This is a genomic window from Olivibacter sp. CPCC 100613, from assembly GCF_036959255.1.
GTDB lineage: Bacteria > Bacteroidota > Bacteroidia > Sphingobacteriales > Sphingobacteriaceae > Olivibacter.
Map to the genome: position 1 here is coordinate 1,441,630 of NZ_JAWMTI010000001.1, position 57,671 is coordinate 1,499,300.

General features: G+C 42.1%; 45 protein-coding genes and 1 riboswitch (2 of these 46 only partly in view). Of the genes, 23 read left to right on the forward strand and 22 right to left on the reverse strand.

Annotated elements, in window-relative coordinates:
- The 3 genes from RYH73_RS05880 to RYH73_RS05890 form a co-directional block, all read left to right on the forward strand.
- On the forward strand, positions 1-507 hold the 3' portion of the coding sequence (locus RYH73_RS05880; RefSeq protein WP_335312467.1) for an alpha/beta hydrolase family protein. 1,920 nt of this gene lie to the left of the window's left edge; the window shows 507 of its 2,427 coding nt (coding positions 1,921-2,427); its start codon lies off the left edge, out of view; it ends in the stop codon at positions 505-507.
- A 75-nt stretch (positions 508-582) separates the two neighbouring features.
- A complete protein-coding gene (locus tag RYH73_RS05885) occupies positions 583-2,124 on the forward strand; it encodes a helicase HerA-like domain-containing protein (protein ID WP_335312468.1) in 1,542 nt (513 codons plus the stop codon).
- Between the two features lie 42 nt (positions 2,125-2,166).
- Positions 2,167-3,075 (forward strand): nucleotidyltransferase family protein, encoded by a 909-nt coding sequence (locus tag RYH73_RS05890; protein ID WP_335312469.1) that lies wholly within the window; start codon positions 2,167-2,169, stop codon positions 3,073-3,075.
- A gap of 96 nt (positions 3,076-3,171) precedes the next feature.
- Here RYH73_RS05890 and RYH73_RS05895 read toward each other — a convergent pair whose 3' ends face one another.
- From RYH73_RS05895 to folB, 3 genes are all read right to left on the reverse strand, one after another.
- Positions 3,172-5,202, reverse strand: coding sequence for a S9 family peptidase (locus tag RYH73_RS05895; RefSeq protein WP_335312470.1), 2,031 nt, complete (start codon positions 5,200-5,202; stop codon positions 3,172-3,174).
- Between the two features lie 114 nt (positions 5,203-5,316).
- Positions 5,317-6,711 carry an FAD-binding oxidoreductase gene (locus RYH73_RS05900; protein ID WP_335312471.1) on the reverse strand — a complete coding sequence of 465 codons (1,395 nt, stop codon included), beginning with the start codon at positions 6,709-6,711 and terminating at the stop codon, positions 5,317-5,319.
- 67 nt (positions 6,712-6,778) lie between these two features.
- On the reverse strand, positions 6,779-7,156 hold the full coding sequence (folB, locus tag RYH73_RS05905; protein WP_335312472.1) for a dihydroneopterin aldolase: 378 nt from the start codon (positions 7,154-7,156) through the stop codon (positions 6,779-6,781).
- A 71-nt stretch (positions 7,157-7,227) separates the two neighbouring features.
- On the opposite strand from folB, the gene RYH73_RS05910 reads away from it, so the two are divergent.
- Positions 7,228-7,398, forward strand: a complete 171-nt coding sequence (locus RYH73_RS05910; protein ID WP_335312473.1) for a hypothetical protein — start codon at positions 7,228-7,230, stop codon at positions 7,396-7,398.
- Here the strand turns inward: RYH73_RS05910 and RYH73_RS05915 are convergent, their stop codons facing one another.
- Positions 7,399-8,004 (reverse strand): HAD family hydrolase, encoded by a 606-nt coding sequence (locus RYH73_RS05915; protein WP_335312474.1) that lies wholly within the window; start codon positions 8,002-8,004, stop codon positions 7,399-7,401.
- Between the two features lie 794 nt (positions 8,005-8,798).
- On the opposite strand from RYH73_RS05915, the gene rfbA reads away from it, so the two are divergent.
- On the forward strand, positions 8,799-9,665 hold the full coding sequence (gene rfbA / locus RYH73_RS05920; RefSeq protein WP_335312475.1) for a glucose-1-phosphate thymidylyltransferase RfbA: 867 nt from the start codon (positions 8,799-8,801) through the stop codon (positions 9,663-9,665).
- A gap of 211 nt (positions 9,666-9,876) precedes the next feature.
- On the forward strand, positions 9,877-11,013 hold the full coding sequence (gene gmd, locus RYH73_RS05925; protein WP_335312476.1) for a GDP-mannose 4,6-dehydratase: 1,137 nt from the start codon (positions 9,877-9,879) through the stop codon (positions 11,011-11,013).
- A 26-nt stretch (positions 11,014-11,039) separates the two neighbouring features.
- Here gmd and RYH73_RS05930 read toward each other — a convergent pair whose 3' ends face one another.
- On the reverse strand, positions 11,040-14,261 hold the full coding sequence (locus RYH73_RS05930; RefSeq protein ID WP_335312477.1) for a glycoside hydrolase family 2 TIM barrel-domain containing protein: 3,222 nt from the start codon (positions 14,259-14,261) through the stop codon (positions 11,040-11,042).
- Between the two features lie 197 nt (positions 14,262-14,458).
- Positions 14,459-15,274 carry a helix-turn-helix domain-containing protein gene (locus tag RYH73_RS05935; RefSeq protein WP_335312478.1) on the reverse strand — a complete coding sequence of 272 codons (816 nt, stop codon included), beginning with the start codon at positions 15,272-15,274 and terminating at the stop codon, positions 14,459-14,461.
- Between the two features lie 86 nt (positions 15,275-15,360).
- Between RYH73_RS05935 and RYH73_RS05940 the strand changes: the two genes are divergently transcribed.
- Genes RYH73_RS05940 through RYH73_RS05950 form a run of 3 tightly spaced genes read left to right on the forward strand, consistent with a single transcriptional unit; the run spans position 15,361 to position 19,353 of the window.
- Positions 15,361-16,701 carry a TolC family protein gene (locus tag RYH73_RS05940; protein WP_335312479.1) on the forward strand — a complete coding sequence of 447 codons (1,341 nt, stop codon included), beginning with the start codon at positions 15,361-15,363 and terminating at the stop codon, positions 16,699-16,701.
- A gap of 5 nt (positions 16,702-16,706) precedes the next feature.
- On the forward strand, positions 16,707-17,759 hold the full coding sequence (locus RYH73_RS05945) for an HlyD family secretion protein (protein ID WP_335312480.1): 1,053 nt from the start codon (positions 16,707-16,709) through the stop codon (positions 17,757-17,759).
- Position 17,760: 1 nt separating this feature from the next.
- Positions 17,761-19,353 carry an MFS transporter gene (locus tag RYH73_RS05950; protein WP_335312481.1) on the forward strand — a complete coding sequence of 531 codons (1,593 nt, stop codon included), beginning with the start codon at positions 17,761-17,763 and terminating at the stop codon, positions 19,351-19,353.
- A gap of 183 nt (positions 19,354-19,536) precedes the next feature.
- Here RYH73_RS05950 and RYH73_RS05955 read toward each other — a convergent pair whose 3' ends face one another.
- The 7 genes from RYH73_RS05955 to RYH73_RS05985 all read right to left on the reverse strand — a co-directional run bounded on the left by RYH73_RS05955 (position 19,537) and on the right by RYH73_RS05985 (position 26,107).
- Positions 19,537-20,304 carry a 3-keto-disaccharide hydrolase gene (locus RYH73_RS05955; protein ID WP_335312482.1) on the reverse strand — a complete coding sequence of 256 codons (768 nt, stop codon included), beginning with the start codon at positions 20,302-20,304 and terminating at the stop codon, positions 19,537-19,539.
- Between the two features lie 199 nt (positions 20,305-20,503).
- Positions 20,504-21,718 carry a bifunctional phosphopantothenoylcysteine decarboxylase/phosphopantothenate--cysteine ligase CoaBC gene (coaBC, locus tag RYH73_RS05960; RefSeq protein WP_335312483.1) on the reverse strand — a complete coding sequence of 405 codons (1,215 nt, stop codon included), beginning with the start codon at positions 21,716-21,718 and terminating at the stop codon, positions 20,504-20,506.
- Between the two features lie 23 nt (positions 21,719-21,741).
- The gene (locus tag RYH73_RS05965) at positions 21,742-22,074 is read right to left on the reverse strand and encodes a DNA-directed RNA polymerase subunit omega (protein ID WP_335312484.1); all 333 of its coding nucleotides are present in this window, start codon (positions 22,072-22,074) and stop codon (positions 21,742-21,744) included.
- Positions 22,075-22,080: 6 nt separating this feature from the next.
- The gene (locus tag RYH73_RS05970; protein WP_335312485.1) at positions 22,081-22,998 is read right to left on the reverse strand and encodes an outer membrane protein assembly factor BamD; all 918 of its coding nucleotides are present in this window, start codon (positions 22,996-22,998) and stop codon (positions 22,081-22,083) included.
- Positions 22,999-23,887: 889 nt separating this feature from the next.
- Positions 23,888-24,409, reverse strand: coding sequence for a GNAT family N-acetyltransferase (locus RYH73_RS05975; protein WP_335312486.1), 522 nt, complete (start codon positions 24,407-24,409; stop codon positions 23,888-23,890).
- Positions 24,410-24,578: 169 nt separating this feature from the next.
- Complete coding sequence (locus RYH73_RS05980) at positions 24,579-24,719, reverse strand: hypothetical protein (RefSeq protein ID WP_335312487.1); 141 nt, start codon at positions 24,717-24,719, stop codon at positions 24,579-24,581.
- Between the two features lie 320 nt (positions 24,720-25,039).
- The gene (locus tag RYH73_RS05985) at positions 25,040-26,107 is read right to left on the reverse strand and encodes a hypothetical protein (protein ID WP_335312488.1); all 1,068 of its coding nucleotides are present in this window, start codon (positions 26,105-26,107) and stop codon (positions 25,040-25,042) included.
- 387 nt (positions 26,108-26,494) lie between these two features.
- Between RYH73_RS05985 and RYH73_RS05990 the strand changes: the two genes are divergently transcribed.
- The gene (locus RYH73_RS05990; RefSeq protein WP_335312489.1) at positions 26,495-27,880 is read left to right on the forward strand and encodes an alpha-L-fucosidase; all 1,386 of its coding nucleotides are present in this window, start codon (positions 26,495-26,497) and stop codon (positions 27,878-27,880) included.
- Here RYH73_RS05990 and RYH73_RS05995 read toward each other — a convergent pair.
- Positions 27,841-30,381 carry a phosphocholine-specific phospholipase C gene (locus RYH73_RS05995; protein ID WP_335312490.1) on the reverse strand — a complete coding sequence of 847 codons (2,541 nt, stop codon included), beginning with the start codon at positions 30,379-30,381 and terminating at the stop codon, positions 27,841-27,843. The two genes, RYH73_RS05990 and RYH73_RS05995, sit on opposite strands and share 40 nt — an antisense overlap.
- A 327-nt stretch (positions 30,382-30,708) precedes the next feature.
- Between RYH73_RS05995 and RYH73_RS06000 the strand changes: the two genes are divergently transcribed.
- The 4 genes from RYH73_RS06000 (at position 30,709) to RYH73_RS06015 (ending at position 36,386) form a co-directional block, all read left to right on the forward strand.
- Complete coding sequence (locus RYH73_RS06000; protein ID WP_335312491.1) at positions 30,709-30,924, forward strand: hypothetical protein; 216 nt, start codon at positions 30,709-30,711, stop codon at positions 30,922-30,924.
- Positions 30,925-31,080: 156 nt separating this feature from the next.
- Complete coding sequence (locus tag RYH73_RS06005) at positions 31,081-31,356, forward strand: hypothetical protein (protein WP_335312492.1); 276 nt, start codon at positions 31,081-31,083, stop codon at positions 31,354-31,356.
- 107 nt (positions 31,357-31,463) lie between these two features.
- Positions 31,464-31,569: riboswitch (SAM riboswitch) on the forward strand.
- 96 nt (positions 31,570-31,665) lie between these two features.
- Positions 31,666-34,803, forward strand: a complete 3,138-nt coding sequence (locus tag RYH73_RS06010) for a SusC/RagA family TonB-linked outer membrane protein (protein WP_335312493.1) — start codon at positions 31,666-31,668, stop codon at positions 34,801-34,803.
- A gap of 92 nt (positions 34,804-34,895) precedes the next feature.
- A complete protein-coding gene (locus tag RYH73_RS06015) occupies positions 34,896-36,386 on the forward strand; it encodes a RagB/SusD family nutrient uptake outer membrane protein (RefSeq protein ID WP_335312494.1) in 1,491 nt (496 codons plus the stop codon).
- 42 nt (positions 36,387-36,428) lie between these two features.
- On the opposite strand, the gene RYH73_RS06020 is transcribed toward RYH73_RS06015, so the two are convergent.
- The 8 genes from RYH73_RS06020 to RYH73_RS06055 form a co-directional block, all read right to left on the reverse strand.
- Positions 36,429-36,905, reverse strand: a complete 477-nt coding sequence (locus RYH73_RS06020) for a DUF4843 domain-containing protein (RefSeq protein ID WP_335312495.1) — start codon at positions 36,903-36,905, stop codon at positions 36,429-36,431.
- Positions 36,906-36,916: 11 nt separating this feature from the next.
- Entirely contained in the window at positions 36,917-38,356 is a 1,440-nt protein-coding gene (locus RYH73_RS06025) for a RagB/SusD family nutrient uptake outer membrane protein (protein WP_335312496.1), read from the reverse strand.
- Positions 38,357-38,369: 13 nt separating this feature from the next.
- Complete coding sequence (locus RYH73_RS06030; RefSeq protein ID WP_335312497.1) at positions 38,370-41,483, reverse strand: SusC/RagA family TonB-linked outer membrane protein; 3,114 nt, start codon at positions 41,481-41,483, stop codon at positions 38,370-38,372.
- A gap of 20 nt (positions 41,484-41,503) precedes the next feature.
- Positions 41,504-42,490 carry a FecR family protein gene (locus RYH73_RS06035; RefSeq protein WP_335312498.1) on the reverse strand — a complete coding sequence of 329 codons (987 nt, stop codon included), beginning with the start codon at positions 42,488-42,490 and terminating at the stop codon, positions 41,504-41,506.
- Positions 42,491-42,551: 61 nt separating this feature from the next.
- Positions 42,552-43,130: an RNA polymerase sigma factor gene (locus tag RYH73_RS06040; RefSeq protein WP_335312499.1), complete on the reverse strand. Its 579-nt coding sequence runs from the start codon at positions 43,128-43,130 to the stop codon at positions 42,552-42,554.
- A 170-nt stretch (positions 43,131-43,300) separates the two neighbouring features.
- Positions 43,301-44,758, reverse strand: a complete 1,458-nt coding sequence (locus RYH73_RS06045; RefSeq protein WP_335312500.1) for a lipopolysaccharide biosynthesis protein — start codon at positions 44,756-44,758, stop codon at positions 43,301-43,303.
- 590 nt (positions 44,759-45,348) lie between these two features.
- Positions 45,349-46,626 (reverse strand): MraY family glycosyltransferase, encoded by a 1,278-nt coding sequence (locus RYH73_RS06050; RefSeq protein ID WP_335312501.1) that lies wholly within the window; start codon positions 46,624-46,626, stop codon positions 45,349-45,351.
- Between the two features lie 365 nt (positions 46,627-46,991).
- Positions 46,992-48,632 carry a gliding motility protein RemB gene (locus RYH73_RS06055; protein ID WP_335312502.1) on the reverse strand — a complete coding sequence of 547 codons (1,641 nt, stop codon included), beginning with the start codon at positions 48,630-48,632 and terminating at the stop codon, positions 46,992-46,994.
- Between the two features lie 144 nt (positions 48,633-48,776).
- Between RYH73_RS06055 and RYH73_RS06060 the strand changes: the two genes are divergently transcribed.
- The 9 genes from RYH73_RS06060 to RYH73_RS06100 all read left to right on the forward strand — a co-directional run.
- Complete coding sequence (locus tag RYH73_RS06060) at positions 48,777-50,237, forward strand: flippase (protein ID WP_335312503.1); 1,461 nt, start codon at positions 48,777-48,779, stop codon at positions 50,235-50,237.
- Between the two features lie 23 nt (positions 50,238-50,260).
- A complete protein-coding gene (locus RYH73_RS06065; RefSeq protein WP_335312504.1) occupies positions 50,261-51,463 on the forward strand; it encodes a glycosyltransferase in 1,203 nt (400 codons plus the stop codon).
- Between the two features lie 17 nt (positions 51,464-51,480).
- Complete coding sequence (locus tag RYH73_RS06070) at positions 51,481-52,569, forward strand: EpsG family protein (RefSeq protein WP_335312505.1); 1,089 nt, start codon at positions 51,481-51,483, stop codon at positions 52,567-52,569.
- Positions 52,562-53,746, forward strand: coding sequence for a hypothetical protein (locus tag RYH73_RS06075; RefSeq protein WP_335312506.1), 1,185 nt, complete (start codon positions 52,562-52,564; stop codon positions 53,744-53,746). The genes RYH73_RS06070 and RYH73_RS06075 overlap by 8 nt, the downstream gene beginning before the upstream one ends.
- On the forward strand, positions 53,740-54,585 hold the full coding sequence (locus tag RYH73_RS06080; RefSeq protein WP_335312507.1) for a glycosyltransferase family 2 protein: 846 nt from the start codon (positions 53,740-53,742) through the stop codon (positions 54,583-54,585). Before RYH73_RS06075 ends, RYH73_RS06080 begins: the two co-directional genes overlap by 7 nt.
- 1 nt (position 54,586) lies before the next feature.
- Positions 54,587-55,180, forward strand: coding sequence for a DapH/DapD/GlmU-related protein (locus RYH73_RS06085; RefSeq protein ID WP_335312508.1), 594 nt, complete (start codon positions 54,587-54,589; stop codon positions 55,178-55,180).
- Positions 55,181-55,202: 22 nt separating this feature from the next.
- Positions 55,203-56,018: a glycosyltransferase gene (locus tag RYH73_RS06090; protein ID WP_335312509.1), complete on the forward strand. Its 816-nt coding sequence runs from the start codon at positions 55,203-55,205 to the stop codon at positions 56,016-56,018.
- Positions 56,019-56,153: 135 nt separating this feature from the next.
- Entirely contained in the window at positions 56,154-57,215 is a 1,062-nt protein-coding gene (locus RYH73_RS06095; RefSeq protein ID WP_335312510.1) for a lipopolysaccharide biosynthesis protein, read from the forward strand.
- 2 nt (positions 57,216-57,217) lie between these two features.
- Positions 57,218-57,671: the start of a glycosyltransferase family 2 protein gene (locus RYH73_RS06100; RefSeq protein WP_335312511.1), read on the forward strand. The gene runs 458 nt beyond the window's last position; the window shows 454 of its 912 coding nt (coding positions 1-454); its start codon is at positions 57,218-57,220; its stop codon lies off the right edge, out of view.

The following is a 57,671-nucleotide window of genomic DNA, read 5'->3' on the forward strand; positions in this document are numbered from 1 at the left end:
GATAATGCCCAAGCAGTTATTGATTATGTTGTTGCCATGGGTATTGCCGATCGAAATAGAATAGCCGTGGGTGGGCACTCTTACGGTGCCTTTATGACGGCAAACTTATTGGCTCACACAAAACTTTTTGCCGCAGGAATTGCTCGTAGCGGTGCCTATAACCGGACGTTGACACCTTTCGGTTTTCAATATGAATCACGGACCTACTGGGAAGCACCGCAGGTTTATTATCAAATGTCGCCTTTTAGTTATGCCGATAAAATAAAAACACCTTTGTTAATGACCCACGGCTTGGACGATGAAAATTCAGGTACCTTTCCAATACAAAGTGAAAGACTTTACAACGCTATTAAAGGGCATGGGGGTACGGTCCGTTTAGTACTGCTTCCAAGGGAATTTCATGGTTATCGGGCGAAAGAATCCGTTATGCATACCTTCTGGGAAATGGATTCTTGGCTTGAAAAATACGTCAAGAATAGAAAAGAAGTTGAGGAAGAATCGGAATAATTATTGCATGAGGGAGGTAGCCGATTTTGTAAGCAATAAAAATTGCGTAATTTGCATCGGCTTAAATTATTAAATATGGCTGATATCGACCAGTTTATCGCAAAAATAACCGCTTCTTATCAACCGAAGGGTGAATTTATCTATCTAGGTGCAGGGATACTGGATGGAAACATTGTAGCGCAAGCGGAGGTAAACCTTGCGTTAAAAATGATGAATCGACATGGCCTGATAGCAGGCGCAACGGGTACGGGAAAAACACGGACACTGCAGCTCATCGCCGAACAATTGTCGGATGCCAACGTGCCGGTTTTTATGCTGGACGTCAAAGGGGATTTATCCGGCCTGCATGAACCGGGAAAGAGCAATGCAGCCTTGGAAGAACGGGGACAAGCACTCGGGAAGCCATTTGTGCCGGCAGGTTTTCCTATCGCACTCTATTCACTTTCAGGAGAACTTGGCGCACCTATGCGTGTCAAGATTAGTGATTTCGGACCGATTCTTTTGGCGCGCATACTTGAATTAAATGACACCCAAACCGGTGTTCTTTCCGTTTTATTTAAGTATGCGGCGGATAAGTCATATCCTGTAGTGGATCTGGAGGACCTAAAGAAGCTATTAAATTACTTGACTTCTGAGCAAGGGGCGCAGGAAATTAAGGAAAGTTACGGAAAAATCAGCAGTGCTACATCAACTACTATTTTGCGTAAAATAGTAGCGTTGGAGCAACAGGGGCTTGGCCACATTTTTGGAGAACCTGCCCTGGAACTGAACGATCTATTTGAACGCGTGGACGGTAAAGGCGTTATCAGTTTGCTGAACATTTCAGATATCCAAAGTCAACCGCTTTTGTTTTCTACGTTTTTGTTAAGCCTCCTTTCCCAGTTGTTTGAGCAGATGCCTGAGGTAGGTGATGTAGATAAACCCAAGCTTATTTTCTTTTTCGATGAAGCACATTTACTTTTCAATGGCGCATCGAAAGCATTTTTAAGCAAAATAGAACAAATTGTTCGCCTGATACGGTCGAAAGGAATTGGCGTGTTTTTCTGTACGCAAGCAGCTACCGATGTACCTGATACCGTATTGGGCCAATTAGGGAATCGTGTTCAACATGCTTTACGTGCGTTTACACCGAATGATGCAGAAGCATTGCGTAAGACTGCAAAAACGTATCCACATTCCGAGTTTTATGAAATAGATAAGGCCTTAACCGGTTTGGGAACTGGGCAAGCAATGATTACGGTCTTAAACGATAAAGGGATTCCCACGGAGGTTGTTGCTACCCATTTGATTCCACCAAGAGCGGTAATGGGGCCATTGGATAAAGCAAATTATGATGTCCTTGTGCAAGAATCCACTATCTATGCTAAATACAAAGATGCGGTCAATTCAAGAAGTGCCGCAGATATACTAGAAGAAAATGAAAAGGAGGCAGCTGTAACAGAATCGGAGCAACCTTCGCAGAAAAAGACAACAAGCAGTAGCACGAGGGAAACCCCCATGGAGGCAATGGCTAAAAGTGCATCGCGGACGCTCGGGCGTGAAGGTGTCCGGTTTTTAAGCAAATTGGGAACCGCCATTATAGCCTCCCTTATTGGCGGTAAAAAAAGAAGGAATTAATATAAAATAACAACGTTAACTAATAATAAATTAAAGAAAAGAATGAAACCCACCTTATTGATTTTAGCAGCAGGTATGGCTAGCCGTTACGGAAGTATGAAACAAATCGATGCCTTTGGTCCGAATGGCGAAACAATCATCGATTATTCAATTTATGATGCGATCAAGGCGGGATTCGGAAAAGTAAGCTTCATTATTCGTGAAGAATTTGCCGAACCATTTAAAGCTATTTTTGAACCCAAGTTAAAGGGAAAAATTGAAACGGATTACGTTTACCAAGGTACTGATCTTCGGAAATATGGAATTGATAAAGATGTAGAAAGAGCAAAACCCTGGGGAACGGCACATGCTGTTTTAGAGGCTCATAATCAGATACACGAACCTTTTTGCGTAATCAATGCCGATGATTTTTACGGCTATGAAGCTTTTGAAAAAATGGCGAAGTTTTTAACCACTGAAGTGACCGATGACACCTTTTCCTTGATGGGGTATCAGGTTGACAAGACCTTATCTGATCATGGTACCGTATCACGCGGAGTATGCGCAGTGAACCCTGAGGGAAATATGACCGCTATCAATGAGCGCACCCAAGTATATTTCAAAACGGTTGATGGACAGAAGAAAGTATTTTATGAAGAAAATGGTGTTGAAACGGAAATTCCGAATGATACGCGTGTATCCATGAATTTTTGGGGCTTTACACCAGCTGTTTTTGCGGAAGCTAAAAAGCTTTTCGTTGATTTCGTAGAAGCAAATCAGCACAATCCCAAAGCGGAATTCTTTATACCGCTCGTAGCCGATAGTTTAATCCAGTCAGGTAAAGCGTCATTTAAGGTCATTCCTACCGCTGAAGAATGGTTCGGCGTTACCTATAAAGAAGATAAACCTATTGTTCAGAAATGCATTTCTACACTGGTGGAAAAAGGGGTTTATCCCGCTAAGTTGTTTTAGACATTAAATAGTTGAGACGTTAAGTAGAAAAATAGTTAAGTAGGACGGTTAACTACTTTTCTACTCAACAACTTAACGTCTCGACGACTAACAAAGTTAGAGTGTTTCCTTCAACCAGGTAAAGAACTCCCGTTGCCATACAATGGCATTTTGTGGTTGTAATACCCAATGGTTTTCCTCCGGAAAGTAGAGCAATCTGCTTTTTATTCCCTTTAGCTGTGCCAATTGAAAGGCACCAAGTCCTTGCTCAATGCCAACGCGAAAATCTTTACCTCCTTGTACAATCAAGATGGGTGTGTTCCACTTATCAGCATAGTTTATCGGGTTGAATTCTGTATACGCTTTCGGTGTCGGCAGTTGCCAGTAATTGCCACCGATTTCCTTATTGGCAAAGAAAAGTTCTTCGGTGGTTCCATACCAGCTACGCATATCGAAGAGACCATCATGAGCAATGAATGTTTTGAATCGATTTTCATGTACACCCGCTAGCATAAAGATCGAATAACCACCATAACTAGCCCCCACGGCTCCCAATCGATCTTTATCTACATAGGGTTCTTTTGCTACATCATCGATTGCGCTGAGATAATCCCGAATAGCTTGGCCACCCCAATCGCCACTAATAGCTCGATTCCATTCTACACCATGCCCGGGCATACCTCTTCTATTGGGTGCCACAACGATATAACCTTGCGCTGCTATTAATTGCATATTCCAGCGGAACGAGTAGAATTGTGATAAAGCCGCCTGTGGCCCTCCTTGACAATACAGTAATGTGGGATATTTTTTACCGGCATCAAAATCGGGTGGATAAATTACCCAAGAGAAGAGGTCCTTTCCATCTGTTGATTTCGTTGTGCGGCCTCTTACCTCGCTTTGCGCAATCGAGGCATTTAGTGCGTTGTTCACTTGACTTAATTGTTTCAATTCACCGGATTTGCGGCTAAACGTATAAAGTTCAGCCGCATGATTCATATCGGTACGACTTAGGAGCAGTAGATCGCCACTTTCACCATTCACCGATGTGATATCATAATCACCTTTGGTTAATTGTTTCACCTGCTTTGCACTCACTTTGCTTAGATCTTTGGAAAGGGCTATTTCAAAGAGTTGGATTGTTCCTCCAGTTGGTGCCGTAAACCATATTTTAGAACCGTCTGCGCTCCACATGAAACTACTGATCGTCTCGTCCCAATCCTTGGTTAGGTTATAGGTTGCTGCACTTTTCAGATCGCGGACAATCAGGTCATTTTTATCCGATTCGTAACCATCTTCCTTCATGCTTAACCAGGCGAGGTACCGGGTATCCTTACTAAATGCAGGCGCCACGTCGTAGCCCATCATTCCTTCACTTAGGTTTTTTGTTTGCTTCGTCGCAAGATCATAAGCATAAAGATCCGTATTAGTGCTCTGCGCGTATTCCGTTCCGAATTTCTTTTTGCACACATAAATGATCTGCTTACTATCCGGGCTCCAAACCATATCCTCCGCACCACCAAATGGTTGTTGCGGACTAAAGTAAGGCTCGTTCTCCATAATATCAATGGGCTTTCCGATTATGCCGTCACGGTAGCTAGCATAAAAAACATGCGAAAATTTGCCATTGAACCACGTGTCCCAATGTCGATTATTCAAGGAATTGAAAATATAAGCATCGGATTTCTGAAGATCATCGTATTTATCTGCGCTTTGTACCTTTTGGAGAGCCACCTCTTGCGAGAACAATATATGCTGTCCGTCCGGTGAAATTTTGACATTGCTTAGAGCTCCTTCGAACTTCGTGAGTTGTTTGGGCTCTTGTTTACCCGATTCCAAAAGCCATAATTGGCCCTTGCTTAAATAGAGCATGTCGCCATTTTTCTCCAAGTGTACGAGCATTTCGCCTCCCTGGCTTTTCGTTAATTGCACCGCTTCACCACCACGTAAGGGAACTTTGTAAAGATTGCGCTCGCTATTATTTTCTTCCAGATTATAATAGCTTACCCCGTAAATGGCGTATTCTCCATCGGGTGTTACCGTTTCAGCGCTAACTCGTCCCAATTTCCACAAGAGTTCGGGTGTAAGTGGTTGTTGTGCTTTAACAGATCCTGCAACCAACATGGTTGCTAAAATTAACGTTTTGTTCATGTGTGTGAAAAATTCAAAATTAAAAATTCAAAAGGAAAAAAGCTATCCGTCGCATTTACCCATTGGTGGGTCTTTTCCTGTAGGTTTAAGCGAACAACTGAATACCGATTGCCCTTAAAATATCTTACCCGGATTGAGGATGCCTTTGGGGTCAAACACTTTCTTGATACCCCGCATAATTTCCAGATGTAGGGCAGTATATTTCAAGGGCATATATTCCTTTTGTACTAAGCCAATGCCATGTTCACCGGATATCGTTCCACCCAACTCAATGGTTAACTTAAATATCTCTTTGATTCCTTCTTTTAGTTTGTGGTGCCAATCGTAATCACTCATTTTTCCTTTTATAATGTTAACATGTAAGTTACCGTCACCGGCGTGGCCATAGCAAACAGACTCAAAGCCATAGCGTGTACCAATTTCTTTAATTCCGCTGATTAAGACGGGTAGCGTTGCACGCGGAACCACCGTATCTTCTTCTTTATAGATGGAATTGGCTTTTACCGATAAGGGCATGGTACGCCGTAATCGCCACAAGGTTTCCTTCTGGTTAGCGGTCTCCGCCAGCAAAACATCCAAGCAATTTTTTTCTTCTAATACCTGATTCACTTCCTCGCATTGCCGCATCAGTTCGTCTAGACTATCTCCGTCCAGCTCAATTAATAAGAAGGCCTCCATTTGAGGGAGAAGATGGAACTGAATATCATCGTAAGCCTTCACCCATTCCACCCCCTTTCGTTCCATAAATTCGACGGCAGAAGGAACGACCCCCCTCTTAAAAATAACGCCCACAGCCTCACAAGCCTCTTCATTGGACGCGAAAGAAGCAAAAAGCAATAGGTTTTGTTTCGGTTTCGGAATTAATTTCACAACAGCCTTACAGATAATCCCCAAGGTACCTTCCGAACCTATAAACAATTGGGTAAGATTATATCCCGAAGCGTATTTCAAGGTATTGGCACCTGTCCAGATCAACTCCCCGGTAGGAAGCGCTACCTGTAAGTTGAGTACATATTCGCGAATCGTTCCATACTTTACAACACGAGGCCCACCGCTGCCATGGGAAATGTTTCCTCCGATAAAACAAGATCCTTTACTAGCCGGATCGACGGGGTAAAGCAGATCCTTGGTAGCGGCGGCATTTATGAGCTCTTCCGTAATTACACCAGGCTCAACAATCGCCTGTAAGTTCTTTTCATCAATGGTGATGATCTTGTTCATACGCTGCATGGCAATCATTAAGCCACCATGGATAGCCAATGAGCCGCCAGATAGCCCCGTTCCGGCTCCCCTGGGTGTAACTGGAATATTATGCTCATGACAGACCTTAAGAAGTGCCGCAACCTCTTCTGCTTTTTCAGGGAAAGCAACTAGATCGGGCGTGTAACGAAGATCCTCCGTTTCATCATGCGCATAATCAGCTAATCTAATTGGGTCGCTCATTAAACGATCCTCCTCTATTAGCTGTTTAAACAGCTGTAATATATCCGGTGTAATTTTATTAAACATGCTTTTAGCCTTAGTTCAGGTGCTTAACATTCAGCTTTCTATCGGTTTATACTTTTTTTGAAAATAGCTATTCGATGTTGGATCGCCAATACAAACTTACTTCAGCAGTTGCCGTGTCACCACCAAAGGGAGGGTTGCTTTTTCTTAAGCTTACCTCGATCTCATTTATTTCATGAAAGGACATTTTGACGGTGTTCAGTATACTTTCTACAACCGTTTCTAACAGCTTTTTGGGTTGACTCATTTCCTCTTTTGCGATGCGGTACAGCTCTTCATAATTAATCGTCTCGGCCAAAAGGTCGTTTGAGTTGATTGTTGGATTGCTTAGAGAACAAATGATGTCCAAATAGAATTCATTGCCTATCACCTGCTCTTCCGGATAATAGCCATGGTAAGCATAAAAACGTGCATTTCGCAATGCAACTTTTCTTCTATATTGCTCCATTTGACAAACTTAAGCATTTTCCGGCGCAAAACTTTTTTGCGAATTGGATGGTTGTAATAAAAAAAGAATTTATGAATCGAAGTAACTATATTATTTGGCCCGCAATCATTATGCTGCTCACCTGCATGAGCAGTTGTGACTTTATTGCAGGCGTATTTAAAGGTGGTGTTTATGTTGGGGTCTTTTTAGTCATCATCGTCATTGCGATTATTTTTTGGCTGATCAGTAAAGCAAGGGGCTAATTATAAAACGTGCAAATAAATTAGTTCGTTCTTTAACTGACGGGGATTTTCAAAAACAATACTATGGATGCCGAATTGGGTAGCCGCATCCGTATTTCTTTTATTGTCATCGATAAAAAGGCATTCATTGGCCAACAGCTGGTATCGATCCAACAGTAATTGATAAAAAGCCTGATGCGGCTTTCTCAGTCCTTCAGCACCAGAAACCAGAATGCCATCGAAGAAGCTAAAAAAATCGAATCGGCGAAGGGCAATAGGAAATGTCTCTGCAGACCAGTTGGTAAGCCCGAACAATTTATATTTACCGGATCTTTTCAACGCTTCAAGGAGTTCAACTGTGCCCGTAATGGAGCCCGCCAGCATCTCTTCCCAACGACCATAATAGGCTTCAATCAGTTCCTTTTTTTCTGGATAGGATTGAACAAGGACTTCCGTACCCTCTTGAAGTGTTCTTCCCTCGTCTTGTTGCTCATTCCAGTCGGATGTGCAGATCGTATTCAAAAAGTCAGCCATGTCAGCTTCGTTTTCAAAAAGCTTTTTATAAAGATGTGTTGGATTCCAATCCACTAATACGCCACCGAAGTCGAAGATAATGTTCTTGATCATTTTTAAAATTTGTAGGTTAAACATAATTAAAGTTGCTTGTATATGCAAGATGAGCTATGGTTGTTTATTTCCGAAAAAGGAACGTTTATTTTGTCGCTTGATGGCAGCTACACCGCCAACTACTTTATTTTTCATAACGAGTTTATTTTCATTGGCATTCAAGCTTCTCGCTAGCAGGCTCGAGGTTTTTTCGCTAATTAAATCTTTTTATAAGGCGCTCAAGCTTTTTCAAGGTCCGCAAAGAAAGTAGTCAAAGAGCCGACCGTAGGGAGCCCATGAACACCTTGAAAATAACTAAGTAGTGAATAAACTCATCGCTTGGAACTTTGCTACAAGTGGTCGTGCATCAACGTGCAAACCGCAAATTTCCTAGGCGATATTTTGGCAGAACGATGGGCTTTTACTTTTAACCGAACGTATTATCTGCAGCCCTAAATATAGGCCTGTGCGTGGAAAGAACGGCTTTGGAGGATGCCATCAGTTGCAAGGAAGCCCTACATAAGCCTTGACTGTTTGGTTCTTTATGGTCAAGCATAAAGAACATAAAAAGAACATACAATATTTGCTTCAAGATAAGTAAGATGAAATTAGAATTAGTTAAGTAGTTTGGTTATTGGTTACTAGTTATTTGTTATTGGTTGTGCCTGCTGATAGGCAGGGGTTGTTGGTTATCCTTTAATACGAACAACCCAATATAGCTTACCTTTTCGTTGATCTGGCAAAAAATCAATACTTTTACGATGAAATACTTGGAAAAAGAATAGAACAATCATCTAAATAAGAAAAATATATTCATGAAAGGAATCATTTTAGCAGGAGGGTCCGGTACGCGTTTACATCCCTTGACTTTAGCGGTCAGTAAACAACTGATGCCCGTTTACGATAAACCGATGATTTACTACCCCCTATCAACCCTGATGTTGGCGGGTATAAATGAAATTTTAATTATATCTACACCACACGATTTACCCAATTTTGAAAAGCTCTTAGGAGATGGATCACAGATTGGTTGTAAATTTTCCTATGCGGTACAGGCGGAACCCAATGGTTTGGCACAAGCTTTTGTTATCGGGGAAGACTTTATTGGAGATGATAAGGTTGCGCTGATTTTAGGCGACAATATTTTTTATGGTGATGGTTTGTCCAAATTGTTACAACAAAGTGTAAACCCGGAAGGCGGCGTGGTTTTCGCTTATCCTGTATCTGATCCGGAGCGTTATGGCGTTGTGGAATTTGATGCGGATAAAAATGTGCTGTCGATCGAAGAAAAGCCCAAGGACCCCAAATCAAATTATGCGGTTCCCGGTATTTATTTCTATGATAATTCCGTGGTATCGATTGCCAAGAACATTAAACCTTCCGCGAGAGGCGAGTATGAGATAACAGACGTTAATAAAAAGTACCTGGAAGAAGGCCGATTAAAAGTAGGCGTTTTCAGTCGCGGAACCGCTTGGTTAGACACGGGCACGATCCCTTCTTTAATGCAGGCCGGACAATTTGTGCAAGTCATTGAAGAACGTCAAGGCCTGAAAATAGGATGTATTGAAGAAGTCGCTTATCGAATGAAGTTTATTCAAGCCGATCAATTAAGGACCGTTGCCGAGCCTTTAGTCAAAAGCGGTTATGGAGAGTATCTATTGCGTCTTGTGGCAGGGAAGTAGCTGAATCGGTAAGTAGTCAATTAGCCAATTTGATGATTAGCTAATGTGATGACTTTAGGAGGTATTTATACGTCTCCAGTACGACTAGCCGGTGATCGGTTGGGATCGTAAATCAATTATTCGATCGTGTGAAAAGTGGCTGACAGGAAGGATTAAAAGACTAACAGAAAGAAGGTTGATGGCCGAAGGCCGACAGCTGATTGCTATAAAAATGAAAACAGCATTAATTACAGGAATTACAGGACAAGATGGTGCCTATTTAGCGGAATTTTTACTCAAAAAAGGTTACCGCGTGCATGGTGTAAAGCGGCGAAGCTCGCTCTTCAATACCGATCGGATTGATCATCTGTATCAAGATCCACATGAGGCGAATCCAAAGTTCACGTTGCATTATGGCGACTTGACGGATTCTACCAATCTCATTCGTCTCGTACAAGAAACACAACCCGATGAAATTTACAATTTAGCGGCGCAGAGCCATGTGAAAGTCAGTTTTGACACACCCGAATATACAGCCAATGCGGATGGTTTAGGTATGCTCCGTTTATTGGAAGCGGTAAGGCTTTTGGGTATGACATCGAAATGCCGGATTTATCAGGCATCTACCTCTGAGCTCTACGGACTAGTACAGGCCGTACCGCAAAGTGAAACGACTCCCTTCTATCCACGATCACCCTATGCTGTAGCGAAACTATATGCCTATTGGATTACGGTCAATTACCGGGAAGCCTATAGTATGTATGCTTGCAATGGCATTTTGTTTAATCATGAAAGCCCCATACGAGGAGAGACATTTGTGACCAGAAAAATCACGCGTGCGGTTTCCAAGATTGCCCTCGGTTTACAAGATCGATTGTATTTAGGGAATCTTTCCGCCCAGCGCGACTGGGGACATGCGAAGGATTATGTTGAAGCGATATGGCTCATTCTGCAACAAGAACTGGCAGAAGATTATGTAATCGCCACTGGTGTAACTACCACCGTACGGGACTTTGTACGGATGAGCTTTGCCCATGTAGGGATAGAGGTCGAATTTAGTGGAAAAGACGAACAAGAGAAAGGTGTTATTATTGATGCAGACGAGAAGAGGTTGATGGAACTTGGTATTGATCCTGACAACATCAAATTCGGACAAACAGTGGTTAAGGTAGATCCTACTTATTTCAGACCAACGGAAGTTGATTTACTCATTGGGGATGCAACGAAAGCACAGACTAAACTCGGATGGAAACCCAAATATAACCTGAAAAGTCTGGTAGCGGACATGATGGAATCCGATTTACATCTTATGCGTAAAGAAGAATACCTCAAAAAGGGAGGCTTTAACACCATGAATTACTTTGAGTAGCGTACCCGCTACTCATATTCCATCTCTTATTGTCTTCTCACATAATCGGCTGCATCGCCATCTAAAATGCCGTAAGGAAGTAGGCTAAAACTAAAGTTGATCGGTTCTTTCGCAATTTGATATTGCGGAAGTGTAATAGGGCCGCAACTACCATTACCTAATCCACGTTGAGCGTAATCAATATTGAGTATAATTTGAGGTCTAGCCTTCAGCTCATAGGGGTGTTTGGCATTGTGCAAATCTCTTTCCGTATAATGCGAAGCACTAAAGCCAAATTTGTCGTCCGCTACAATGATTACCCCCTGATTATTCTTGTTGGTAAGCTTCAACCATTTGGTATCCTCGCGATTCGCCATACTTTGGGGACGCATATAAGGGGTGCCTAATTGTTCGATGGTACTTTGGTAACGGCCAAAAAAAGCTGCCTGCTTACGATCCACATAGTTCTCATGCGGGCCTCGGCCCAGCCATTCAACCATCTCATGGCCGGCATTAATGGCCGTTGTGAAACCGATACGCGCCAAAGGAAGTCCCTCTTTATTCGGATTGATAAATGCCGAAACATGGATAACACCATTGCCATATACGGTGTATATCAGGTTGAGCGGGATTTTATAACCCGATTTTGTGCTTGCAATGACCGATGCGTTCACTTGCACTGATTTACGACTACCTTGGTTGATATTAAAATCATTCACCTGAAATGAAAGCGAATCGTAGCCCTCTTTTTCCCAGGGGATTGCTTGTCCCCAATCTTTATCACGATCGTTATCAAGCGTAGCGCGATAGATATTCAATTTGAAGCCATTTTCAAGACCTTCAATCAGTTGATTGTTACGGTAAGCTAAGGACGAGATCATGCCATTCTTGCGATTGAAACCAACGTGGAATTCTTTGCCGATCAAGGTGGCCTCATCTTCCTTCTGCAATACAATAACGTCAGGTAACGTCGTTACGGTATCCAAATAGCTAAGCTGTGCCGGTGCCCTGTAAGGAAGCGCAAATTGTTCTGTCGCTAGTACTGTTCCCTTCGGTGCCCAAGGTTCGTCCTTGGTAGATTTAACATAAAGTTGCAAATAATAGGAAGCTCCCGGGGCTAGTAATGGACGTTGAATCGGTACACGTAAGATTGTACTATCGCCGGCGGGCAGATTGAGGGAAGGAATGACCCCTTGTTGAATCTCCTTACCATCCGCTGTCAATACCCAATCCAATGTAAAATTATTCAGATCCAAAAAAGCATACTTATTCTTAATACTCACTGTACCTTCTGTAAGGTTAGCTGCGGTAAAACCGACATATTGATATACTTTTTTTACTTCCTCTAACTTGGCTGTTGGTTTTCGATCCGGTGTCAATATTCCGTCCATACAGAAGTTCCCGTCATTCGGTTTATCGCCAAAATCGCCACCATAAGCATAGAAAGTCTGCCCGGTTGCCGCCCCAGGTATTTGCTTGCTCAGCCCATGGTCTACCCACTCCCAAATACAGCCACCGATAAGGCGCGGGTGACTTTCAATGACATCCCAATATTCTTTCAAATTTCCCATAGCATTTCCCATGGCATGACCATACTCGCACATTAAAAAGGGCTTTGTACTAACTGTTTGTCCACTCTTCAATAAGTTAGCGACAGAAGGGTACATTGTCGATTCAATATCCGCCACTTCATTATAGCTTTCAAAATGGACTGGTCTCGTTGTGTCAATAGCCAGCACAGCTTCGCGGGCTGCCTTAAAATTTTCGTGTCCCCACGATTCATTCCCTAAAGACCATATAATAATTGATGGGTGGTTTTTATCCCTTTGCACCATCCGTTTATGCCGATCAATGTAAGCTGGTTTCCAGCTCAGGCTATTGCCTAAATCCGCTTTCGCGCCATGTGTCTCCAAATCCGCTTCATCAATCACATAAAGACCATATTCATCACATAATTTATACCAGCGCGGATCGTTGGGGTAATGTGAAGTACGTACCGTATTGATGTTATTTTGCTTCATCAGCTGGATGTCTTCCAACATACTTTCATAAGGAACGGCTTTACCATAAAGGGGATGCGTTTCATGCCGATTAACACCCTTCAATAAAACCGGTTTATTATTTATGTATAGCCGACTATTTTTGATTTCGATTTTTCTGAAACCAAATTTACTCGATAAAACTTCTGTCACTTGATCCTGCTTGTCTTTCAAGGTGAGGATTACCGTATAAAGATAAGGTGTTTCTGCCGACCACAACTTTGGGTTTTGGATCGTGCTCTTCAATTGATAGGCCGCGTCCTCTTCCTTTTTTCCAAAGAGATTTCCCAAACCGATTTTTCTATTAATACGTTCTTCCATTTTAGAGGAAAGCGCAAGTTCCTTACCCTCTGCATCCAAAATCTTTACACTAAGGCTTCCCACCGCGTCTCCACCTTTTCCATCATTTTTTAACCAAGTGTCCACGATAAAGCTTGCTGATGAAAGATCGTCCGTTAGTATCGATTTCAGGAAAAAGTCGCGTATATGTAATTTAGGGGCGGCGTTTAAATAGACATTTCGATGGATACCGGCCAATCGGAACATATCCTGATCTTCCAAATAACTACCATCGCTCCATTTATACACTTCTACAGCGATTAAATTTTGCTGCCCCGTTTGCACATATTCCGTAATATCGAAAGAAGCCCCTGTCATACTGCCTTCGCTATAGCCAATCTTCTCTCCATTTACCCATACATAGAAAGCACTTTGCACCCCGTCAAAATTTAAGAAAATTTGTTTGTCGGCCCAGTTGGAAGGGATTTCTATCTTGCGTCGATACGAACCCACCGGATTTGGTTCCTTGTGCTTGGTCCAAGAAGTATCAACCGCTTTCATGATTTTAGGAGGTTCCACTTTAAACGGATAGGTGATATTCGTATAGATGGGGGTACCATATCCGTTCACCTCCCAAGTTGAAGGAACTGTCAATTCTTTCCATTGGCTATCATTAAAGCCTTTTTTATAAAACTCTTTGGGGCGTTCATTCGGGCTTTTTACCCAATTAAATTTCCATAAGCCGTTTAAGCTTTTGTAGAGCGACGAATTAGAATCTATCGTTGCAATAGCCTGCTGCTCATTATCAAAAGGAATAGCCGTGGCATGACTTGGCAGTTTATTAATTTCAAATACTTTTTCATTCTCCCAATCGCGCTGCTGTGCAGCAAGGGGCAATACCGCACCCATAAAAAGAATAAGACTATATAGATAACGATCTACTACGTTCATGTACGTTTGTTTTAGTGGCCTAGTACCCGCCTTACTGAGGAGCCTGAACTAACGGAATCCATCAATTAATGAATCGACGAGTATCGTGATTGGCAAAGATATCATTTTACTCTACTAGAACGTAATAGTTAAGCCGAACGTATGGCGATTGTTACGCATGCGTAATTTTTGTGATTCGTTTATAATCGATTTCAGCTTTATATGCGTTCCTCGGGAATGGTGCCGTTCAGTTGCTGAAATTCAGTAGGACGTTGCCCCATAATACTATAAAAGGTATTACTGAAAGCCGAAATACTGTTATAGCCCACCCGGTAAGCGATCTCACTGATTGATAAATCCTCTTTAATCAAATACTCCATTGCTTTAATAATCCGCGTTAATTTGAGGTATTGAAAAAAAGGCATATTCAAAATGGTTTTGAACAAGCGCGATAAAGTTCTTTCGCTAAATCCGAATTCCTTTCCCAAAACATCCAATGTCAAATTATCGGCGATATGTTGATGGATATATACCAACACCGGCCGTAAGCGCATATTATCTGTAGTTGGTAGCGCAATCGGCAGTGGATGTAAACTAATTAATGGCAAAATGTTTTTCATCGTATTCAGAAAATCATAGGCTTTGGAACCCGGAAAGAGATCCCCATGCCATCTTTCAGAAAAGAGCAGCATTTCCAATAACAGATTGCTCACCGGGTAAATACCCATTTTTTTGAAAAAATCATCTTCGGTTCGTTCCGGATCAAAATGGATAGTTCGTACTTTAACCGAAGGGTATCGATGGTGGAAGCGGTGCTTTACGCCCGCAGGAATCCAAGCATAATGCCGTGCGGGTAAGAAATAGGAACGATCTTCCGTATGAAGAAAAATGACACCGCCCTCCACATAAGTCAATTGCCCCTTATGGTGACTATGCAGTTCCAGCTGATCGCCATAATGGCTGTACCATAAGTAGGTGCTGTTCGGGTGTTGGTCGAGCGCCGATAAATATTCGCTGATGGTTACACTATTCATATGGCGTGTTTAAGCAAAAGTATGTCATTTTAGAGAAAAATAAGAAAGTTAAATATTTCGACCTTTGTGGTGTCATTAAATAAATCATGAACTTTCTAAATTATAACATAGCACGGGGCTTATGCCTGGTGGCAACGGTGCTATTTCCATTCTTTGGAAGGGCGCAGCAGCCGATGTCTGAGACTTTGAGTCTGGAAAGAGCCTGGCAGTTGGCCGATAGTAATAGCAAAAAAATCCAAGCAAGCGAAATTGACGTGCAAAGCAGTGCAGCCCGCTTGCAAGTTGCAAAAGATGAGCGGTTACCCGAGGTCTCTATCAATGGGCAATACGCCTATGTGTTTAACATGCCAATTTATGAAGAAGGCTTGTTTCATACCCCCAAGCAGTTCCCGATTGATCGAAAATATTACAAAGCAGGGGCCGAAGCTTATCTTAATCTGTATAGTGGAGGTAAAACCGAACGTGAAATTAAATATGCCAAAAAAGAACAAGAAGTAGCGCAGGTAGAACATCATCAAACCAGGGCCGATATCCATTTTAACGTAGCCGTTCATTATTACGATGTCTATCGAAACAAAGCTTATCGAGCCCTTTTGCAACAAGATATTAAAGAGCGCGAAAAGCAACTGGAGGAGATCAAGCAATTATACGCCAATGGCACTGTGCTGAAAAGTGATGTGTTACGGGCAGAATTACGCTTATCCAAACAACGCATGCTGCTTGTAGAAATCAACAACAGCATTAAAATCGCAGGACAACACCTTAATATATTAATAGGTAAACCGGACGAGTGCCCGATTGAATTCGATGTCGATACTAAGAGGGACACGGCTTTATTTCAATTACAATCTTTGCAAGCCTATATTGATGAAGCCCATGCCCATGCTTTTAAAGGAATATTATCGGAGAAGGCAAAAGAATTGCTTGCCCTCCAATTGCAGCAAGTAAAATCGAATACCTCACCGAAGATAGGCTTCTTTGCCGAGTATGGCTATGGCTATCCTCAAATACAATTTTATCCTTATAGTTTAGCCCTGTATGGTTCAGGAATGGCGGGGATAAAGCTGCAAATTCCCATCTCGGGTTTATATACCAATAAACATCGAGTAAAGGAAGCATCATTAGCCCTTAAACAGCAGGCAATAGCTGCTGAAGATGCTCATGATGCAATAAGACAGGAGGTAGAAGAAGCTTACTTACGTTGTACTGAAGCGTTGGCGAAAATCGAAGTAGCTAAAGAAAATATTGCTCAGGCTACCGAAAGTTATCGCATTACACGTAACACCTATTTCAATCAACTTTCACTGCTGACCGATTTTCTGGATGCAGAAACACAGTTGCTGCAATCTCAGTTCGAACTGTCGACCGCAAAAGCAAACGCACAAGTACAATTTTACAAATTACAAAGAACGATTGGCAATTTATAATAGCAATGGCAACACAAAAACAATCATCATCTGATAAGATAATTACACGTGTCACAACAGTAATCGCTTTGATCTTAGTGATCGCGCTTCTCATTTGGGGTGTTCGTACGCTGGTTTCTTATTATCGTTTCGAAGAGACCAACGATGCGCAGGTAGACGAATATATTAATCCCATTACCTCCCGTGTGAACGGTTATATACAACAAGTTCGTTTTGAAGAAAATCAAAGCGTGCGTAAGGGTGATACTTTGGTTATTATCGACAATAGTGAATATGCTGCTCAACAGGAGGAGGCAACCGCTTCTCTCATGAATGCACGTGCCCAAGTTGTTGTATTACAGAGCAACATTCAAACGGCGAACAAAGGGGCCGCCGTTGATCAATCACATATCAGCGCCGCCAAAGCAAAACTGGTAAAGCAAGAGCAAGAATTCAATCGCTATCAAAAGCTCTATGAGGCTGAATCGGCCACTAAACAACAGCTGGAAGCAGTAGAGAGTGCTTTAGAGGTTGCGAAAGCGGAATACTTGGCGAGCACCGACGCCTATGCTGCCGCTTTATCGAAGGCAAATGACATCCGGGTGCAAGCGGACGTATTAGCGGCAGAAATTAAACGTCGGGAAGCCGTCTTGCAACGGAGTACATTGAATACCGATTATACGGTTATCCGGGCACCCTATGATGGAAAAATGGGACGACGAAGCATTCAACCGGGACAACTCGTACAGCCTGGACAAACTTTGGCGTTTATTATCGATCGTTGCTCAGGTAAATGGGTCGTCGCTAACTTTAAGGAAACCCAGATCCAGCATATGCAGGTAGGTAAAGAAGTTTCGATTTCAGTAGATGCCTATCCCGATCGGACGTTTCGTGGGAAAATCGAATCGCTTTCGGGAGCTACCGGTTCGCGGTATTCACTCTTACCGCCCGATAATTCAACGGGTAATTTCGTGAAGATTGCACAGCGTATCCCTGTCCGTATCCGCTTGGAAGGCCGAGATATCGAACTTCTAAATGCCGGTATGAATGCCGTTGTACGCGTTAGAAAAGGAGAATAATATGGCAGAAAAACCATTGTTTAAAGCTTGGGTACCGCGCTGGTTGATTTTTGTGACCACCCTATTGCTTCTATTACCCACCTTATTGCTTTTTGCTATGTCAACTGCCAACGTCTCGGCTGCCGTGGGCTATTACGGTGTTGAACCTGCTGACGTGCAATTCTCCTTGCTGGTTTTCTATGCAGCTATTGCGGCGTTTACGCCATTGGAGGCTCGTTTTTTTAATCGGATTGCCACTAAAGAGTATTTACTCATCTGCTTGAGTTTGCAGCTGGTTTTTGCTTATGGTGTGTACCATAGCCATCATTTAGGTGTGATCTTACCGATCCGGTTTCTGCAGGGGATTGTGAATTGCGGTACGACTAGTATTTGCCTGAATTTGCTTTTCCGTCAACTGAAGTCAAACTATGCACGGGAAATTGGTTATTCCATTTTCTATGGATTGATTTTATGTGTCGCCCCATTAACTTCATTAATGGCCGCCCCGCTTATTGATCAATACGATTATAACGTGATTTACAAGGCCATCACCTTTTGTATTATACCGGGGGCCGTGATGTTATTAAGTATTATACATAATGTACGTCTCAGTCGTAAAACTCCGCTTTATCAATTAGATTGGGTTAGCTTTGTGTTATACGCCTGCTCCCTCATATTGATTGCTTATATATTAGTATATGGACAACAGTTGAACTGGTTTGATAGCGCTGTTATCCGATATGGTGCTTTTTTGGTTCCGTTCTTGTTGTTGTTGAATTATTGGCGACAACGATCGCTTAAAAGGCCTTACGTACATGTTGAGATCTTTCGGTATAAAAATAGCTGGATCGGTTTACTTTTGTTGGTTATTCTTTATTTGGTACGGGGCAGTTTCAACTTAACCAGTCAATATTTTTCACAAGTTTTGGAAATGGATCCTATTCATACTTATCGTTTTTTATTGTGGAATATTTTAGGGATTGTTATTGGCTGTACGATTTCGACCCGACTGATTATTTTAAAGAAGTCCCTTCAAGCTCTTTGGTGTGTCGGCTTTGCTTTGTTGGCCGTTTATCATACCACTATGATTTACTTTTTTTCTATAGAAGCAAGTCCGAACCATTATATCTTGTTGCTGATACTACAAGGCATGGGGGCCGGCTTGTTGATGGGGCCTATTGTGTTATTTATTATTTCTTCGGTACCAACGGCTTTGAGTAAATCCGCCTCTGCTATCGGTGTTTTTGTTCGCTTTACCACCTTTTCTTTGAGTTTGGCTTCGTTGAATTTCTATCAGCTGTATTTCGAAAAAGTACATGGCGACAAGTTATCTGAAGGGCTGAATCAAAGCAATCCTTTATTTGAACAAAGACTCTCCCTCTATCAGCATGCCTTGGCCGGCAGAGGACTAGCATTCGATCAAGCGGGAAAGGCGGCGAAGGTTTTATTAGGAAAAAGAATCCAAAAGCAAGATTTTCTGCTGTTCTGTATGGATTATTATCAACTGATGGCCCTTCTCTGTGTAGTGACCATTGCGCTGATTTTACTGATGCCGATCATTAACAAGACGGTTATTAATGTGAAAAACAAACAACCGGCAGCAGCGGGGTTTTAGCTTTTTTTATTGGTTGTTAGCTATTAGCTACTGGCTATTAGCTGTTGGAGCTGTTATTGCTCTAGGGGGATAAATGCTACACACTTGCTTGCCCAAACAGCTCCTTACAAGGAAAAGCTGGATCATTAAATAAAAAGGCTCAATTGCATTGCAATTGAGCCTTTTTATTATACGAATAACGAATTACAATGGTCTTACCCAAATGTTTTTAAAGCTGATAGGTTTACTTGGATCGCCGTGTGCTTGCAACATAATAGGAGCTGGGCCATGCGCTTTATAGCTAGGTTTACCAATGTATTGTGTGCCGCCAATTAGCTCGACGTTGTTTTGTACCAAGACACCGTTAATAAATGCCGTCACGCGAGCCGGAGTTTCCACTGATCCATCGGATTTAAACGTTGGAGGTGTCCAAACCACATCATAAGTCTGCCATTCACCAGGTTTTCTAGCTGGATTCGCCAGCGGAATACGTTGTTTATAAACTGAACCCAACTGACCGTTTACATAAGTCTTATTGTTGTAGGAATCCAAGATCTGCAATTCATAGCCTTCATCGCCGCTACCGAGGGCTGCCACAAATAAACCACTGTTTCCTCTTGCCTGACCTTCTCCTTCAATATCCTGTGGGATATAGTATTCGAGGTGTAATTGGTAACTGCCGAATTTCTGTTTTGTCCAGATATTACCGGCTTTTTTATTAACGGTAAATATGCCGCCCGCAACTGGCCAATCAGCTGGCTGGCCTGGATTTTTTTGTGATTCCCAAGCACTCAAGTCCTTGCCGTCGAACAATACGATGGCATCCGAAGGTGCCTGGCCAACTGGAGTCGATACAACGTGTGGCACCGGTTCCCAAACTTCGGTATCTTCAGGTTTCATTTTTTCTTGCGCTAAGGATGAGGCTGCAGTACCCATGAGTAGGGTTGCTATAAGTAATTGATTTTTAAGCATTATTTGTAAATAAGTTGTTAATTTAATTAGCTGTGCATACTTAGTGTTGAAAGTACGTTTATCAAAGGTACTTATTCGGATATTAACTAACAAGGGTTGGGGGAGAATTAGTTGAGTAGTAATAATAGTTGAGTAGTTAATAAAGTATGTGATTAGGCTACTTCCAACTTAAAAGCCGCCTACTCAACCACTCAACTATTTAACGCTTCAACGTCTCAACAATAAAACCACAAATATCGGCGGCTACTTCTTTCTTGGATTTGAGCGGGAAAGTGAATTGTTGATGTTTACGATCGATAATCGTAATCTTATTTTGATCCCCTGCAAAACCCGCTCCTTGATCTTGCATGGAATTGAGCACAATCAAGTCGAGATTTTTTTTCTCCAACTTACCAATTGCATTGGCCAATTCATTGTCGGTTTCTAAAGCAAAACCAATTAAGAATTGATGAGCTTGTTTTTTTGTTCCCAAGTCGGCTAAAATATCGGTTGTTTTCTTCAGGGCAATCGAAAAATGGGCTTCCTTTTTCTTTATTTTTCGATCTGCTACTGTCTCGGGGGTATAGTCAGCTACTGCAGCACTCATCACCGTAACATCAGTTTCAGGGAAAACTGTTAAACAGGCATCTAACATTTCCTTTGCTGATACAACTTGGATGCATTTGACGCCGTCAGGTACAGGAAGGTTGGTTGGTCCACTTACTAAGGTCACGTTTGCTCCCAATTGATGTAGTGTTTCGGCAATAGCATAACCCATTTTTCCACTGCTGTGGTTACCGATAAAACGTACCGGATCGATGGGTTCGTAAGTCGGACCTGCACTTACCAAGGCCTTTTTACCTGCTAAAGGACCCTTTTCTTTCGAGGAGCTATTGGTAAATGTTTTCTCCAAGAAGTGAAGGATTTCTTCCGGCTCTGCCAAACGACCTTCGCCCACTAAACCACTGGCTAATTCTCCAGTTCCCGGTGGGATCAGGGTATTTCCATAATGCTGTAACTTCGAAATGTTATTTTGCGTGCTTGGATGGGCCCACATGTCCAAATCCATTGCAGGAGCAAAATAAACAGGACATTTTGCAGACAGATACACAGCGCAAAGCAGATTGTCACATAAGCCGTTCGCAAGTTTTGCCAGGGTATTTGCACTTGCCGGCGCAATTAATAGGAGGTCGGCCCATAAACCTAACTGCACATGATGATTCCAAGTACCGGTCTGTTTATCGAAATATGTACTTAGTACAGGTTTATTGGCGAGTGTAGAAAGGGTAAGCGGAGTTATAAATTCAACAGCATCGGGTGTCATGATTACTTGTACCTCAGCGCCGGCTTTAACCAGCAATCTGGTTAAAGCCGCAGCCTTGTATGCGGCAATGCTTCCGCATATACCGAGTATAATCTTTTTCCCCTTTAGCATGTGAGCTAAATGATCTATTAGGCTTACTTTGATTGTTCTTTAGATGGATTTCTAAAGTAAACTTTTTCGTTTAAGAATTCATCTACTGCTACCAATGTGGGTTTAGGCAGACGCTCATAATGTTTCGAAATTTCGATCTGCTCGCGGTTTTCGAATACCTCTTCCAGGTTATCGTTGGATGTGGCAAATTCCGCCAACTTGCTGTGAAGCTCTTCCTTCATGTTAGTAGCAATTTGATTGGCACGACGACCCATAATAACGATCGATTCGTAGATGTTGCCTGTGTTTTCGTCTAACTCCCGTAAATCGCGTGTTACGGTGGTGTTAGGGACAGTATGTTTCTGTATATTGCTCATATCTTTTTATTGTAATGACTGTTGAGGTAAGGATCCTCTTGGTTGGTTATTCAGTTCTTCTTCTTTTTCTTGTTCTTTTTTCTTTTGCGTAGGACTCAAGGAGGCGATCAATTTCTTAACGGACTCGATGTCTCGTTGCGAGTCCTTTTTCAAACCTTCTGCATCTTTTTTGTATTTACTTTCGGGAAAATTGTCAACAAATCGATCGGAATACTCAATGGCCTCCTGATAACGGCCTTCTTGACTGGTAAGCATGCTGTTTTTAGCGTACAGATATTGCGATTTGATGGCCAAGTATTCCATTTCTTCCGCATATTTTGTATCCGGATAGTCCCGTAAGGAATTCTGAAAAGCAATCACTGCCGCTTTATAATCGCCCACATCCAGGTATAGCTTGGCATTGGCATATGATTTATGTTCTAACTTATCCCGTAAATCCTGAATAAATTTAGCGGCCTCTTCTGCACGGTCGCTTTTCGGATATAAGTTAATGAATAGTTGTAAGGATTCAATCGCTTTTAAGGTGTTCTCCTGATCCAGGGTGTATACAGGCGATTCCAAATAATAACAATAAGCCCCCATAAAACGGCATTCTTCAGCACGTTGACTTTGTGGGTATTGATCCGTAAAGTTTTTAAAATGAAAGCGAGCGGAGGTATAATCACGTAAACGATAATTGGTGTAAGCGAAATAATACATCAATTCTTCGTTCTCCGGTCTTCCCCGGTATTTATTGGATAGATCTTCAAATAAAACAAGCGCTTTTGAGTACTTCTTATTGTTGTACAAGTTGATCGCTTCCCGGTATTTCGCCACATTGTCATTACCGGCGCGTAGCTTTTCAAACTTGCTCTTACATCCGACCATTCCAATTGAAAAGAGCAGTGCCGAAGCCCAGATCATTAAACGCTTGTTTATAAACATTCTGCAAAGATAAGTTAATTAAAAATATGTAGCAAATGTTTTGCTTGACACAAAGTAATAGCATCGGGTAGCATTTGCAAAAAATTTAACAAACATTAACCTTTTTATGTTCTTTATGTTTGACCATAAAGAACCAAACAGTCAAGGCTTCATGTACTTTCGCTAAAGATTTAGGCCCAAGGCTTCATCCTGTGGAGCCGCTCCCGCACACTAGGCCGCCCTTCGCTTCTTCACATGATTTTTTTACCCAAGCTTATCCTAAATCTTTTTGACGCTCAATTTCATGAGGCCGTTGTTCCCTGCGCGCTAGAGCCCCCGTGTGACTTCATCATGCACAACCGGCAACGGGTAACCGATATCGTTAAGTAGTTAAATAGAAGACGTTAAGTTGCATGTTTTTTCTATGAACGCTTGTGTACCCTTCACAACGAATAACCAATAACTAAACTATTTCCCTAGTCAACTAATCCTAATTTCATCTCAATACCTTGAGGCAAATATTTTATGTTCTTTATGCTTGACCATAAAGAACCAAACAGTCAAGGCTTATGTAGGCTTCCTTGCAACTGATGGCAAAGCATCACCGCGCGTATTGGAGCCGTTTCACTTCCTCAATCCGCTTGGGCAGTACAATATGAACAGACGTGCAAATGCTTTGCTGCTCGTTGCGGCGGCATCCTCCAAGGCCGTTGTTCCCTGTACGCTAGAGCCCCGTGTGGCTTCATCACGCGCAACCGGCAACGGGTAACCGATATCGTTAAGTAGTTAAATAGTTGAGATGTTAAGTAGCATTTTTTTCTATGAACGCTTGTGTACCCTCCACAACGAATAACCAATAACTAAACTATTTCCCTACTCAACCACTCAACTATTAACATTGGCAACTGCTTCACGATTCACCAACTTTCCGTCCCAAAATAATCAAGCTTCGCTGTATGCCATCCAATACAGCAATGTCCGGAAAATTACCCCATTCCAGGAAACCGGCTTTTTCGAAAAGTCGGATGCTGGGTGTATTATGGGCGAAGATAAAGGCCAAAATGGTGCTCACCTGTAAATCGGGTGCCCGATTTACAGCCTCTTGAAGAATTGTTTTCCCATAGCCCTTCTTACGCTGTTTTTCATCTATATAGATACTGATTTCGACCGTTCCGTCGTAAGCCGGACGTCCGTAGAAGGATTGAAAACTGACCCAACCAATAATTTCATCTTCCGCGCTTTCTACGATCCACAAAGGACGTGTAAGTGGGTTATGCTGGCTAAACCAGGGTAACCGGCTTTCCACCGTCACCGCCTCTGTGTCCGCTGTAACCATTCTGCCCTTTACGGTACTGTTGTAAATGGATACAATAAGTGGAAGATCAACTAGTTGTGCGTCTCGGTAGCGGAGGGATTGGACTTGCGTATTCATGAAACTGGTAATTTTTAATGCAAAAGAAGTTAAAATTAGTCAATTGACCAATTGGTTAACATGGGTAAACGGAAATAAGGCTAAAAAAACAAATCCCCGAGGGTCATGGCCCTCGGGGAAGTTTTTACATAGGTAGATGAATATATTTTGTGATAGGTAGATGGTTTTTTTATGCTATTCTTATATTCGCTGAACCTGAACCGTTATTGCTACGGAAATTTTCTAATTCTTTTACCAATAAATCCATTAGTTGTTTGTCAATTTTCTTTGCTAAATCAGATAACTTTTGAATTTTAGCCGTATTTTTCATCGATGTTTTCATAGTATACTGTGACTTATCCGTTAAACATTAAAAAATTGTGAACATCCTAGAACGAATATCGTGCCAAAGTCGCTTACTTTTTTTCTGTAGCAAAAAAAAGTAACAAAAAAAGCCACAGCTTAAAAATCTTTTTGAAGCGTCCCAAGGATTAGGACGCTTGTACTCGCCAAAGATTTTTGAGGCTGATTTTAGCCTATTTAGGGTTGCTTCCTTCGGATATTTTTTGGGGGTGAATGTTCTGGGGCGCGGTGTAAGAGCTGATGGTTTATACTGATCGCTTTGGTTCATGAAGCCACAGTACATACTTGCTATAATCTCACTTGTCGAATCACATTCTTGATATTCAATTCAATAATATCCGTCATGCTTTTACATAGATGATAATCCTGATTTTTATAATGGGCTGCCAGTTGGCTTTTCAGCATGGCAATGTTTTCCGGAGGAGACAACTGTTCATTTTGCGATACATCTCTTAAAGCCGCCAGTCGATGTCGTTCGATGCGCACGCGATGTACAATGGAGGAGCGTTCCTCTTGCTGGTATTGCAAAACGGTTTTTTCAGTAAGGTGCTCCATCGAAAGTTTGACATAAGGGAGGTTTTCCTTAAAAAATTGTGGCATATATACTTTCATATTCCCTTCGTAAAACTCCTGGTCGAAATCAATCGCACGAATCCTAAATTGAAAGTCATCGAAGTCGGGCGTAATCTGCATCACATAATTATAGGAGCGCATATCACCTAACAACATAATAAGGCAACGCTCGTTGAACTTCACGAATTCTTTTGCAATCCGAATGGGGTTATAATCAGGATTCTCCATCAAACGCTTTGCGAAAACATCTCCGGGTAAACCGACAATATGCTCTTCCACCAGCGTGTCACCGTCAACGGTAAAGTTCACGCGATTGGGGGACATAATTTCCTCCAATTCGAGCCCATAGATGCGTGAAGCATCGGCCTGTTTGATGTAAAAATAATCATATACATCATTTAAACGGTTGACAATACGGATACGAAATGGATGTGTATTGCCAAATGTACAGTAATCTATACGGTCGATAAATTTATGCTCTACAATACGGTTATTCCCCGAAGCTTTTAAGAGGGCATAGATCTGTTTTAATCCTTCGTGGATATGCGCAACTTCATGTGGGGGATAGAGCGGTGTTTCCCAAAGCGTGTCCTTTCCTTCTTTATCGTAAACGGGTACGCTATCTATAAAATTACGCAATTCGCGGTAGCTAAGCGGTAGTTTTGATTCCCGTTGATACTCTCTTAGATATTTACGTAAGGCAGGTTTCACTGGAAAAATAGGTTTTTTCCGTGATATTTTAACATCTCCTGTAGGGACCGGTCCTTCTACTTTTAAACTCATCTTGCTAGCAATTTCTCTACAAAGCCTTTAGGCCGTCAGGCTTCTCAAAGATAACCTTTATTCATTAAACAAGGGCTGTTTTTTATAGTAGTTTTTCTTTTAATAGAAAAATTACTCGACTATTTAGCTAATCCTAATTTCGACTCAATTTACTGTGATGCAAATATTTTATGTATTTTTTATGTTCTTTATGCTTGACCATAAAGAACCAAACAGTCAAGGCTTATGTAGGCTTCCTTATCAACAAAAGACACCTAAAATTTGTAATTTCGTTGAACGAGTATAAAAACCAATAACTAGCCAATGAAACCAAGCTATATATAAGAGTGACGTAAGAGGTTATGCTTATTTATATTGGGCTCTCATTTGCCACTAAAAAATAAATAAATGAAAAAAATCATTACAAGTCTGCTCCTTTTTATGGTCGTATCAAATCCATCCTTATATGCTCAAAAATACGAACCCGCTTGGTCATCCATTGATGAGCGGGAAATTCCGCAGTGGTGGCAAGACGCCAAATTTGGGATTTTCATTCACTGGGGTCCTTATTCGGTACCTGCTTACGCGCCGATCAAAGAAGTAGAAGGTGTATACGAAAAATATGCAGAGCATTATGAGAATCGATTGAAAAGTAAGAATAAGCTTTTTCTGGATTTTCATCATAAGAACTATGGGCCTAACTTTACCTATCAGGACTTTGCTCCCTTATTTAAGGCAGAACATTTTAAGCCCGAGCAGTGGGCCGAACTATTTAAAAAAGCGGGTGCAAAGTACGTTGTACTTACCTCGAAGCACCACGATGGTTTTTGCTTGTGGCCCAGTAAATACAGTCCCAATTGGAATAGTGTCGATATCGGAGCGCATCGCGATCTCGCCGGCGATTTAAGTAAAGCCGTGAAGGCATCAGGTTTACGGATGGGTTTCTATTATTCGCTGCTCGAGTGGAGCCATCCCTTATATAAACAAGAAAGTATTGATCAATGGGTCGATCGTCACATGATTCCCCAAATGCAAGAGCTCGTCAATGCCTATCAGCCAGAAGTAATTTTTGCCGATGGTGAATGGGATTACCCAAGCGAAACACTAAAAAGCACCACCTTCTTATCCTGGCTCTATAACGAGTCGCCCGTTGCCCAAAGCGTGGTCGTCAATGACCGCTGGGGCAAAGAAACCCGCAGTAAGCATGGCGGTTATTATACCACCGAGTATGATTTGGTGCACGATCAAAAAGGAATCGGCGATCAAGCATCCCATCCCTGGGAAGAAAGTCGTGGTATTGGTACTTCTTATGGATACAATCGTTTCGAAACAACGGAAGATTATTTCACCTCCAAACAGCTTATCGACCTCCTAATTGATAAAGTAAGTAACGGCGGTAACCTATTGCTGAATGTGGGGCCTACCGCCGATGGGATGATACCCGTGATTATGCAAGAACGCCTGTTGGACATGGGGCAATGGTTAGCCGTTAACGGTGAGGCAATTTACGGAACAAAAGCTTGGTCGTCAAGACCCGCAAATAGCAAAGAAACACACGGCTATTTTACCGCTAAAGGCAAAGATCTCTACCTAATCTGTACCGAATGGAAAAGCGGAACCATTCGCGTTCCCTTGCCGAAAAAACCTTTGCAGGTAAGTTTACTCGGTTATCAAGATACCATCCCTTCAAACTACGAAGGAGAGGAGCTTCGCATCGAAGCACCACCCTTCAATCCCGGTAAAGCACCTTGCAATTATGCATGGGTATATAAATTAGAAGGTGCATTGGAATAAAGTTTGTTTCCAGTCTGCGGATTTCCCATTTGTGGATCCGTAGATCCTTCCTTGCCCGTCTCCACTTTACCCGCATAAGCCCATAGGAAGTCGGGGTAACCCTCCACGGAAATAACCAAGTCGTACCATTGGTGGCTAGCGGTTAGATCAATCCGTTGTGTTACGTTTTGCTGCGCTTCCACCACTCTTGAAATCGGAGCCTTTCCATAGGCATTATCTTGAATATGTATCGGTAATGATCGATCTCCCATGTTTTCGATTCGTAGAAGAAGGTTACCCGTTAAGTTTCCATCAAGCGTTTCATTGGCTAAACGGATGGTGCAAGCCGGTATTTCTCCCTGGTTTTTAAACCGTCTGTAAAAGCCGTTCGGCCCCTGCACTTGCAAGTCGAAGTTGGCTGTTTTTCCCAATTCAAACCTGTCCGTTAGCTGATCACCCGCTTTCACGGCATACGAACGGATGGAATCCGGTGTGTAGACGGTAAAGGGGGCGCCGACACTTGCCTTTCCAAAAACTTCGCTGCCGGCACTTAAGCTTAGTTGGAACAGCCCGTTCATGTGCTCACCTTCGGCGTAGAGTTCATACGGCAGTGGGCAAGCTACTTTCACACCCGGTTCCTGGCGTGGCATCCGGGGCAGCTGTTGCGGTTTATCCATTCCCATTTCGATTTCATCCAATGTCAAAGCCTCAAAGCCCGAGGGGATCGCTTTATATTGCGCTTGGTGGATGCCCTCAACATACAGGTTCCGTCGGATAAACGGAAGCTTGTCATCTTCAACTTTGTTTTTTTCGTTCGTGAATACGGCTGTTAAATCACCGCAGATGGTTCTCCGCCAGCTACCGATGTTTTCTTCCCGTACCGTTTTCTTGAATTTATGCTGAACCCACTTTTCCAAAAATTGCAAGGTTGAGGTATGATCGAATACTTGCGAACAAACCCTACCGCCTCTTGTCCAAGGCGAAGCAACGATTAAGGGGACCCGAAATCCAAGCCCGATTGCCGCTCCACGTGCTTCTTTTTTCGATTTGCCATCGGCCAGTTCCGCTTCTAACGTAATATATTCAATCTTTGTGTCGATACCCTCCGAACATTGGCCGCTATCAGCTTTGTACGGGTTTGGTGGAACAAAAGGAGGGACGTGATCAAAATAGCCATCATTTTCATCATAGGTGAGGATGAGAATTGTCTTTCGCCAAACCTCTGGATTTTTTGTTAAAATGTCCATGATTTCCGATACATACCAGGAGCCATACCAGGGTGCCGTTGGATGATCAGAATATTTTTCAGCAGGAATCATCCAGGAAACCGCCGGTAATTGTCCATTTTCTACATCTTTCCTGAATTGATGCAGCACGTCGCCCTTCGGTACCGATAATTCCCTTTTTACACCTTGATCATCCCGATAGGTTAAGTGCTCCAACTGATGATAATAAGGATCATCCACATTGGTGGTAAACGCACGATGAAAAAGACTTTTCTCCCGAAGCGATAAGCGATCAAAATGTTCCTGACTCCAGCGCTCCACTGCCTGCTGCGTTTCTTTCCATATCGCTTCCTTTTTTTTCAGGGCTTCCTGTGCTTTCAAATAACGTTTATCACTTGCCTGTAAGGATTGCAGTTTCTCCTTCAAAGAATTGATCGCTAGCGGCAGCTCGTCCAGTTGTTTTTTAAGGCTGGCCGTATAGCGTGAGGTGAATTGGATATGATATTGCTCAAAAAATTCCAAAGGATTACAGCTGAAGCTGCTGAGCCATGAGCGTTCCTCTCCTTCAAATCCCCCGCCGAAGCTCACATCGTTTTGATAGGCTTTCCAAGAAACCCCCACCTCTTCCAAACGTTCCGGAAACGTCTTCCATTTCGCTTCACCACGTTGCAGCTCATTTCTTATCCAGGCTTTACTTTTCGGGTCGGCCGACTCGCGAATTGTTCCGGTCCAGAAAAATAAACGGTTCGGCCAAGTGCTTGTCATGCCCGAACAAAAATTTTGATCACATACCGTAAAGGCATCGGCAAGTGCATAATTAAACGGAATATCGAGACGGTTATAGTACCCCATCGTTAGCGGGATATGCTCATACGGTTTCTTTTTCTTTGCTTCAATCCACCGATCATGCCGCCCCTCATGATAGGCGTCCACCTGCGAATGCCTGGAATGAGGCACAGCGCCCATCCAGGTAGCTTTACTACCCCGAAGATCAAAACGAAAGGGGGCGTACGTGTTACCCTTGGCGTCAGACTGAAACCAAATAGGGCGCTTGTTCGCCTGACGAATAAAGCGTGGATCATTAAAACCCCGCACACCGGCTAGCGTACCTAAAGCATGATCAAAAGATCGGTTTTCCTGCATTAAAATCACTATATGTTCCGCATCCATAAAGCTTGTTCCGGGTGCAGGGGCGATCGCTAAGGCGCGTTGAATAGCAGGAGGGATGGTCGTTGACAAACCGGTGCTGCCGGCAAATAGAAGCAATTTTTTTAGAAAATCCCGACGATTATCCATGTTGTATGATTTATAATAGTATCTGCCATTTAAGGTACAATAAATACAGCGGATTTTGCCATTATCTCATTTTTTTTACAACGAAGCGTGATAATTGAGCTTATTCTGCCAGAAATTTGTGTACACGCATGCGGTGGATTCGTACTAAGTTTGTATGGATATCCGGTGAGGATAGGTTGTCTACTAAACTTATTTTTTTACATCAAAATCAACCGCATGAAATTAAAATTTTTACTTTTCATCTGTACGTCGTTTTTATTAAGCTGCACAAAAGAAGGCTCTCATCTCGTACCTGTTGAAGTTTCCATTGTCAGTAAAAGCGGAATCTTGGAGATCCACTACACACCCGATAGGATTGATACCCTGACCAAAAAACAAGGTTCGACGACGCTGCAAATGTTGGACGGCGATTTAATTACAATTAAACGAATCTGTCCGGAAGCAGGCACTTTGGAATATAGCATAAAGACGCCGACGTCAAGCTATCTGTCTATTCTGATGAAATATGGAGATGAGAACAGGCATCTGATCCCTAGGCAATAAAGAAAAATTCCATGTCAAAGAAAAATTAAGCGTTTCCGAGCTTCAAACCGGAGCGGATGGTAGCTTTATGCGTAAAAAAAAGCTAGATTTATTTTTTAAATAGCTGATAATTTGTAACTTAGCAATAAATCGTTGTTTAACACAAATACCTGCATTATGATGAAAGCTTTACGTTTTAGATTAATACCCACCGCACGCAACCATTTGGCTGATTCCATCACCGTTGCTTGGGGACTGCTCTTTTTGTTCGGTGTATATAGTATCCTCCGCAGAGGCCTATCTTTCCCTATGATTGCTTTAATGAGCGGCGCCCTTTTGAATATTGTTTTTTTATTTCGCAGCAGGCGGGGTCGCCGTGTATTCCAAAATCCATATAAAAACGCAGAGGGTAAATACTTACCACCACCGGCCAAAGAAGGTTGGGAGGATTAATCATCCAATTCTTTGATAAGGTCTTTCTTTTGTAATAAAAATCTAGTAATCCTATATACTTTCGGTAATATCTAATATATTTGCCGCATCAAAACGCTAACGATGCATACTTATCCAGAAAGACGGAGGGAAAGGCCCGAAGAAGTCTTAGCAACCTGTAAACTCTTTTACAAGGTGCTTATTCCTTTCTGCTGTAAGCAGAGCTGATAAGTCGGACAATCATATCCATTCCGGACGATATGGTTCATTCGCACCACCATCCCGAAAAGGCATAGGTAGGTATTGCGATGCGTTGGGGAAAAATTACATATGAATAAAAAAAAACTACTTAACAACTATGCACCTTCTATTAGTTTCTTGCTAACCTTCCTGCTCTTTGTCGGGACTGTTTGGGGGCAAGAAACCATCACCGTACAAGGTACCGTGACCGATGCATTAAATCAAGAACCTATACCTGGTGTAAACATCAGCGTAATAGGAGGGACCCAATCAGCCCATACCGACGCCAATGGTGCTTATCGCATTCAGGTACCGGCCGGCGAAATTAAACTACGTTTTAGTTATGTAGGCTACGAGCCACAAGATCAGGCCGTCGCAGGCAATCAGCTTTCCATCGCCCTTCAACCAGCGAACAATGATTTAAATGAAGTTGTGGTTGTTGCCTATGGTACGGCCAAACGCTCCAGTTTCACCGGCTCAGTGGCTGCCATCTCTCAAGAAAAAATAGCCAACCGCCAAGTATCGAGTGTCAGCAAGGCCCTGCAAGGACAAGTTCCCGGTTTGCAGTCGGTATCTTCTTCCGGACAACCCGGCACAGATGCGGAAATCCGCATCCGCGGTATCGGATCCATCAACGCGTCCAGTGCACCGCTTTATGTAGTAGACGGCAATCCCTATAGTGGCGATATCAATGCGATCAATCCAAATGACATCAAGTCGGTCAGTGTACTCAAAGACGCAGCCGCCAGCGCCCTCTACGGATCACGCGGCGCGAATGGTGTGATTATCATTACAACGAAAGAAGGCCTGAAAGACGGAAAAACGACGATTAATTTTAATTTCACGCAAGGAATATCCGATCGGGCGGTAAAGGATTATGAGCAGGTTTCCACCAATCAATATTTCGAGTTGTATTGGGAAGCTTTACGGAATAAAAACCTATCAAACGGCTTGGCAGGTGAGCAGGCTGCACGGAATGCCAGCGATCAGCTGCTCACCGATCTGAACATCAATCCCTATGGAAGCAATTATCCGCAACCGGTCGGTTTAGATGGTAAAATCGTTTCAGGTGCTACGCCACTCTGGAATGACAATTGGGCCGATGTCCTGCAACGTACCGGCCGTCGCACACAGGCCGATTTAAGTTTTAGTGGAGGTAATGAAAAGTCGAGCTACTATTTTTCCGGTGGTTATCTCAACGACCAAGGTATCGCCATTGAATCGGGTTTTAAACGTTACAATGCACGTATTAATGTTACCACACAGGCAAAAAAATGGCTAAATGCGGGGTTAAATGTAGCCGTAAGCAGTAGCCTACAGAAATATCCGCAATCAGAAGACAGCAATACGGCCAACATCATTAACTTCACCCGTTTGGTTCCTTCATTCTATCCCTATTATGAACGTAATGCCGACGGTTCCTATCATTTGGACGAGCAGGGCAATAAGATCTACGATTTCGGTGAATATCGACCCAGTGCCGCCATTCCACGTAATAACCTGGCCGCTTCCCTTCCTTTGGATAAAAATGAAATCCGAAACGAAAACCTTTCCGGGCGGGCCTTTTTGGAAGCCGTTATTACACCCGAATTGAAATTCCGCACCACTTACAGCATCGACTACATTAACCGCAATACACATGATTACGTGAATCCCGTACTTGGAGATGGGGCGGAATACCAAGGGTCCGTTGCTAAGTCGAACCGTAGAAGAACTTCCTATACTTGGAATAATATCGTGACCTATGAAAAAACCTTCAACGACCATCATTTAAATGTATTGGCCGGACAGGAATTCTATAAATTTCAGAATACCGATATTGACGGTAGTCGCGAGCGCTTTGTATTACCTGGTTTCTATGAGCCCGATGCCGCCTCGCAACTCAATTCATTCAACGGCTTTTCGGTCGATTACAGCATGTTGAGCTTTTTAGGTAGAGTGGAGTACGATTATAAGAATCGCTATTTCCTTTCAGGATCCTTGCGTTCTGATGGTTCCTCTCGTTTTTCTCCCGATAACCGTTGGGGAACCTTCTGGTCGGTAGGTGCCTCTTGGAAAATCGCGGAGGAAGCGTTTTTACGCGATAACAGTTTAATCAATCAATTAACCGTGCGCGCAAGTTACGGAGCCCAAGGAAACGATAATTTATTATCGAGTGGAAATCCTATCTATTATGCCTACCAAGGTTTGTATGCCATTTCCAATAATCTTGGGCAAGGTGGAACCGTCACGCAGCGCTTACCAACACCGAATTTAAAATGGGAGAGCAACCTGAATTTCAATGCAGGCTTGGATATCGCGATCTTAGATCAACGCGTAGCCGCCAGTTTCGAATATTTTAATCGTAAAAGTAAAGATTTGCTGTATACCATGCCCAAAGCACCCTCTACCGGTTTCCCCGGATATGATGCCAATATAGGGGCATTGCAGAACAGTGGGTTCGAAATAACCTTGCAAACTGTACCCATTCGGAACGAAAACTTACGTTGGAACCTGGATCTGAATTTGGGCCATTACAAAAACAAAATTACGGAATTGCCAAATGGTGGTCGGCCCATTCCAAATGGCAACAAGCTCCTAGCCGTTGGCGGCTCCATCTATGATTTCTATTTACCAACCTGGGCAGGTGTTGACCCCGCTACGGGAAACCCACTTTGGTATAAGGCAGATGATCAGGGAAACCAAACATCAGAGACCACTTCAGAGTATGGCCAGGCAGGTTTATTTGTTCAAGATAACTCCCTTCCCGATCTTGTCGGTGGCTTTAGCAACACCTTGACGTACAAAGGTTTTGATTTATCCGCATTGCTTAGCTTTAGTTTAGGGGGTAAGGTATTGGATAATGACTATATCCAGCTTATGCACAATGGCAGTAGCCCGGGACGTGCCTGGAGTACCGAAATTCTGAATCGTTGGACACCGGAGCATACACAGACCGATGTTCCTCGCTTAACCACCGATAATTTAACCTGGACATCTGCTTCAACACGTTTTCTTTATTCGGCTACTTATGCCCGTTTAAAGAATGTGAGTGTTGGCTATAACTTTTCCAAACATTTAATAGAGCGTTTAGGAATTGCCAATCTGCGCGTGTTTTTACAAGGCGAAAACCTGTTAACTTTTTATGGGCATAAAGGAATGGATCCGGAGCAAACCGTTAATGGAGCTACTTATTTTAGGTATCCGGCAATGCGGACGGTATCCGCAGGATTGCAGCTCACTTTATAGTTGTGGCTTGCGAGTTGTCCGTTGTGAGCAGTTGTTGGTTTTGTGTTGGTTCAGTACGCAAAGCTTATAGCTTAAAAATCAAAAGAAATAAAATGATACGAAAAACAATATATATCCTGAGTGTTCTTAGTTTGCTGCTGACTGCTTGCAGCAAGGACTTAGATACTTCGCCTACCGATGCGGTAGCAGATACGGAAATTTATAAAAACGTTGATAATATAGAAACCGTTGTTAACGGAACCTGGCGTTATTTGAATGATACCTATTTTACCTATGCCAATCCGGGCTATACCGCATTTATGCGCACCGGTGATGCCATGGGGAGTGATGTGGCGGTAACTACCAAATATGGTTATCGCGATGCATATGCTTTTACAGAGTTATATAACGCAACGACCAATCGGGTTAAATCCTTTTGGACGCTGCTTTATAAAGTGATTGACAATTGCAACAATGTAATCGCGAAGGTGGACGCGGCAGAAGGCGATGATGCGAAAAAGGCACAGCTGAAAGGACAGGCGAAAGCACTTCGGGCTTTCTGTTATCTTAATTTGGCTACTTATTATCAGTTTTCCTACCTAAAAGATAAGACGGCATTAACGGTTCCCATTTATACCGAGCCTACCACCATCGAGACCGAAGGTAAACCAAAAGCCTCCCTGGAAGAGATCTACACGCTTATTAAAAGCGATTTACAGGAAGCCGTGACTTTATTGGCCGATTACAGTCGGCCAAGTACCGAAAAATATCGGATCGATCGATCCGTTGTTAATGGCTTATTGGCACGTACCTACCTGAATACAGGCGACTGGCTACAGGCAGCGCAAGCTGCAGCAGCAGCACGTGAAGGCTATACCCTGATGCCTGCGGCCAGTTATAGCGATGGTTTCAATGATATGCAGAACGTCGAATGGATCTGGGGACATGGGCAGACAACGGAACAAAATACCGCGAGCTATACCTTCCACTTTTTAGACGTATCGTCATCCGGTTCCTATTATTACAGTTACATGGCGGATCCTTACTTCAAAAACTTTTTTGACCAACAGGATATCCGCAACGGCTTGTTTGAGTGGGATGGCTTGCCTGGTAGAGAAGGATTCTTACGTTATAAAAAATTCAAATTCAAATCCAATCTCATTGGAGACATCGTATACATGCGTTCAGCGGAAATGTACCTGATTGAAGCCGAAGGTTACGCAAGAGCTGGTCAAACAGAGCAGGCGATTACCGCTTTGAATACCCTGCGTGCGGCCAGGCAAGCTGTTTTATTCACCGGTGGCTCGGCCGATGATCTGCTTCAAGCCATTCTGATCGAGCGTCGGAAAGAACTATGGGGCGAGGGCTTCTCTTTATCCGATATTCTACGGACGCAAGGTAAAGTCGAGCGCAAAGCCTATGTGGATGCCAATGGCGATCCGATCAAGGTGAATGTTACCACACCGGAAGGCACCAGTAAAACGGTCAATGCCCAAGGACATCGGATTGTTCGTTTTCCGGACGGGAGTGATTTTGTTGCTGATAGCCGTTACTATCTCTTTGCAATTCCATTGGAAGAAACCCAACAGAATCCAAATCTATAGCGATAAAACAAAAAAGAAAGGCGGGATTACCCGCCTTTTCTTCTATTGTAGGTTGATTCGAATACCAATTCGCTTATAGCGTTCACTGGCCTTTACTTGTTCATTGCCGGTTAACTCAAGAACAAGTTGCACCGTACCGCTTGCCGAAGCAAAATCGAGCACATTAATCTTTAACTGCGCAAAACTACTGTTTGCCGGTAAGGTAGCGATATTACCTTCAGGAAGACTGTAATGCGTACCCTCAACGGCCGTTGATTCCTCGCCTATTATACGGAAAGCCAGCGCCTGGTCTTCTCCGAGTTGTTCTCCCAGTAGATTGACCCGATAAGTCTTTTCTCCCGAACCATTATTTAAGGCCGTTAATAGCGGATAATCTTTACCGGCTACATTATTGTTCGTCGTGGCGTCTTCAAATTCAACGAGGGCCTCGCGAAACTGGAAGTCCTCCTTATGGTCTTTCATGCATCCTGTCCAAACCAATGGAAGTAAAAGTCCTATTAGATATATCAGTTTTTTCATGTTAATCATTTTTAATAACCTGGGTTTTGTTCTACCTGCGTATTGGGGCGTGCTTCTCTTACCGGAATGTTCGCTAAGATTCTAAAATCACCATGTTGAACATTACCTGACTCTTTTATAATATCCCTGCCCAAACGTTTAAGGTCGAAGAAGCGATGCCCTTCAAAAGCCAGCTCCAATCGGCGTTGCAGAATAATATCGTTAAAAAGAGCCTCTCCGCTATAAGTCGCCGCTCCAATACCGGCACGCTCCCTGATCTTGTTTAGTTCCGTACGTGCAGCAGACTCATTGTAAACCGCGCTACCCGGTGTTGCATAAGCTTCCGCCATATTCAGTATCACTTCAGGAAGGCGGATTACGGGTACATTGTCGATATTATTGATGCCGCTTCGGCTCACAAACTTGGTAATTTCCCACCGACTGCTATTACTTCCTAAACCAGGCATGATCAACGCTTTTCGCACATCATTTTCACTGTACTGACTATAAAGCTCTTCGCTCAGCACTACATTGCCATGACTTACCGTTGTGGTTGAGCTGGCCGTCATTCGAGTGGTGAAGGTAGCTCTTAACGATTCATTGGTTGTATTTGAATGATCCGCAGCCAATACAAAAGCAACTTCAAAAAAGGATTCCGGATTTTTATCCGTTCTCCAGGTATTGACAAATTGGTCAGTTGAGGCTAATGATAAGCCGCTGGTGTTGATGGCCAGTTCCCCTTCACTTATTACTTTAGCCATGTCTCCACGGTATAAGGCAACGCGCGAATACAACGCATGGGCGGCTGCCAAAGAAGCGAAAGTTTGATCCGCTATTTTATTGCTATTAGCAGGTAAGAGCGAAATCGCTTTATCCAATTCACTATAAATAAAATCATACACCTCAGCAATCGTAGGGCGTGCGGTAAAGTCGATTTGTGCCGTATTCAGCACACCCTGATTAATGATCGGAACCCCTCCTCGATCCGAGGGTTCCACAATGGCCGTAGGGTCGTAGGCATAAGCCTTCATTAAGGTATGATAAACCAGGGCGCGTAGAAAATGTAACTGGCCGGCAATGTTATTTTCATAAGCCTCATCGCCGTCATAGGTATCCAGGGCCTCTAAAATTAAGTTAGCCTGATTGTTTATGTAATAACAATACTGCCAGGTTTCAGTCTGTATATGCGAACCGGCCTGATTGATGCCCTGTCCTACCAGACGATTTCCTGCACCGGTATTGATCGCGTTATCCGCTAACAGTTCCGGAATGGCAATCAAGTCGCGCCCATAGAGTCCTACTTCCCGTAGACGAGCATAGGTGCCATTTACAGCTGCGTCTATTGCTTCCTGGCTGCCTAAGGCCGTATTGGAATCGATGGATTGTTTCGGATCAACTTCCAAAAGTTTATTGCAAGACAGGCTACCTAGCGTCATTCCTGTCAATATCACTATATTTATAAATTTCTTCATGATTCAATTTCTGTTAAAAACCTACTTGCAAACCAAAGGTGTAACTTCTTAAAGGTGGAATCGCTCCCTGATTAGAAGTAAACGTAGCATCTGCTGAAGGATCAATATAAAACTCGGGGTCATAGCCGGACCATTTCGTCCAGGTAATTAAGTTAACCCCTTGCGCATAAATACGAATCTGACGTGCTTTGATCTTGGCAGCTATGGCTGCCGGAAGCGCGTAAGCCAGTGTCAGCGTTTTTAAACGGATATACGAAGCATCTTCCAGGAAGCGACTGCTGCTGCGGTATTGGCTTGCCATATTCGATTCCGAACCCCCATCAATCGGACGCGGGCTATCCGTTATTTGCCCGGGGCCCGTCCATCGCTCCAAGAAATTACTTTCCAAACCGTTCCGCAACGTTGCCGCATTTCGCATCCAAAAAGTATTCTGCGAATTGTATAGATCGCGGCCATAATCGTACTGGAAAAAGGCCGATAACTCGATACCTTTATAACTAAACGTATTGGTAAAACCACCATACACATCACTCAGTTGGCTACCATAAACCTTCCAATCCGCCGGACTCACCGGGTTATAGGTAATATTACCGTTCCCATCATACCACATAGCTTTTCCGGTAGCCGCATTTACGCCGGCATATTGAGCAAGGAAATAAGAATAAAGCGGTGATCCCACCCGAATTGTCTGATCGCCCGGTAATACATCCAAGCCATCATATAATTTCGTTACCTTGTTATCGATGAGGGTAATGTTGAAGCTGGACGTCCAGTTAAAATTACCGCTTTTAACATTGTGCGTATTCAACGAAAACTCCAGTCCTTGATTCCTCAATTCACCGAGATTGCGGGCAATGTTTTCATATCCACTAGTATAAGGCAAAGGCTGCTCCAACAGGAGGTCTTTACTGGTTCTTCGGAAAGCTTCGGCGGTAAAAGCCACTCGACTATCAAAGAAAGCCATATCCAAGCCGATATTATACGTTACATTACGTTCCCATTTGAGGTCTTTGTTTTCCACGCTTGTCGGCCGGATACCAGGTAGTGCATTATAAGCCCGGTCGCCACTATACAAGCCACGCGAAGCAAAATTGTCCACTTGATCGTTACCCGTTTCGCCATAACTTACACGAAGTTTCAATTGATCGATCCAAGCGGTTCCTTTCAGGAAATCCTCCTGATCAATCGCCCAAGCACCCGAAATAGAAGGGAACCAGCCAAAACGGTTGTTAGCGCCAAATCGGGACGAGCCATCATAGCGAAGCACGGCACTTACAAAATACCTTTTGTCATAGTCGTAATTCGCCTGGCCGAAAAAGCCCAAACGTTTAAAACCCGTCCAATTGCCCGAAACATTAACGGGTGTAGCGGCGGATTGCATGGTCTGGAATTGAAAAGTCGGAAAGCCTTCACCCGAAGAAAAATTATAGTCGCGTGTTTCACTGCGGTATTCCGCACCCAACAGGGCAGAAAGTGAGTGCTTGTCGCCAATCGTTGTATTATAGTTGAAGGTTTGATTGGTCATGAAGTTAATATTTTCATAGGTATTTAACTGCAATAAACCCTTTCTGGCAAAACCATCAATTGTCCGCGGATCCGTATAATTGGCGGCGAAGACCGTCCGATAGTCAAGACCATAGAAAGACTTGAAGGATAAGTCTTTTGTGATCTTGGCGGTAAAAGCTGTATTGCCGACTAAAGATCGTGTACGGCTTTTAATTTCATTCACTTCCGTTGCGAAGATCGGATTATGCCGTAAATCGCCCGGTAATCCACTAGTTGGCGCATTAAAAGAGCCATCGGGATTATAGATCGGCACAAAAGGTAGCATCATCGGTGCCGCGTATTGCGGAGCCGCAAAATTACCTGTGCTTCCTCCGCTGCCTGAAATCCCGTTCTGTACCACCGATCCGAAGCTCGAGTTAAAATCAACCGTCAGCCAATCCGTTGCTTTATGACTGATATTGGCTTTCGCGGTCGCACGATTAAAATCCAATCCAATGACGGCCCCTTGCTGCTTATTGTAAGATCCCGATAAAAAGATGCTCGTTTTTTCATTGCCACCACTAAAAGAAAGCTCATAGTTCTGAGAAGAACCATTTCTAAAAGCAGCATCTTGCCAGTCGTAGGTTGGTAAAGCTGCCAGATCCGCGTCTGAAAGTGCAGGATCCAAGCCCAAGCCTGTTAGCACATTTCGACGGTTTACGGAGTCCGTTCGGTTTGGATATCGGTTGCTCACTGCTTCCATGCGTGCTTGCAAGAACTGTTGCGTAGACATCATATCTACGCTGGGCATGGGGGATGTAAAGCCAACATAGGTATTAAAATTGATTTGGCTTTGGCCCGCCTTTCCCTTCTTCGTGGTAATAACCACCACGCCATTACCCGCTTGTGCACCATAGATAGAAGCTGCAGCTGCATCTTTAAGCACGGTAATTGATTCAATATCATTATTATTCAAAAATGCGAGCGGATTGCTGGCTGTCGTAGTGGTTGTCGTGGTGCTATTCATTTGAACACCGTCAATAATGAACAAGGGTTGTGTTCCCGCCGTTATTGATCCTACCCCCCGAATATTCATTTGCACAGGTGCACCAGGTACACCGCTTGCCGCGTTAATTTGTACCCCTGCCGCTTGTCCTTGCATGGCGCGATCGAAAGACTGAACTGGAATGTTCTCTATTTCTTTCGGCCCTACGGTAGCTACTGCGCCGGTGACCTCCCGGCGACGCTGCGTACTATAACCCGTTACAATTACTTCATCCAGGTCAGCCACATCCGCTGTCAGGCTCACCGAGATCGACACTTTTTCACCTGGTTTTACTTCATAGCCGCTCAGTGTTTTCTTTTCAAAGCCGATATAGCTGAAAGTAAGGGTATAGGGGCCGTTGTCAGGTAGATTCTCGAAACTAAAAATACCGCTTCCGTTCGTCATGGTAGCTGCCGTATAACTATTCGCTCCTTTCAGTTGAACCGATACCCCGGGAATAATTTCGCCGTCAGCATCTGAGACGGCTCCGCTAATACCCCTGCCGCTTTGCGCAGCCGCGAATAGCTGGCTAAAAAGCAGGTTTATTAGCAAAATCACCGGTAATCGGCATTTTAAAAATGTAGGTGTTTTTTTCATGCTTGATTGGGTTAAATTGTTTATTTAATTAGTAATTGATGGTTCGTTGTATCGCGCTCCAGTAGCAGTTTGTTCATCAATACGATTTTCGATAATTCCTTTTCCAGTGGTCTGCTTTTGACGACATAGCCCGTGAAGAATTTCTTATAAACGGCCTTCTTATTAAAATCGATCGGTGCCTCAAATTCCTCGCTGAGTACGGTGAAGACATAACTTAAAGGTTGTTTGTTAAATAGCAAACTATCTCCTCTGCGGATAACATGGAGATTTGTATTTGCCTGTAAGGAGGATACCTTTTTAGGTTCTTTTTGTAAAAAGTTGCTTAAGTGCTCACCCTTGGCAGAGGAGATATATTGTTGACCTGGCAAAAGAATGGTTCTTTTTGGCTGATTTTTATTGCGAACGCTGATTTTTCCCGTCAGTAGCCTAACCGACACTTGATCCTGTTTTGGATAGGCTGTTATTTCGAATCGCGTACCCAGAACGGTTGTTTCTACGCCCTTTGCCCATACCGTAAAAGGATGTTCCGGATCATTCACCACATCGAATCTGGCCATTCCCGAGAGTGTAACCGTCCGATCAGCCTTAAAATCAAGTGGAAATTCGATCTTACTGTTCGGTTCCAGCTGGATATCACTGCCATCTTCCAATGTAAAGGAAAGCACTTTGTCGCCTCTGTTTTCCCGCATGTCCCTGTGGATTATCGTTGTGATTTCCTTGCTTTGGCTCAAGGTCTTCTTTCTTTCTTGCTGTCTTTCATGAAGCAAGACGATGATTCCCAGTGAAAGTAGTACAATAGCGGCTGCTTTATATATCCATGGCGCCGGGTGATAAGAGGGACGCCTACGTGCCTGGCCATGGGCATGCAATGTCTGTTCCCATTCTGCCTCCGGTAGCAGTTGCTCCAAGGCTTCCGGATGGGTTTTTAAGTAATCCGCTACGAATTCCGCTTCTTCCGCGGTGCATTTATTTTCAAGGAAGCGTTTTAGTAAATCGTTAGGAAGCATACCGTATCATTCTATAAAAACAATACGGTTAACACAGGAGGTAACCCCTGCTCGATAACAATTAAAATTGAGAAATTATTAAAAGAATTGGAAAAACAATGCTGGAACGCAATTTTTTAAGGGCTTTTGTCATATGGTCTTCAACCGTTTTTACCGAAATATGCATTTGAGTAGCAATTTCTTTATTCGAATAACCTTCCACCTTACTTAAGTAAAAGACCTTTTTTCTAATAGGCGGTAAATTATCCAGCTGTTTTATTAAATCAGCGTAAGCCAGCCTAGAAAGCGGGGGTAATTCACTATTTGTTTGATCGTTCACTTCATTGGATAAAGATGCTTTGATCGCGCGCTCATGTGCTTTTTCTCGCAGGAAGTCGATGAGACAGGTTCGAGTGATTCGAAATAGTTGTGTGGCCAATGAAATTTCCAGGGAGAGATGGCTGTTGTATCGCCAGAATTTAATGAAGGTAAGTTGCATAACCTCCTTTGCATTTTCTTCCGACTGCATTTTCTTCCGTAGATACGAAAAAACCGGTGCGTTATACTGGGTGTAGATCGCCTGAAAAGTTCGTGTACATCCTTCTTTCAAGCGTTTTATTTGGTTGATTTCGTCGATATGTACAGTCTTTGGTTGAGGCATCGCTGAGAAAACGATGTAAAACTAGTATTTTTTGTGTTTTAAGACGATCTTTTTTTGCTTTTTTGTCTTTTTTACCGAAAGGTGCCTCGTATCTGTGCTTTTTTTTATTTTATTTTAATTTTTTGATTTGAATATGGATGAATAGTTGTTTTTTTTGATGATTTGGTTTATTAAGCTTCTTTTATAGGCTGCTTCCGGTTTTTCAATTTAACCAAGGCATAGCTTAATTCGTCCATTTCCTTAATCTTCAGCAGCCGGGCAAGGCCGAAGAAGCTCACTATGGCTACGGCTATCGCAAATAGTAGCTGCATCAAAGGTTTGCTCACCAACAGCATACTACCATAACTGCAGGCAGCCATACCGATCGTGGCAATAATAATCTTGTAGCAATCGCGCAATTGTTTCCAAGGCCCATAATTAAATAAGCGGCCCGAAGGGTAGGCATTGATAAAATAGCTTAATGTATTCACGATAAAACTACCAATGACCACGGCTTTTGTACCAAGTGGAAGGGTAATGAACATGGTTGCGATGATGATCGGCAATTTCGATAGATCCGTTTTTAAAAAGAGATCCGAACGCCCTACGGCATTCAATAAATTCAAGTTTAAGGAGCTGACCGGGGTAAACATACGTGCCAGGCATAACCATTGGAGTAGGGGAGCAGCCGGCAGCCATTTTTCCGTTAAGAAAAGCAAGATGAAAGGTTTAGCCACTACGGCAAAGAGTGTCATGCTCGGAAAAATAATAAAGGCGGTCATCGCTACCATTCGACTATAAATGCTGATGAGCTTTTCCCGATCTTGCTGAATCGTTGAAAACAGCGGAAAAGTGACGTTCGTAACAATGAGGTTAATTGTTCCCGAAGAAATTTCGGCCAGCGAATTGGCACGGGCGTAAAAGCCTAAGGCCTTCGTTTGGTACCATTTACCGATCACAATGGTGTATACATTCGTCAGCACGGTCGAATACAAGCCCGCAATCAGGATCTTGGAACCGTAGCCGAACATTTCACGAAAAGCTTGCCAGGAGAAAACCCAACTGGGACGCCATTTCGCCTGCATCCACATCAGCAAGGAGGTAGCAAGCGTCAGCGCCAGGTTTTGACCAACCAGGGCCCATACACCGAAGCCGTTATAAGCCATGTACAGCCCCACAGCGCCGCTGATGAAGACGGCCATGATATTGATTTTGGCTTGCGTCTTAAAATCGATATCGATGAGCAGTTTTGCGCGCTGCACTACCATAAAGGAGGCGATGATGAATTGCAGTCCCATTACTCTTGTTAAAGAAATCAGTTCTTGCTGATGGTAAAAACGAGCAATAAAAGGAGCTGAAAAATAAAGAAGGATATAAATCAGGAGGCTAACGGCGATGTTAAAGTAGAAAACCGTACTGAAGTCGACTTGCGAACAATTTTTACGTTGTACCAAGGCCTTACTAAAGCCCCCTTCAATGAAAAGAGTTGATAAAGCTAAAAATATACTGAGCATGCCTACGAGGCCGTAAGCTTCAGGACTGACCACACGGGCAACCAGTATGCTGATGATAAAGCTTAGCCCTTTCACCAGTATACTTTCCAAGGAGTTCCATGCAAAACCCTTAAAAGCTTTTGTTTTAAGTGACATTTGTTGACGATTGCAGCTGTCAAAGCTCCTGCAAAAGATTCATTATTGCAAGAAGTGACCGGTTATTGTGCAATTTTGTATCATTTTTAGGACGTTAAGAAATGTTTAAAAAAAAATGAAATTATCTGTTGCAAATTTCGATGCAAACTATTAGGTTTGTTTTTACCTAACAAGATGTAATATAAACCATTGAGGGGCAAGCAAGCACAATCAGTTTTTTGCATGTTGTAAGGGATAAAGCGCGCCAAGGCATTTGGGGTGTTTTATAAATAGCTAACAGATTATTAAAACTTTTTCAAATCAAACAAAACCAATTGACATGATTTCATTTATTTTTTTTGCGATAGTCCTATTTGGCGCACTTTGGGCGTGGATTGCTTACGAATATCAAAATGCTATTATACTTTCAGTAGAAGAAGAAATAGAATTGGAGGAGCTGGGATCATCATACACCGAGGTGTGTGATACCGAGTCAAAAAAATAAAGTTAATTTTTGAAAGATCTATCAAACTCTTATCTATTCGGTAGGAGTTTTTTATTATTAATAAGTGCATTAGTAGCTGTTCCTCTAACAGCTACTAATGCACTTATTAATTCTTGCTTCTTTCTAAGTTTTCTAGCACTTCCTGTGTAAAACGTTTAGCGGCTTCCGATTCATGTGGTTCAGCTAAATATTCCTTTGCTGCCAGTATCCGTACTTCAGCCAAGCTTGAATCGATAGCCGTATTGTTTACTTTTTCCAGATTAGAAGCGAGGTTTTTATTGGCCTTTGAAGCGATAGATCGCGCTCGTTGAATAACCTGAATTCGGTTTACATTTTTCACTTCGTAGATCCAGAGCATCATGTTAAAAAACACCGTGGCTAAGAGAATAAGCATCATCAATTCAGCTGTTTGCACTTGGTTCTGAATAGAGAGCGCCAACGAAACAATCAGAACATTCGTTGTTAAAATGGTGCCTGAGGCCTGTAAGTGTGTTAATCCCAAATCTAACAACCGATGATGTAGATGGTTTCTATCAGCCATAAAAGGAGACTTTCCCCGTAGAATACGCAGTGTAAAAACCCTAAATGTATCAAATATCGGCATAATTAGCAGGGCGATAGCAACTGCTGGTGCGGTATGTATCCAAGGATGGGAATCTGTTATGGTATCAGATTTATAGATTTCAACAAATTGAATACTTAAAATAGCCACAATAAAACCGATTGAATAGGCTCCTGCATCGCCCATAAAGATGCGAGCACGCTTTCTCATGTTGTATTTCAAAAAACCTAAAACCGCTCCTGCCATGCTGAAACTAAGAACACTTAGGCCTTTTTCGTCTACAAAACAGAACAGTGCCCCATAAATTAAACACACAAAAAGGGAAATGGACCCCAATAACCCATTAATGCCGTCAATTAAATTAAAGGCATTAATGATAAACACAACCACAAAACTTGTGAAAGTATAACTAAGAATAGGTCCTATTTCGTAAATTCCCATCACACCATAAAAATTAGTGAAACGAATATCAGCAAAATAAACAACAATAAAAGCGGTGATAAATTGGGCAATAAACTTTTTATAAGGATCCAAAGCAACCAAATCATCCTTCAAGCCGATGGTGAAAATAATGATGCCTGAAGCAAAGATAAAATTTGCTTTTGGCAACATGTTATCATTGATGAAAAGGCAGCTGACCAAGGCAAACGCGCTGAATACAGCTACTCCCCCTAAATTCGGCACAGAATATTTATGTATCTTCCTCGATTCAAGTGATGGATCATCTACAAGCCGCTTCGAATAAGCGACCTTAATGATAGCGGGAATCGTAATTAACGCCGTCAGGAATGCAAGTATAAAAGGAAGTAATGATGTTAGCATACGAATTGTTTTAGTTAAACATTCACTACCAAAGGTAAGTGAATTTTATAAATTTCACCAAAGGTGCCAATCAATCCAATAGAATTTTATTAAATAAATTACTTAATATGCAATATGTTTTTCTCTATCCCGAAAATACAACCAAGTGTCGGTATAAAAAATTAAAGCCCCTTCTGTCTTTTTCCGCTGAATAAAAAAATATGAATTGGTGTTAAAAAACATTTGTCAAAATATATTCGAAAATAAAAGGTTTTTAAAAAACGGCCTTCTACAATGTTTCGCTACAACAATACTGCCAAATTAAATCAATTAAAATCATTTTTCCTGCAATTGCAACAAAAAATCTCCAAGTTAGTTTTAATCTATTAAAAATCTTGGTACCAGTTTCTGAATGAGGCTCTCAAGCCAACGTTTAGCACAGTGGTCTTATTTGTCCAGATTTCATTTTTCTCCTGCCTGAAAACTCCGCCTATTTCAAAGCGTAAATTATATTTAGGATTAATTAAGTAGGCAGCCCGAAGGTCCAAGTAAGTCAGATCGGTAGCAATACCTTGTCCGATTCTGTTGCCATACAATTGAACATAATTTTCGTATGACTTAAAAATATTCCCGCCATAGTTGGTGCCCGCGTCAGGATCAATACCATACCGAGCGAAATTCCCATGAAACGAAAAATCAAATTTTCTGTAAGAATAATTTAAGCGTCCTACAAATTCCCTAAAATTAGCGCCCAATATATGAGCCAGCGGTTGGTTATAATTGGTGTATGCCGTTATCGGAGTAAAATGCTGATAGGTGTAGGGTCTGGCACTATTGTATTCACCAAGATAATTTAAATTCTTGATACCAAAGGCATCAAATCCGCGGAATCCTAACTGAAAGGCATTTTTATTATTGATATATCCATTGCCGCTAAACAATTCTTTCGTATAGAGCTCTCCCAGCAGAAGTTGCCCATAGACCGCCATATTATCCAATACCTTATATTTAGCTGTGGCCCCGATATGTACCTTGTCGGGCGAATTGCTGTTGGCCGTTTCAATAGGGCGTAAAAAGATAATTGGATTAAGATAGTTAACGTCAAAGCCACGCTTGCCCGCAGCGTTCTTCGGCGCCCACAAGATAGACTGAAATAAACCGAGAGAAAGTCGGTTATTTACATTCCAACTTAAGTATTGAAAGGCTCCCCATTTCCCTAAGTCACCCATATTTTCGCGGTTATAAATATCCGTCACGGTGCTGCTATCTCTTGATGCAAAGGGGTCGAGCATATACGTCCACATGCTCATATATCGGACATTACCCAACGTACCGGTTAACTTAAGGAATGTATAAGGAGATGAGACGTCCGAAAGTAACATAGAACGATAGCCATCTCCTATAAAATTTTTATCGTAACCCAAAGTGATGTTGAGGTATTTTATCGGTGTATAAGAAACGTTGGCAGTCACATATGCCCAATCTTGACTACGACCTGTTCTCTGATCATAGAGTTTGCCGAACTGCCCTGGTATTACTTTGTTTTTTTCAATATAATCAGTCACATAATCCGGAAAAAGCGCCTGATTCTCATAAAAGCTTGTATAAAAAGAAAAATTATTACCGATGGTAACACCTGCTTGAAATCCCCGCGTATTAGTCCATGGATTCCGTTTTTCGTTGAATGATCGAGCAATCTGAAAGTCAGGCAAAAAATCCGCATAAAAAGTGTAGTCCTCTCCCTTTACATTAATCAGGTGTTCATTGAAGAGTTTACGTCCCAACCAAGTATTTCGGTCGCGAACGCCTAAATTCATAAGCGAGTCGTACGTGGGTTGCAAAAGCGAGTCAAGAATTAATGGTTTAATGCTTGTATGCAAACGTGTATCTTTGCTGTAGAGCGTTCGATCTAATTTTTGATAAAGCTGGTGAGAAAAAGGGATGTATTGCGCCTGTGCATGGACAATAACAGGAGAAAAATGCAGAGAAACAAAGGAGATTAAAAAAATAAATACGTATTTTCTCATGTTCAGAATAATAAATGTTCTTAGCAAGATGTATGCCGAGATGGCAAAGGTAGTTTTTTTACTACATTTCTCTAAAGACCAATTGTCAAAGCTTATTCAACAAAAAGCCTATGTTTCCATCTTTCTCTTATATTTGTCTTCATTATGGGTACCATAAAAAAGAATGCGCTATACAATGTCCTTCTATCTGTTAGCCAGATTCTGTTTCCCTTGATCACGTTTCCTTATGTTTCACGCATCTTGGGCCCTGTTGGCATAGGAAACGTAAGTTTTGTGGATAGTGTTACACAGTACTTCATATTAATAGCGGCCTTGGGTATTCCTATATATGGTGTTCGGGAGATTGCCAAACTAAAAGACCAACAGGAAAAACGATCAGAGGTGTTTAGCGAACTATTGCTTATACATCTATGCACTACGGGGTTGGCCTTGTTGCTTTATATTGGTATTTTTTTTACTGCGCCCTATTTTAAGCATTACCAACCGTTGTTTTTTCTTGGGGCAATGGTGTTGTTTTTCCAATTATTTGTTGTCGAATGGCTATTTCAGGGAATGGAAGAATTTCCCTATATCACGAAAAGAACGTTATTGATACGAATCGGCTCCGTTTTAGCTATTTTTTTATTGGTAAATGGATCTGGGGATGAGGCTTGGTACTACGGGATATCCTGTTTGGCAGTTTTAATCAACGCATTTTTCAATATGACATATGCAAGACGCTTTGTATATCTCCGGCCGGTTCAAAATATTTTTAAAAAACATAGCAAGGCTTTGCTTTATATTTTTTCCCTTGGCTTAGTCACCAGTGTATATACAGTATTGGATACGGCTCTTTTAGGATTTCTGTCCACACCGGAGCAAGTGGGTTATTATGCCACTTCAGCGCGTTTAATCAAGCTGGTTATCATGGTTTTCGTCGCTTTTTCAACGGTATTGATTCCTCCCTTATCAAAGGCCTTTCATGAGAACGATACGGAACATGCAATTATGTTGTTGGAAAAATCCTTCGGGTACACTATTTTACTGAGTGTGCCCGCAAGCATTGGTCTTTATATTGTGGCACCCCTCATCATTCCTCTGTATGCGGGATCGCAATTCTTGGAGGCTACAAGTTCCCTTAAAACAATAGCTCCTTCTATCGTTTTTGTAAGCCTAAGTAATGTTTTCGGTATGCAAATTCTTAATCCAACTAATAACGAACAACTTTTTTTTTGGGCCGCTATCGCTGGCATGTTTATCAGTTTGCTGATCAATTTTAGCCTTATTCCATTTTTTGGTCAATTAGGTGCGGCTTTATCATCCGTTATCACTGAGTTTTCGGTATTAATTTTATTAATATTTTTTGCCTTGAAGAAAATCCAATTTCGACCTGCCTGGAAGTTGCTTTGGCAAGCGCTAATATCGATATTGCCGACCGTGATTATTTATCGATTTATCACAATGTACACCCACACACTACTATTGCAGCTAGTGCTGGTAATGACCATTAGTGCATTTGTTTATGGAAGTATCCAATATTTTGTTTTTCGTAACCCCCATTTGTATGGGCTTCTGGGAATGCTCAGGAAAAAACTACACAACGCAAAAAATTCATTAAAACATTAATAATTGTATTTTTGGAGCAAGCAATGGCAGCAAGAATACTATATATAGCTTTACGTCTCGATGTCACCGGCGATGGTGCCTCCATGTATGCCATGAATAATATATTAGCATTTGCTTCTAAAGCACCTGTCGATGTCATTACCCTTCGAGGGCCACGTACTGATTTCGGTCGTTCGTTAATCAGCAAATTACCGTGTCATATTGAGGAAGTCTCGGAAGAATCTATCAATCCAAATCGTGAACGTCTTCGACTCTTGCAGAGAGGGCATAATATTTTTCACGAGTCTGCCAACTTAAAGCGTACCGTTCGTAAAAAATTGGTACAATTCAATTATACACTCGTTATACTTGAGCTCTATTCTGCCTATCTTATGCCAGGTATTAGAAGGCTTCTTCCAAAGGCTAAAATCGTGCTTAATCAACATAATTACGAATATGGGAATCATCTTGAATACGTGCAATTTCGTATCGAGAACCCTCTCAAAAGAAAATTTTATGGTTTGGCCAATTTTCGGTATCGTAACACGGAACGGCGGTTAGTTAAAGAGGCTGACGGCCTCATAGCCATTTCCGAAAGTGACCGGTGTTTATTTAATAAAATCCGGAATACGGATCGATATAGTTATCTCTTATCTCCTGCCCTACCCCTAGAACAGGTAAAAGATCATTATGAGCCGCAATGTCGACATATTCTTTTTATCGGCATGATGGATTGGTATCCAAATATTCAAGGGGTTTTACAATTTGTAAAAGAAGTGTTTGCCCCTTTACTTGCGCAGACTCCATCGTACCATTTTCATATTGTAGGTAAAAATCCGGTAGAAGAAATCAGCCAATTACAATCAACCAATGTTCATGTAACAGGAGCGGTTGACAATATTGACATCTATATTAAGCAATGTGACTTAATGGTGGTACCGGTTGCCCTAGGTGGCGGTGTAAAAATTAAAGTAATGGAAGCTATTCAGAAAGGTATACCCTTACTTGTACATCGAGCAAGTGCAAGGGGTTATGACGGAGTCGCTGATTACTTTATTGTAGATAACATGACGGAATTTAAGAGACGTATTATCGCCTATCCACGAGAAATAGCCGACCATATAAATGCACTTGGCGACGCACAAGAGGCACTTCGCAATCAAATGAAAAAAAATAGCGAGACAGTAGGGCAAATTCTGGAAGATTTCGCCTTTTTTAAACAAAACAGTAATAGGATCGACGGTTGATTTACATTATTCTATATATGATTCTTGGTGCTTTTGCACTCCTAGACCTGGTTAAAAATGCAGAGAAGATCAAGCATCTGATATTCTGGTTTTTCGTACTCGTACTCATTTTTATTAGTTCGATACGATGGAATGTCGGTACAGATTGGTATGCCTATACCGATTACTTCAGCAAAGTAGAAAATTATGTAGAAAAACCCGAGACCAACATGATGGAAAGAGGCTTTACCTATTTGAATTATGTGGTAAAGTTGTTTACAGATAATTATAGTGTATTACTGACGCTAATGGCTGTGCTCACCATTGGTTTGAAGGCGGGGTTTATCTACAAACATAAGAATATCCTATTGCTGAGCCTTTTCTTGTATTTCTGCTATTATATGGCAGATATCTTTGCTGTCAGACAATACCTGGCCATTTCTATTACACTATGGTCCATTTCGTATATTACTAAAAGACGATTCATTCCATTTATAGCCATCATCGTGTTTGCATCGCTCATTCATATCACAGCCATCTTTTTTATCTTTGCCTATTGGATTTATCCAATGCGTTTTTCACCAAAGCTGATCTATTGCTCTTTGCTGTTTGCACTCGTTTTAGGCTTTGTTGATATTGGGGGGCTTCTGGTACGTTTGGCTATGCATATTGCCGGTGTTGATTCGCGTGTAGGCGAAAAATTGCTATTTTACAATGAAGAAACATTGGATATGACAGGTAATCCTTATGTTGCTTTTGCAATCGGTGTTGCTAAACGGGCTATTTTTATTCCGGTTTTTATTGTATTTCAGCCCTATGTAGCTCAAATTGATCGACCGAAATATACGGGGTACCTTAATTTGCTTGTCTTCGGTAACCTGATATACTTTCTCTTTATGGTGAGCTTACCTGTTATGGCCCGCCTGTCAACTGGATTTTTACTGTTTGAAATTTTTGTATTAGCTTATCTCGTTTTCTATTTGAAAGATAAAAGTTTACGACTGGTCGCTTTTTTGGTACTCTTGTTATTCGGCGCTTTCCGGCTTTACAACTTGATTTCCGTATATTATAACTTGTATGTACCTTTTGAGACAATTTTTGCACCAACCGATATCATCCGTGAGTAAACAAGAGTTGTTTTATATAGAACCCTTTATGCGAGGCGTGCAACATGCACCCTTTAACGCAGCTATGCTCCAAGTGGTTCAACGGATTTACCCCAAAGCTACTATTCAACTCTGGTGCTCTAATGATCATTTTCTGGCAATAAAGGAGCAAAGTCCATTAAGCCTTCAAATTGTACACAGAACATTAAACATACCAGCACTTCTTCAAGCTAACAAAACACGTTGGGTTTATAAACATTTAATGGAATGTTGGTTATTGACAAAACTTCTGATACAGGCTAAAAGAAAGAAGGTAGATTTGGTGTATTTTTCTTTTTTATCTCCGCCTGCCCAATGGTTATTGAGTCGTTACCGTACTTTTTTCTTTAAGAAATTGAGCATTGTCGTACAGCTTCATGGCTTATCGTTGTTAAAAGCCACCAAACAAATGAAATCCACTGATCGTATCTATGCCAGACTGCTTCGCGGTGCCTTTCGGTGGAAGACAAGCTTTTTATATTATATTGTCTTGGAAAAAGGTGCCCAACGTTACCTTCAGCAACAGCAACTAATACCTACCTCCCATTTAATTTACATACCTCACCCCTACATTTTTAAAAAGCATGCCATTCGGCAAAAGAAAGAGGGTGTGCTTACGTTGGTTCATTTGGGCGTTGCGCGCTTATCGAAAGGATCCTCTCAATTTTTTGAGCTTGCGTACCGCTTTAAAGAAGAAATAAAGAGACATCAAGTTGTTTTCAAGGTAATTGGGCGCGTATTGCCCGAAATGGATAATTACCTCAATACCTATGTTGTCTATCCAAAAAATAAAGAGATGTTATCGGTAGCCGAATATCAAGAGGCACTGAATGGTGCTGATTATGCCCTATTTTGTTATGATTCGGATAACTACGAGCTGACCAGTAGCGGGTCCCTTATGGACGCCATTGCCGCTTATAAACCAATTCTCGCCTTACGTAATCCTTCTTTTTCGGAATTATTCTCAATCGTGCCACATCCACCGGGACAATTATTTGCGGATTTGACAGAGATGGAAGCATACATTCGTTCCATGCTGGATCTTCAACTGCGTACCAATGAGGCTACAGAAAGTGCGTTTATGGTCTTACAAACGCACTTTGGCATTGACAATGTAGCAAAAGAGCTAAACGAACACTTAAAGCGCATCGTATGCTAACGGACCAGAAAAAATTATATTCAAACGAGACTGTCAGCTTACCATTGATTAGCGTTGTCATCCCGATGTATCAGGCCGAGCAGAGTATCCGAAATGCACTGAGCTCCGTTGTCAATCAGCAGTATAAACCCTTAGAAGTTATCATCGTGAATGATGGTAGTAGGGACCAATCTGTTGAAAGGGCGGAGCAATTTATAGCCGAACAAGATAAGGGGGAGATCACTTTTTATTTAATCAATCAACCAAACAGAGGCGTTTCCTGTGCAAGGAATGTGGGTATGCGTAAAGCAAAAGGAATATATATTGCCTTATTAGATGCTGACGATGAGTGGCTGCCCCATAAATTAAAAAGACAAATGGAGGTTTTGCAGGCAAATCCTGAAATCGATTTCCTCGGCACTAATCGTAACGGCGAACACTGGAAGAGATGGTTGTTTAAGAAATTCCAGCATCTTACTCCAATTTCCGCACATCTCCTATTATATAAAACCTTTTTTGTGACACCAACCGTTCTTTTTAAACGGAAGGTACTCGAAACCACAGGTTTTTTTGATGAGCAGCAGCGTTATGCAGAAGAAGGGAACTTTTGGATTCGCATAAGCAATGAACATCATTGTGTGTTACTGAACGAAAGCTTAGTGATCACTGGCAATGGCAAGCCAAATTTTGGCTTTTCCGGTTTATCATCCAATTTAAAGGAAATGGAAAAAGGAGAACTTAAAAATATGTGGCTAGGCTACCAGCTTGGTGTAGTTGGCTTTTTAGAGTATGTATTTTTAGTGTTTTATTCGTTAATCAAGTATATTCGTCGACTGGCCATTGTCAAATTAAGAAGATAGCATGCTGAAGAAATACGGTTTTGGAGGCAGTATAAAACTGCTCATACATTGGATTCGTACAAAGGTCTTTTATCCGAAAGCCCGTATCATACGGTTTCCCTTTGAGATTCGTAATGCACGGTACATTCAACTAGGTGAAGGACTGACAACTGGAGTAGGATGTCGGTTGGAAGCGCTACCTATTAAAAGTGATGTACTCACTTGTATTGAGCTTGGTAAAAGCGTACAGTTGAATGATTATGTTCATATCGGTGCCATTGAGCAGGTTTGGATAGGAGACGAAGTGTTAATTGCCAGCAAAGTTTTTATTACCGATCATAACCACGGCTCGTTCGATGACTTGTGCGATGAAAAAGAAACAAAGGCTGCTCCCATTGATCGACCGCTACGCTCCAAGCCGGTACATATAGGCAATCGTTGCTGGTTAGGCGAAAACGTGATCGTTTTACCAGGCGTTACATTAGGCGAAGGTTGCGTTGTCGGGGCGGGCTCGGTCGTTACGAAATCCTTTCCATCCTATTCATTGCTTATTGGCAATCCGGCAAAGTTGCACAAAAGATTCAACTTGGATTCTGGCCATTGGGAACGAGCTTAGTGGAGCCTATTAAAAGATTACCATGACAATAACAGTATCCATCGCCCTCTATCATAATGATCCATTAGAAGTTCAAGAAGCAGTATGCAGCTGTCTATCTTCCTCCTTGGTGAAAAGGATATATCTCATTGATAACTCAGCAAACAATAATTTCCGAAGCTTTGCTGAAGATGAACGAATCGAATATCATCATTATCCCGAGAATATCGGTTTTGGTGCTGCACATAACCAAGCCATTCAACTTTGTGAAAATTCTGACTATCATGTAATTGTTAACCCGGACATAGCGTTTTGTGGCGATGTTGTTGAACAATTGACAAGCTTTATGGATCAACATCCCGACGTAGGACTGGCTATGCCTAAGGTTCTATATAAAGACCGGCGACTGCAGCGACTCTGCAAGTTATTACCCACGCCTTTTAATCTATTTGGCCGTCGTTTTGCCTCGACTAGCCGGTGGGCAGCGCGATTGAACGAGCAATATGAGTTAGCGTTCTTTGACTATGATCAATTAGCAGATATTCCTTGTCTTTCCGGTTGTTTTATGTTCGTCCGCAATACTGTATTGCAGGAATTAGGGGGCTTTGATCCCCGCTTTTTTCTCTACTTAGAAGACGTAGATCTGGTACGGCGTATAGGTCAGGTGTCTCGTACGGTCTTTTATCCTTTTGCATCCATTACACATGGTTATCAAAAAGAATCCTATCATAATCGCAAGGTTCTTCGCCTTCATATGAAATCAGCCATTCAATACTTTAACAAGTGGGGTTGGTTTTTTGATCGAGAGCGAAAAAGAATCAATAAAGACACTTTAAAGAAATTGATGAGAAAAATGTAAAAAGCTTTATCTTCGCAGAGAATGTCGGTTCAATCATGAGGGATTTTATTAGTCATCATTCGTTGTTAAGATATCTATTATGATGTAATAAATTGATGATTTAGATAGGAAACTTAATAGATAGATTTAGAATAAATGGATCAAGAACAAGCAAATCACCAGATCACACTAAATGAGTTAACAACTAGGGTTGGAGAGATTGCTTTTCAGCTAAGAAAAAACTATAAAATACTAATTTTGGCTTTTGTGATTGGTTGTTTAGCGGGGGTGTCGTATGCACTTCTAAAAGATAAAGAATACAAAGCTGAATTAAGTTTTGTTCTAGCAGATAATAGCGGTGGAGGTGGCGGACTAAGCGCGTATGCTGGTATTGCATCGCAGTTTGGTATCGATTTGGGAGGAGTCGGAGAAAGCAACGGTTTGTTTAAAGGAGACAACATTTTGGAATTTATTAGATCCCGCCGCATTATCAGCCAAGCTTTACTCAATGAAGTGATAATTGACGGAAAAAGTGAACTTTTGGCAAATCGTTACGCAAAGGCTGCTGGTTTTAAGCAAGATTGGAACAAAGAAGCGGAGACGAAAAACTTCATTTTTAATAAAGATCAGCACGGTTTGCAAGACAGTTTGATACAAGTTTTGTACCTTCATATTTTAAAGAAAACGCTTATAGTTTCTAAGCCAGACAAGAAACTGAACATTATTAAAGTAACAACCAGAAGTACCGATGAGTTATTTGCAAAGAAATTTACAGATGAGTTGATTAATAATGTGATGACTTTTTATGTTGATACAAAAACAAAGAAGGAGCAAGAGAATTTGGATATCCTTACCCATCAAGTTGACTCCGTACGGAGAAAGTTGTACGAAGCTTTGGGAGGGGCAGCAGAAGCTAACGATAACAACCCAAATCCTAATCAAGCACGACAAAAATTACAAGTGTTGTCTCAAAGAAAACGGGTTGATGCGCAGGTAAATGGAAAAATATTAGAAGAACTGGTAAAGAATCAGGAGCTGGCGCGTATAAGTCTTCGAAAGGAAATGCCTATTATTCAAATCATAGATGCTCCATTATTGCCTTTACAGAACAATTCAATAGGACCAATAAAAGCAGGTATATTAGGTGCCCTGGTTTTTAGTTTTCTTGTGGCGGCTTTCTTTATGTTAAAGGTTTTGTTGAAACCAATGAGTAATTAGTTATGGATAAACTGGCGCTTGTTACGGTACTGTACAAAAGTAACGAAGTTTTAACCGGCTTTTTTAAAACGCTTTCACAGCAAACGTTTACCCGATATCATTTATATCTAATCGATAATGCACCTAATAAAGAAACGGATCTGTTACTGCAAGCATTAAAAGCCAGTTATCCGATTTCGGCATGTACTCATGTTAAAAATCCAACCAATTACGGGGCAGCTAAAGGCAACAACCAAGGTATTTCATTGGCTTTGAAAAAAGACTATAGTCATATATTGTTATTAAACAATGATATCGAATTTATTTCAAATGACGCGCTCGAAATCCTTGTTCAGAAAGCTGAAACAGATAAAGAAACGATTATCATTCCTAAAATGCTTTACTATGATAGTCGAAAGATTTGCATGGCAGGTGGATATTTAAACTATGCCACGGCTGTTACCGAGCATATCGGTG

Excerpts from the sequence above, each read along its gene's own strand:
- RYH73_RS05885 (WP_335312468.1), top strand. The coding sequence starts at position 583 with ATGGCTGATATCGACCAGTTTATCGCAAAAATAACCGCTTCTTATCAA.
- RYH73_RS05890 (WP_335312469.1), top strand. The coding sequence starts at position 2,167 with ATGAAACCCACCTTATTGATTTTAGCAGCAGGTATGGCTAGCCGTTAC.
- RYH73_RS05895 (WP_335312470.1), bottom strand. The coding sequence starts at position 5,202 with ATGAACAAAACGTTAATTTTAGCAACCATGTTGGTTGCAGGATCTGTT.
- RYH73_RS05900 (WP_335312471.1), bottom strand. The coding sequence starts at position 6,711 with ATGTTTAATAAAATTACACCGGATATATTACAGCTGTTTAAACAGCTA.
- folB (WP_335312472.1), bottom strand. The coding sequence starts at position 7,156 with ATGGAGCAATATAGAAGAAAAGTTGCATTGCGAAATGCACGTTTTTAT.
- RYH73_RS05910 (WP_335312473.1), top strand. The coding sequence starts at position 7,228 with ATGAATCGAAGTAACTATATTATTTGGCCCGCAATCATTATGCTGCTC.
- RYH73_RS05915 (WP_335312474.1), bottom strand. The coding sequence starts at position 8,004 with ATGATCAAGAACATTATCTTCGACTTCGGTGGCGTATTAGTGGATTGG.
- rfbA (WP_335312475.1), top strand. The coding sequence starts at position 8,799 with ATGAAAGGAATCATTTTAGCAGGAGGGTCCGGTACGCGTTTACATCCC.
- gmd (WP_335312476.1), top strand. The coding sequence starts at position 9,877 with ATGAAAACAGCATTAATTACAGGAATTACAGGACAAGATGGTGCCTAT.
- RYH73_RS05930 (WP_335312477.1), bottom strand. The coding sequence starts at position 14,261 with ATGAACGTAGTAGATCGTTATCTATATAGTCTTATTCTTTTTATGGGT.
- RYH73_RS05935 (WP_335312478.1), bottom strand. The coding sequence starts at position 15,274 with ATGAATAGTGTAACCATCAGCGAATATTTATCGGCGCTCGACCAACAC.
- RYH73_RS05940 (WP_335312479.1), top strand. The coding sequence starts at position 15,361 with ATGAACTTTCTAAATTATAACATAGCACGGGGCTTATGCCTGGTGGCA.
- RYH73_RS05945 (WP_335312480.1), top strand. The coding sequence starts at position 16,707 with ATGGCAACACAAAAACAATCATCATCTGATAAGATAATTACACGTGTC.
- RYH73_RS05950 (WP_335312481.1), top strand. The coding sequence starts at position 17,761 with ATGGCAGAAAAACCATTGTTTAAAGCTTGGGTACCGCGCTGGTTGATT.
- RYH73_RS05955 (WP_335312482.1), bottom strand. The coding sequence starts at position 20,304 with ATGCTTAAAAATCAATTACTTATAGCAACCCTACTCATGGGTACTGCA.
- coaBC (WP_335312483.1), bottom strand. The coding sequence starts at position 21,718 with ATGCTAAAGGGGAAAAAGATTATACTCGGTATATGCGGAAGCATTGCC.
- RYH73_RS05965 (WP_335312484.1), bottom strand. The coding sequence starts at position 22,074 with ATGAGCAATATACAGAAACATACTGTCCCTAACACCACCGTAACACGC.
- RYH73_RS05970 (WP_335312485.1), bottom strand. The coding sequence starts at position 22,998 with ATGTTTATAAACAAGCGTTTAATGATCTGGGCTTCGGCACTGCTCTTT.
- RYH73_RS05975 (WP_335312486.1), bottom strand. The coding sequence starts at position 24,409 with ATGAATACGCAAGTCCAATCCCTCCGCTACCGAGACGCACAACTAGTT.
- RYH73_RS05980 (WP_335312487.1), bottom strand. The coding sequence starts at position 24,719 with ATGAAAAATACGGCTAAAATTCAAAAGTTATCTGATTTAGCAAAGAAA.
- RYH73_RS05985 (WP_335312488.1), bottom strand. The coding sequence starts at position 26,107 with ATGAGTTTAAAAGTAGAAGGACCGGTCCCTACAGGAGATGTTAAAATA.
- RYH73_RS05990 (WP_335312489.1), top strand. The coding sequence starts at position 26,495 with ATGAAAAAAATCATTACAAGTCTGCTCCTTTTTATGGTCGTATCAAAT.
- RYH73_RS05995 (WP_335312490.1), bottom strand. The coding sequence starts at position 30,381 with ATGGATAATCGTCGGGATTTTCTAAAAAAATTGCTTCTATTTGCCGGC.
- RYH73_RS06005 (WP_335312492.1), top strand. The coding sequence starts at position 31,081 with ATGATGAAAGCTTTACGTTTTAGATTAATACCCACCGCACGCAACCAT.
- RYH73_RS06010 (WP_335312493.1), top strand. The coding sequence starts at position 31,666 with ATGAATAAAAAAAAACTACTTAACAACTATGCACCTTCTATTAGTTTC.
- RYH73_RS06015 (WP_335312494.1), top strand. The coding sequence starts at position 34,896 with ATGATACGAAAAACAATATATATCCTGAGTGTTCTTAGTTTGCTGCTG.
- RYH73_RS06020 (WP_335312495.1), bottom strand. The coding sequence starts at position 36,905 with ATGAAAAAACTGATATATCTAATAGGACTTTTACTTCCATTGGTTTGG.
- RYH73_RS06025 (WP_335312496.1), bottom strand. The coding sequence starts at position 38,356 with ATGAAGAAATTTATAAATATAGTGATATTGACAGGAATGACGCTAGGT.
- RYH73_RS06030 (WP_335312497.1), bottom strand. The coding sequence starts at position 41,483 with ATGAAAAAAACACCTACATTTTTAAAATGCCGATTACCGGTGATTTTG.
- RYH73_RS06035 (WP_335312498.1), bottom strand. The coding sequence starts at position 42,490 with ATGCTTCCTAACGATTTACTAAAACGCTTCCTTGAAAATAAATGCACC.
- RYH73_RS06040 (WP_335312499.1), bottom strand. The coding sequence starts at position 43,130 with ATGCCTCAACCAAAGACTGTACATATCGACGAAATCAACCAAATAAAA.
- RYH73_RS06045 (WP_335312500.1), bottom strand. The coding sequence starts at position 44,758 with ATGTCACTTAAAACAAAAGCTTTTAAGGGTTTTGCATGGAACTCCTTG.
- RYH73_RS06050 (WP_335312501.1), bottom strand. The coding sequence starts at position 46,626 with ATGCTAACATCATTACTTCCTTTTATACTTGCATTCCTGACGGCGTTA.
- RYH73_RS06055 (WP_335312502.1), bottom strand. The coding sequence starts at position 48,632 with ATGAGAAAATACGTATTTATTTTTTTAATCTCCTTTGTTTCTCTGCAT.
- RYH73_RS06060 (WP_335312503.1), top strand. The coding sequence starts at position 48,777 with ATGGGTACCATAAAAAAGAATGCGCTATACAATGTCCTTCTATCTGTT.
- RYH73_RS06065 (WP_335312504.1), top strand. The coding sequence starts at position 50,261 with ATGGCAGCAAGAATACTATATATAGCTTTACGTCTCGATGTCACCGGC.
- RYH73_RS06070 (WP_335312505.1), top strand. The coding sequence starts at position 51,481 with ATGATTCTTGGTGCTTTTGCACTCCTAGACCTGGTTAAAAATGCAGAG.
- RYH73_RS06080 (WP_335312507.1), top strand. The coding sequence starts at position 53,740 with ATGCTAACGGACCAGAAAAAATTATATTCAAACGAGACTGTCAGCTTA.
- RYH73_RS06085 (WP_335312508.1), top strand. The coding sequence starts at position 54,587 with ATGCTGAAGAAATACGGTTTTGGAGGCAGTATAAAACTGCTCATACAT.
- RYH73_RS06090 (WP_335312509.1), top strand. The coding sequence starts at position 55,203 with ATGACAATAACAGTATCCATCGCCCTCTATCATAATGATCCATTAGAA.
- RYH73_RS06095 (WP_335312510.1), top strand. The coding sequence starts at position 56,154 with ATGGATCAAGAACAAGCAAATCACCAGATCACACTAAATGAGTTAACA.